Origin of the sequence: Sporanaerobacter sp., from assembly GCF_047830725.1 — a bacterium.
Taxonomy (GTDB): domain Bacteria; phylum Bacillota; class Clostridia; order Tissierellales; family Sporanaerobacteraceae; genus Sporanaerobacter.
In genome coordinates this window covers 1,729,095-1,786,765 of sequence record NZ_CP181252.1, presented here as the reverse complement: position 1 = coordinate 1,786,765, position 57,671 = coordinate 1,729,095, and the positions used below count along the sequence as shown (strand labels likewise).

47 protein-coding genes, 20 tRNA genes, 3 rRNA genes and 1 other RNA gene (2 of these 71 cut by a window edge) are annotated in these 57,671 nt (G+C 32.2%); 8 read left to right on the top strand and 63 right to left on the bottom strand.

Annotated features, from left to right (window positions below; translation table 11 throughout):
- Both ACFWUA_RS08815 and ACFWUA_RS08810 read right to left on the bottom strand, forming a co-directional pair.
- On the bottom strand, positions 1–1,090 hold the 5' portion of the coding sequence (locus tag ACFWUA_RS08815) for a cysteine desulfurase family protein (RefSeq protein WP_416197654.1). The gene continues 68 nt to the left of window position 1, outside the view; only the first 1,090 of its 1,158 coding nucleotides appear in the window; its start codon is at positions 1,088–1,090; the stop codon falls past the left edge of the window.
- Positions 1,091–1,113: 23 nt separating this feature from the next.
- A complete protein-coding gene (locus ACFWUA_RS08810; RefSeq protein ID WP_416197653.1) occupies positions 1,114–1,725 on the bottom strand; it encodes a lactate utilization protein in 612 nt (203 codons plus the stop codon).
- Between the two features lie 367 nt (positions 1,726–2,092).
- Here ACFWUA_RS08810 and ACFWUA_RS08805 point away from each other — a divergent pair, with 367 nt between their 5' ends.
- A complete protein-coding gene (locus ACFWUA_RS08805) occupies positions 2,093–3,094 on the top strand; it encodes an asparaginase (protein WP_416197652.1) in 1,002 nt (333 codons plus the stop codon).
- A 154-nt stretch (positions 3,095–3,248) separates the two neighbouring features.
- On the opposite strand, the gene ACFWUA_RS08800 is transcribed toward ACFWUA_RS08805, so the two are convergent.
- Positions 3,249–4,316: a hypothetical protein gene (locus tag ACFWUA_RS08800; RefSeq protein WP_416197651.1), complete on the bottom strand. Its 1,068-nt coding sequence runs from the start codon at positions 4,314–4,316 to the stop codon at positions 3,249–3,251.
- Positions 4,317–4,465: 149 nt separating this feature from the next.
- Here ACFWUA_RS08800 and ACFWUA_RS08795 point away from each other — a divergent pair, with 149 nt between their 5' ends.
- A complete protein-coding gene (locus ACFWUA_RS08795) occupies positions 4,466–5,470 on the top strand; it encodes a hypothetical protein (protein ID WP_416197650.1) in 1,005 nt (334 codons plus the stop codon).
- Between the two features lie 25 nt (positions 5,471–5,495).
- Here ACFWUA_RS08795 and ACFWUA_RS08790 read toward each other — a convergent pair whose 3' ends face one another.
- The 8 genes from ACFWUA_RS08790 to ACFWUA_RS08755 all read right to left on the bottom strand — a co-directional run bounded on the left by ACFWUA_RS08790 (position 5,496) and on the right by ACFWUA_RS08755 (position 13,859).
- Positions 5,496–6,530 (bottom strand): HD-GYP domain-containing protein, encoded by a 1,035-nt coding sequence (locus tag ACFWUA_RS08790; protein ID WP_416197649.1) that lies wholly within the window; start codon positions 6,528–6,530, stop codon positions 5,496–5,498.
- A gap of 65 nt (positions 6,531–6,595) precedes the next feature.
- A complete protein-coding gene (locus ACFWUA_RS08785) occupies positions 6,596–7,072 on the bottom strand; it encodes a nucleoside recognition domain-containing protein (RefSeq protein ID WP_416197648.1) in 477 nt (158 codons plus the stop codon).
- 11 nt (positions 7,073–7,083) lie between these two features.
- Complete coding sequence (locus ACFWUA_RS08780) at positions 7,084–7,500, bottom strand: nucleoside recognition domain-containing protein (RefSeq protein WP_416197647.1); 417 nt, start codon at positions 7,498–7,500, stop codon at positions 7,084–7,086.
- A 128-nt stretch (positions 7,501–7,628) separates the two neighbouring features.
- Positions 7,629–8,606: an acyl-CoA dehydratase activase gene (locus tag ACFWUA_RS08775; protein ID WP_416197646.1), complete on the bottom strand. Its 978-nt coding sequence runs from the start codon at positions 8,604–8,606 to the stop codon at positions 7,629–7,631.
- Positions 8,581–9,690, bottom strand: coding sequence for a 2-hydroxyacyl-CoA dehydratase (locus ACFWUA_RS08770; protein WP_416197645.1), 1,110 nt, complete (start codon positions 9,688–9,690; stop codon positions 8,581–8,583). The genes ACFWUA_RS08775 and ACFWUA_RS08770 overlap by 26 nt, the downstream gene beginning before the upstream one ends.
- On the bottom strand, positions 9,662–10,669 hold the full coding sequence (locus ACFWUA_RS08765; RefSeq protein ID WP_416197644.1) for an acyl-CoA dehydratase activase-related protein: 1,008 nt from the start codon (positions 10,667–10,669) through the stop codon (positions 9,662–9,664). Before ACFWUA_RS08765 ends, ACFWUA_RS08770 begins: the two co-directional genes overlap by 29 nt.
- Before the next feature lie 78 nt (positions 10,670–10,747).
- On the bottom strand, positions 10,748–12,235 hold the full coding sequence (locus ACFWUA_RS08760; RefSeq protein ID WP_416197643.1) for a hypothetical protein: 1,488 nt from the start codon (positions 12,233–12,235) through the stop codon (positions 10,748–10,750).
- 22 nt (positions 12,236–12,257) lie between these two features.
- Entirely contained in the window at positions 12,258–13,859 is a 1,602-nt protein-coding gene (locus ACFWUA_RS08755; RefSeq protein ID WP_416197642.1) for a gamma-glutamyltransferase family protein, read from the bottom strand.
- Positions 13,860–13,985: 126 nt separating this feature from the next.
- Between ACFWUA_RS08755 and ACFWUA_RS08750 the strand changes: the two genes are divergently transcribed.
- On the top strand, positions 13,986–14,993 hold the full coding sequence (locus tag ACFWUA_RS08750; RefSeq protein WP_416197641.1) for a ribonuclease H-like domain-containing protein: 1,008 nt from the start codon (positions 13,986–13,988) through the stop codon (positions 14,991–14,993).
- 30 nt (positions 14,994–15,023) lie between these two features.
- On the opposite strand, the gene ACFWUA_RS08745 is transcribed toward ACFWUA_RS08750, so the two are convergent.
- The 23 genes from ACFWUA_RS08745 to ACFWUA_RS08635 form a co-directional block, all read right to left on the bottom strand.
- Positions 15,024–15,099: transfer RNA gene (locus ACFWUA_RS08745), tRNA-Phe, on the bottom strand.
- A gap of 10 nt (positions 15,100–15,109) precedes the next feature.
- A tRNA-Ile gene (locus tag ACFWUA_RS08740) sits at positions 15,110–15,186 on the bottom strand.
- 14 nt (positions 15,187–15,200) lie between these two features.
- Positions 15,201–15,277 (bottom strand) — tRNA-Ile (locus tag ACFWUA_RS08735).
- A 33-nt stretch (positions 15,278–15,310) separates the two neighbouring features.
- Positions 15,311–15,386: transfer RNA gene (locus ACFWUA_RS08730), tRNA-Val, on the bottom strand.
- A 20-nt stretch (positions 15,387–15,406) separates the two neighbouring features.
- Positions 15,407–15,481: transfer RNA gene (locus ACFWUA_RS08725), tRNA-Trp, on the bottom strand.
- Positions 15,482–15,504: 23 nt separating this feature from the next.
- Positions 15,505–15,581, bottom strand: a tRNA-Ile gene (locus ACFWUA_RS08720).
- Positions 15,582–15,592: 11 nt separating this feature from the next.
- Positions 15,593–15,683 (bottom strand) — tRNA-Ser (locus ACFWUA_RS08715).
- 13 nt (positions 15,684–15,696) lie between these two features.
- Positions 15,697–15,787 (bottom strand) — tRNA-Ser (locus tag ACFWUA_RS08710).
- Between the two features lie 3 nt (positions 15,788–15,790).
- Positions 15,791–15,866, bottom strand: a tRNA-Lys gene (locus ACFWUA_RS08705).
- 140 nt (positions 15,867–16,006) lie between these two features.
- Positions 16,007–16,083, bottom strand: a tRNA-Gln gene (locus ACFWUA_RS08700).
- Between the two features lie 7 nt (positions 16,084–16,090).
- Positions 16,091–16,167, bottom strand: a tRNA-Arg gene (locus tag ACFWUA_RS08695).
- Positions 16,168–16,175: 8 nt separating this feature from the next.
- Positions 16,176–16,249, bottom strand: a tRNA-Gly gene (locus ACFWUA_RS08690).
- Positions 16,250–16,254: 5 nt separating this feature from the next.
- Positions 16,255–16,340 (bottom strand) — tRNA-Tyr (locus ACFWUA_RS08685).
- A 5-nt stretch (positions 16,341–16,345) separates the two neighbouring features.
- Positions 16,346–16,421: transfer RNA gene (locus ACFWUA_RS08680), tRNA-Thr, on the bottom strand.
- Positions 16,422–16,633: 212 nt separating this feature from the next.
- A tRNA-Asp gene (locus tag ACFWUA_RS08675) sits at positions 16,634–16,710 on the bottom strand.
- 54 nt (positions 16,711–16,764) lie between these two features.
- Positions 16,765–16,840: transfer RNA gene (locus tag ACFWUA_RS08670), tRNA-Val, on the bottom strand.
- Between the two features lie 6 nt (positions 16,841–16,846).
- Positions 16,847–16,921 (bottom strand) — tRNA-Glu (locus ACFWUA_RS08665).
- A 12-nt stretch (positions 16,922–16,933) separates the two neighbouring features.
- Positions 16,934–17,010: transfer RNA gene (locus ACFWUA_RS08660), tRNA-Met, on the bottom strand.
- 12 nt (positions 17,011–17,022) lie between these two features.
- Positions 17,023–17,112: transfer RNA gene (locus ACFWUA_RS08655), tRNA-Leu, on the bottom strand.
- Between the two features lie 7 nt (positions 17,113–17,119).
- Positions 17,120–17,194: transfer RNA gene (locus ACFWUA_RS08650), tRNA-Asn, on the bottom strand.
- 6 nt (positions 17,195–17,200) lie between these two features.
- Positions 17,201–17,319: ribosomal RNA gene (gene rrf / locus ACFWUA_RS08645) — 5S ribosomal RNA — on the bottom strand.
- Positions 17,320–17,409: 90 nt separating this feature from the next.
- Positions 17,410–20,342: ribosomal RNA gene (locus ACFWUA_RS08640) — 23S ribosomal RNA — on the bottom strand.
- A gap of 119 nt (positions 20,343–20,461) precedes the next feature.
- Positions 20,462–21,992, bottom strand: a 16S ribosomal RNA gene (locus ACFWUA_RS08635).
- Together the 16S, 23S and 5S rRNA genes with 20 tRNA genes alongside form the textbook arrangement of a ribosomal RNA operon.
- A gap of 328 nt (positions 21,993–22,320) precedes the next feature.
- Here ACFWUA_RS08635 and ACFWUA_RS08630 point away from each other — a divergent pair.
- Positions 22,321–23,232: a selenium metabolism-associated LysR family transcriptional regulator gene (locus ACFWUA_RS08630; protein WP_416197640.1), complete on the top strand. Its 912-nt coding sequence runs from the start codon at positions 22,321–22,323 to the stop codon at positions 23,230–23,232.
- Between the two features lie 60 nt (positions 23,233–23,292).
- Here ACFWUA_RS08630 and ACFWUA_RS08625 read toward each other — a convergent pair whose 3' ends face one another.
- The 16 genes from ACFWUA_RS08625 to ACFWUA_RS08550 all read right to left on the bottom strand — a co-directional run bounded on the left by ACFWUA_RS08625 (position 23,293) and on the right by ACFWUA_RS08550 (position 43,252).
- A complete protein-coding gene (locus tag ACFWUA_RS08625) occupies positions 23,293–24,720 on the bottom strand; it encodes an aminopeptidase (protein WP_416197639.1) in 1,428 nt (475 codons plus the stop codon).
- Positions 24,721–24,734: 14 nt separating this feature from the next.
- Positions 24,735–25,397, bottom strand: a complete 663-nt coding sequence (locus tag ACFWUA_RS08620) for a response regulator (protein ID WP_416197638.1) — start codon at positions 25,395–25,397, stop codon at positions 24,735–24,737.
- Complete coding sequence (locus tag ACFWUA_RS08615) at positions 25,384–26,562, bottom strand: sensor histidine kinase (protein ID WP_416197637.1); 1,179 nt, start codon at positions 26,560–26,562, stop codon at positions 25,384–25,386. Before ACFWUA_RS08615 ends, ACFWUA_RS08620 begins: the two co-directional genes overlap by 14 nt.
- 20 nt (positions 26,563–26,582) lie before the next feature.
- Positions 26,583–27,041, bottom strand: a complete 459-nt coding sequence (locus tag ACFWUA_RS08610) for a chemotaxis protein CheW (RefSeq protein WP_416197636.1) — start codon at positions 27,039–27,041, stop codon at positions 26,583–26,585.
- Between the two features lie 123 nt (positions 27,042–27,164).
- Positions 27,165–28,418, bottom strand: a complete 1,254-nt coding sequence (hutI, locus tag ACFWUA_RS08605; RefSeq protein ID WP_416197635.1) for an imidazolonepropionase — start codon at positions 28,416–28,418, stop codon at positions 27,165–27,167.
- Positions 28,419–28,427: 9 nt separating this feature from the next.
- Complete coding sequence (ftcD, locus tag ACFWUA_RS08600; protein WP_416197634.1) at positions 28,428–29,324, bottom strand: glutamate formimidoyltransferase; 897 nt, start codon at positions 29,322–29,324, stop codon at positions 28,428–28,430.
- A 23-nt stretch (positions 29,325–29,347) separates the two neighbouring features.
- Entirely contained in the window at positions 29,348–31,384 is a 2,037-nt protein-coding gene (locus ACFWUA_RS08595) for a urocanate hydratase (protein ID WP_416197633.1), read from the bottom strand.
- Positions 31,385–31,505: 121 nt separating this feature from the next.
- Positions 31,506–33,062: a histidine ammonia-lyase gene (gene hutH / locus ACFWUA_RS08590; RefSeq protein ID WP_416197632.1), complete on the bottom strand. Its 1,557-nt coding sequence runs from the start codon at positions 33,060–33,062 to the stop codon at positions 31,506–31,508.
- 131 nt (positions 33,063–33,193) lie between these two features.
- The gene (thpR, locus tag ACFWUA_RS08585) at positions 33,194–33,760 is read right to left on the bottom strand and encodes an RNA 2',3'-cyclic phosphodiesterase (RefSeq protein ID WP_416197631.1); all 567 of its coding nucleotides are present in this window, start codon (positions 33,758–33,760) and stop codon (positions 33,194–33,196) included.
- Between the two features lie 23 nt (positions 33,761–33,783).
- Positions 33,784–34,185 carry a hypothetical protein gene (locus ACFWUA_RS08580; RefSeq protein ID WP_416197630.1) on the bottom strand — a complete coding sequence of 134 codons (402 nt, stop codon included), beginning with the start codon at positions 34,183–34,185 and terminating at the stop codon, positions 33,784–33,786.
- Positions 34,166–35,182, bottom strand: a complete 1,017-nt coding sequence (locus tag ACFWUA_RS08575) for a LacI family DNA-binding transcriptional regulator (RefSeq protein ID WP_416197629.1) — start codon at positions 35,180–35,182, stop codon at positions 34,166–34,168. Before ACFWUA_RS08575 ends, ACFWUA_RS08580 begins: the two co-directional genes overlap by 20 nt.
- 86 nt (positions 35,183–35,268) lie before the next feature.
- Positions 35,269–40,665 (bottom strand): diguanylate cyclase, encoded by a 5,397-nt coding sequence (locus tag ACFWUA_RS08570; protein ID WP_416197628.1) that lies wholly within the window; start codon positions 40,663–40,665, stop codon positions 35,269–35,271.
- A gap of 51 nt (positions 40,666–40,716) precedes the next feature.
- Entirely contained in the window at positions 40,717–41,160 is a 444-nt protein-coding gene (locus ACFWUA_RS08565; RefSeq protein WP_416197627.1) for a MarR family winged helix-turn-helix transcriptional regulator, read from the bottom strand.
- Between the two features lie 167 nt (positions 41,161–41,327).
- Positions 41,328–42,215, bottom strand: a complete 888-nt coding sequence (locus ACFWUA_RS08560) for a diacylglycerol/lipid kinase family protein (protein WP_416197626.1) — start codon at positions 42,213–42,215, stop codon at positions 41,328–41,330.
- A 23-nt stretch (positions 42,216–42,238) separates the two neighbouring features.
- Positions 42,239–42,970 carry a glycerophosphodiester phosphodiesterase gene (locus ACFWUA_RS08555; protein ID WP_416197625.1) on the bottom strand — a complete coding sequence of 244 codons (732 nt, stop codon included), beginning with the start codon at positions 42,968–42,970 and terminating at the stop codon, positions 42,239–42,241.
- Positions 42,971–43,066: 96 nt separating this feature from the next.
- Entirely contained in the window at positions 43,067–43,252 is a 186-nt protein-coding gene (locus tag ACFWUA_RS08550) for a hypothetical protein (RefSeq protein WP_072744871.1), read from the bottom strand.
- A 190-nt stretch (positions 43,253–43,442) separates the two neighbouring features.
- Between ACFWUA_RS08550 and ACFWUA_RS08545 the strand changes: the two genes are divergently transcribed.
- The gene (locus ACFWUA_RS08545; RefSeq protein WP_416197624.1) at positions 43,443–44,360 is read left to right on the top strand and encodes a helix-turn-helix domain-containing protein; all 918 of its coding nucleotides are present in this window, start codon (positions 43,443–43,445) and stop codon (positions 44,358–44,360) included.
- Here the strand turns inward: ACFWUA_RS08545 and ACFWUA_RS08540 are convergent.
- The 7 genes from ACFWUA_RS08540 to ACFWUA_RS08510 all read right to left on the bottom strand — a co-directional run bounded on the left by ACFWUA_RS08540 (position 44,355) and on the right by ACFWUA_RS08510 (position 48,944).
- Positions 44,355–44,498 (bottom strand): hypothetical protein, encoded by a 144-nt coding sequence (locus ACFWUA_RS08540; RefSeq protein ID WP_416197623.1) that lies wholly within the window; start codon positions 44,496–44,498, stop codon positions 44,355–44,357. The two genes, ACFWUA_RS08545 and ACFWUA_RS08540, sit on opposite strands and share 6 nt — an antisense overlap.
- 130 nt (positions 44,499–44,628) lie before the next feature.
- Positions 44,629–46,275, bottom strand: coding sequence for an ABC transporter transmembrane domain-containing protein (locus ACFWUA_RS08535; protein WP_416197622.1), 1,647 nt, complete (start codon positions 46,273–46,275; stop codon positions 44,629–44,631).
- Positions 46,276–46,311: 36 nt separating this feature from the next.
- Entirely contained in the window at positions 46,312–47,613 is a 1,302-nt protein-coding gene (locus tag ACFWUA_RS08530) for a S41 family peptidase (protein ID WP_416197621.1), read from the bottom strand.
- Between the two features lie 30 nt (positions 47,614–47,643).
- Positions 47,644–47,835 (bottom strand): hypothetical protein, encoded by a 192-nt coding sequence (locus tag ACFWUA_RS08525; protein WP_416197620.1) that lies wholly within the window; start codon positions 47,833–47,835, stop codon positions 47,644–47,646.
- Positions 47,836–47,883: 48 nt separating this feature from the next.
- On the bottom strand, positions 47,884–48,411 hold the full coding sequence (locus ACFWUA_RS08520) for an SPASM domain-containing protein (RefSeq protein WP_416197619.1): 528 nt from the start codon (positions 48,409–48,411) through the stop codon (positions 47,884–47,886).
- On the bottom strand, positions 48,399–48,542 hold the full coding sequence (locus ACFWUA_RS08515) for a hypothetical protein (RefSeq protein ID WP_416197618.1): 144 nt from the start codon (positions 48,540–48,542) through the stop codon (positions 48,399–48,401). Before ACFWUA_RS08515 ends, ACFWUA_RS08520 begins: the two co-directional genes overlap by 13 nt.
- A 27-nt stretch (positions 48,543–48,569) precedes the next feature.
- Positions 48,570–48,944: a radical SAM protein gene (locus ACFWUA_RS08510; protein WP_416197617.1), complete on the bottom strand. Its 375-nt coding sequence runs from the start codon at positions 48,942–48,944 to the stop codon at positions 48,570–48,572.
- 294 nt (positions 48,945–49,238) lie between these two features.
- On the opposite strand from ACFWUA_RS08510, the gene ACFWUA_RS08505 reads away from it, so the two are divergent.
- Positions 49,239–50,039 carry a histidinol-phosphatase HisJ family protein gene (locus tag ACFWUA_RS08505; protein WP_416197616.1) on the top strand — a complete coding sequence of 267 codons (801 nt, stop codon included), beginning with the start codon at positions 49,239–49,241 and terminating at the stop codon, positions 50,037–50,039.
- An 88-nt stretch (positions 50,040–50,127) separates the two neighbouring features.
- On the opposite strand, the gene ssrS is transcribed toward ACFWUA_RS08505, so the two are convergent.
- The 3 genes from ssrS to ACFWUA_RS08490 form a co-directional block, all read right to left on the bottom strand.
- A non-coding RNA gene (gene ssrS, locus ACFWUA_RS08500) (6S RNA) lies at positions 50,128–50,301 on the bottom strand.
- 81 nt (positions 50,302–50,382) lie between these two features.
- Positions 50,383–52,134, bottom strand: coding sequence for an ATP-dependent zinc metalloprotease FtsH (ftsH, locus tag ACFWUA_RS08495; RefSeq protein WP_416197615.1), 1,752 nt, complete (start codon positions 52,132–52,134; stop codon positions 50,383–50,385).
- 98 nt (positions 52,135–52,232) lie between these two features.
- Positions 52,233–52,508, bottom strand: a complete 276-nt coding sequence (locus tag ACFWUA_RS08490) for a hypothetical protein (RefSeq protein WP_416197614.1) — start codon at positions 52,506–52,508, stop codon at positions 52,233–52,235.
- Between the two features lie 136 nt (positions 52,509–52,644).
- On the opposite strand from ACFWUA_RS08490, the gene ACFWUA_RS08485 reads away from it, so the two are divergent.
- Complete coding sequence (locus tag ACFWUA_RS08485; protein ID WP_416197613.1) at positions 52,645–53,241, top strand: hypothetical protein; 597 nt, start codon at positions 52,645–52,647, stop codon at positions 53,239–53,241.
- Here the strand turns inward: ACFWUA_RS08485 and ACFWUA_RS08480 are convergent.
- On the bottom strand, positions 53,234–54,145 hold the full coding sequence (locus ACFWUA_RS08480) for an RluA family pseudouridine synthase (RefSeq protein ID WP_416197612.1): 912 nt from the start codon (positions 54,143–54,145) through the stop codon (positions 53,234–53,236). The genes ACFWUA_RS08485 and ACFWUA_RS08480 overlap by 8 nt on opposite strands.
- 112 nt (positions 54,146–54,257) lie before the next feature.
- On the opposite strand from ACFWUA_RS08480, the gene ACFWUA_RS08475 reads away from it, so the two are divergent.
- Positions 54,258–55,070, top strand: a complete 813-nt coding sequence (locus ACFWUA_RS08475; protein ID WP_416197611.1) for an NAD(+)/NADH kinase — start codon at positions 54,258–54,260, stop codon at positions 55,068–55,070.
- A gap of 45 nt (positions 55,071–55,115) precedes the next feature.
- Here ACFWUA_RS08475 and pepF read toward each other — a convergent pair whose 3' ends face one another.
- Together pepF and ACFWUA_RS08465 are read right to left on the bottom strand one after the other, a co-directional pair.
- A complete protein-coding gene (gene pepF / locus ACFWUA_RS08470) occupies positions 55,116–56,921 on the bottom strand; it encodes an oligoendopeptidase F (protein WP_416197610.1) in 1,806 nt (601 codons plus the stop codon).
- A gap of 57 nt (positions 56,922–56,978) precedes the next feature.
- A protein-coding gene (locus ACFWUA_RS08465; protein ID WP_416197609.1) for a peptidoglycan D,D-transpeptidase FtsI family protein crosses the window boundary here: on the bottom strand, positions 56,979–57,671 show its 3' portion. It continues 714 nt past the right edge of the window; the window shows 693 of its 1,407 coding nt (coding positions 715–1,407); its start codon lies off the right edge, out of view; the stop codon is at positions 56,979–56,981.

Sequence of the window (57,671 nt, the reverse complement as noted above, 5' to 3'; positions counted from 1 at the left end):
CTTCTTTTGTATTTGAATATGAAAAACTAAATCTTATAGCTCCCTCTATCTCATTGTTCTTAAGCCCAATAGCACTTAAAACATGACTGCCACCTTTTCCATGGGAAGAACAAGCAGAACCTGTAGAAACATATATTCCACTATCTTCTAAAAAATGTAACAATACCTCTCCCCTAATTCCTAAAAAAGTTACATTGACTATATATGGAGAAAAATTTTCATCTACACCACTATTTACCTTTATATCAGATATTTCTTCTGACACTCTTTGAACGAAATATTTTTTAAGTTCATCAACTTTTTCCCTTTCCTCATGAAAATTTCTACTCATTATGTCAACAGCACAGCCCATTCCTACAATACCTAATGTATTTTCAGTTCCTGAACGCAATCCTTTTTCTTGATTCCCTCCAAATACTATAGGGTCTAAATTAACACCTTTTCGTATATATAAGCCACCCACTCCTTTAGGACCATAAATTTTGTGTCCACTAAAAGAAAATGTGTCTACTTCCCATTTTTTTAAATACAAAGGTATTTTCCCAAAAGCTTGTATGCCATCTACATGTAATAGTGCATTAGATTTTTTATCTTTTAATATTTCTCTAATACGCCAAATGGGCTCAATAGTTCCAATTTCATTGTTTACAAGCATTATGGATACAAGGATTGTAGAATCATCTAAACTATTTTCAAATTGTTCTAGATCTATAAAACCATATCTATCTACATCTAAATATGTCACATTGTAACCTTTGTTTTCATAATACTTAAAAACATTCAATACTGAAGGATGTTCTATTTTAGTTGTAATAATGTGACGTCCTGATCTTATATTTTTTTCTACTATACCTTGAATAGCTAAATTGTTGCTTTCAGTTCCACCAGAAGTAAAATATATTTCATCTTTTCTGACATTTAAAAAATTAGCTATTATCTCTCTAGATTCATTGACTTTTTTTTCAGCATTTAGTCCCAATCTGTGAAGAGAAGAAGGATTTCCATAACATGTTTTTAGCATATAATTTATTTCATCAATTACTTCTTCCCTTGGTTTAGTTGTAGCACAATTGTCTAAATATATTTCCACTTTATCACCTCATCATCTTTAGCTCAATATCCTAGTTCTTCGTTTACAAGAAAAATAAATACATTCGCATTGGAAGGTTTTTTATGAAGTATCACTTCTACATTGCATATTCTTGAAGGAGAGCTACAGTCCACACACTTTCCAGTAATAGTACATGGAGTATCTAATTTTAATCTTTCAGCATTTTTAGGTGCAGCTATATTTCTTATTCTATTTCTTGCTCCTTCATAGTCTTTGCAAATTTTATTTATTCCTGCGATTATATAAATTTTTTCATGCCCATAAAACATAGAACTAACCCTATTTCCTACACCATCCATATTTATGAGTTTTCCATCCTCTGTAATAGCATTTGTACTTGTAATATAGATTTTTGCCTTATCAGCATTGTTTCTAGCTTGCATTTTTTCCTCGTCAGGAACTTTCCAATGCCAAAACACATTTATTCCCTTTTCCTTCAACTCCTCATAAATGTTCATATCGAACACTGTCATAGAACCTCCAATACCTACAGTATCATCAACTTGTATTTGTCGAATTATGTCGTTTTTTGCTTCTTTGATATTGTCGAAAAATTTAACTTCAAACCCATTTTTCCTTAAGTTGTCCATTGTACTTCTAACTCTTTCCTCCATATTTACCCCCCTATGCTTATGTTGTTATATTTATATTATAAACAATTTAATAATATTATATATAATTTTTAGATATTATTAAAGGCATAGTTTATTGGTACATATTTTTTTAAGTATTTTAAAATTTTTTTTTAAAAAGTCTTGCAAAACATGTCGGAATTTGCTATAATTTGTTTGTGGTTATCCCCCTGGTAACCTCAAATAAGATCTCTATTCCCAATACCCCTTTTGAACGGTTTTATGTGACATCCCTTGTGGATGTAAAGACTCCTTTTAGGAGTCTTTTTTTTTCTTTTTTTATGCAAATATTATAAATTCGTGGTAAAATGCTATTAGAAACAATTTTAATATATAAGGGGGCTAAAAAATGTCTGCTTCTAACAAAGTAGCAATAATATTTACTGGCGGAACTATTTCAATGAAAGTAGATCCACGTATTCATGCAGCTATTCCAGCTTTGACTAGCGAAGAAATTCTAGCAATGGTCACTAATGTAGAAAAATTTACTGAATTAGAAATAATTAATTTTGGAAATTATCCAAGTCCACACATCACGCCAGAAATGATGATGGATTTAGATGCTCTTGTAAAGAAAACGATTTCTCGAGATGATATTTGTGGCATTGTTGTAACTCATGGTACAGATACATTAGAAGAAACTGCATATCTTTTAGATTTAACTATACAATCAGAAAAACCTGTAATAGTTGTTGGAGCTATGAGAAATAGTTCTGAACTAGGATATGATGGTTCTAGCAATCTTTCAGCAGCTATATGTACAGCTATTTCAGAAAAGGCTAAAAATAAAGGTGTTTTGGTAGTCATGAACAATGAAGTAAATGCAGCAAGTGAAGTAACTAAGACAAATACATTAGCCTTAGATACTTTTAAATCTCCAGAATTTGGTCCACTTGGAATAGTAGACAATGATGAAGTCATATTCTATAGAAATATATTGTCAAGAGATTTTATAGATACTGATAGTATTGAAACAAAAGTTATGCTTTTAAAATGTGTTCCAGGAATGAATTCAGATATTATAAATTATTGTATAGATTCAGATTATAAAGGAATAGTACTTGAAGCTTTAGGAAGGGGAAATATACCTCCTCAAATGATTGATGGAGTCAAAAGATGTATTGAAAAAAACATCCCTATTGTATTGGTGTCAAGATGTCCTACTGGAAGAGTTCTTGATACATATGGATATGAAGGTGGGGGAAAACATTTGAGAGAATTGGGCGTGATATTTGGTGGAAATCTTCCTGGGCAAAAGGCAAGAATTAAACTTATGCTTGCTTTAAGTACCACAAATGATATAGAAACAATAAGAAAATTATTCGAAAAAGATGAATATAGAAAAAACTAAATTTTAGTGCTACTTGATATAAAGTAGCACTATCTATTTTTGTTTCTTAAGAAAAATCCCCTACTTCTTCTGTCTAAATAGAATTCTATATAATCTAATCTTTCATTGAGTATTTTTATTTGATTTTTTATTTCTTTTATCATTTCTCCCATTTCTAAAATCTTGGTATCTTCCTGTACTTTTTTTTTATAGGAATTTCTTGTACATCTTCTAAAGGTCCAAAACCAATAAAAGAAATTTCAGGATAGATACTACCAAAAGAATAATTTAATTTCTTGTTATTTTCTTTTATTGAATTATCTCCATATTTGTATCTAACAATATCTATGCTTTTGGATTTTCTCCAAAGATATATACTACTCCAATTTTCCCCTCCATCTATACTAAATCTACTCAATACAGCATCATATTCTATCCAAGCTACCCAAAGTTTATCTTCATATTTTATAATTGTAGGATATAAGCAATTTTCTGCATTGGATAATATTTCTTTTTTAAGAAGTACTGCTTCAACTCCAACAATGTCATATTTTTCATAAACTATAGATAAATTCCCATCAAAGTTCTGACTATAAACAATATGCAATATATTTTTCTCAATTAAAATATCCATATATAATTTTGAATTAAATCCATATGTAATTTTTTGCTTTTCAAGCCATTTCTTTTGAACAGTATCATATTTTTTAAGAAAAATTTCTTCTTCCTCTTCTACACAGTCATAATAAAAAATAAAAATGCTATAATCTTTCAGCGTTAAACAGAAAGAATTCAATACCTGCTTAACTTTTATATCTTCTACAATATTTGTAATCCATGTATTCTCATCATAATGATGATGATATAATCTATATACTTTTTCATCTTCCTTTAAAAGAGTATTGTAAAATATATGAATTTCTTCTCTATCTAACAATATGCTTAAATCATATACATTTGAAATAGGTTCTTCTGTCAAAGTCACTATATCTATATAGTCTCTAAATATAGTGACTAAAACGAGATGTCTATCAATATTTTGATAAATTAAATAAATATAGTCATTCTCCCCTATAGCTACATCATATTCTTCTAGGGAATCCTCTACTATTATTTTCTTTTCCATTTCTCCACTTGAAATATTGAAAAAATATGCAAAAATCGTTTTATTTCTCCATTGAAAACTACAGACATTCTGACAACTATCTGTCAATATAGAAATCTTTTCACTATAAAAAGTCATAAATACACCACCTATATAAAATCTTTGTATATAAATATGGCAATTGTGTTCAAAATATTCCTCACTATGTAACACATGCTTATCTAAAAGAATATATTGAAATTGAGAAGTAAGTTTAAAAATAAAGTTTTAAAGGAGGTAGTAGATTTATGAATCCCGATATTAAATCTGATATATCAGAAATGAGTGTTACAGATAGATGTTGTAAAGGTACAACAGGTTGCGAATGGGATGGCACTTTAAGAAGAGTACGCCCAGAGCCAATATTCGTACAAAAGGTATATGATGCTGTTTTAGTAAACCTTCAAGCTCTTAGAACTGTAACAAATCAAGCTTTTACTCCTTCAATAGGTCACAATGCAAGAATTGTTAAAATACTAGATATAAGATGCAGAAAATTCTTCAATCCAAAAGATGCTCTGGATCCAAAAAACTTAGTTGTAGAACCTGAAACTGTCCTTTCTGGAGGAGATTTTGTAGAAGATGGAAAAGGTACACCAATTACAGTTGTAGGTCCAGATGGAATGCAAACTGAAAAAATAATATTTGCTAATACCACAGATTGTGATGAAAGCGGAAAAGGTACACCAATATTTGGAACTCAAACTGTTAAAATATCTGGAAATGTTGTTGTAGAAATAGATGCATTGGTGCAAGATTCTAGATGTAGAAAATCAAGGGTAACTTTAACTAGTACTGTTCCCATTGCTCCTGCTTCAAATCCAATAGTTATGACCAATTTCTTTGAACTATGTATTCCATCTGTATTTAATTCAGCTTTCTTCCCAAGATTTGCAGAATTTTGCAATATAAATTGTGAAACTAGATTGGCTACAAACAGCATCACCAGAGATATTTCAATTGATCCTAATACTGGAGCAGTAAGAATTAATCTTATTATTGCAGTTTGTATATCATGCGAAAAGAAAGTAATAGTTCCTGTACAACTTTGTGTTTTATCTACAGGATTCCCAGTATTGTCCCCTGAAGTGTCTCCAATTTGTACCACCTTCCCAACTCTATTTCCTAAACAAATAGATGAAAGTAGCAACAATCCATCTCCTTGTCCTAGACCTCACTCTTTAGATGAAGATGAAGGAACAATTTCACAAGAAGTTTATTCAGACACCTATGAAGATTTGGAAGAACAATAGATAAAATAGGTGCTCAATTGAGCACCTATTTTATTATATCAACTATTTGCAATTTTTTTTCTTCTAAAAAATTTATATATTTTTCTCCAACTTTAACTATAGGTTTTGTAGGCATCTGTGGATTGACAAAAATAATATCACCTACTTCACCATTGCTCAATTTTACTTTACTTCCCACATAAAATTTAGATATGTTATCTAGGAATATTCTAGTGATTCTAGGATCCAAATTTCTAAAACTCTCATCATCTAAATGCTCTGCTACTAAAAATGGTGACTCTTTTCTTTTATATACTCTGTTTGAAGTCATAGCATCATATATATCACATATAGCAATTATCCTAGCAAACTCATGAATTTCATTTCCCTTTAAACCATAAGGATATCCGCTCCCATCTTGTCTTTCGTGGTGTTGAAGAACCCCTATTGCAACATTTCTACTAATACCCACAGTTTCATTTAATATATCATATCCATAAATAGGATGCTTTTTTATTATTTCAAACTCCGTCTTTGTAAGTTTTTCTGGTTTGTTTATAATATCATCAGATATTTTGAGTTTCCCAATATCATGAAAAATTCCAGCCATTGATAGTTGTTTTAGCTGAATTTGAGAATATCCAAGCCATTTTCCAACCATAGTAGCTAACATACACACATCAAGAGAATGATTGAATGTATAATTGTCTCTTTTTTCAAGTTGTTTCAATCTACCTAATATGTTGTTATTACTTATCAATTCAACTATTAAATCATCCACTTCATCACTTATTTCAGTCAAAATGATTTTCTTGCCAATTTTTATATCATTAAATGTATTTTCAACTTTATCCGATAATTTTTCATATTTAATCACTAAACTATCTTCTGGATGTTCTTTTAAAAAAGATTTTTCGTCAAAAATATCTACTTCTTTTAAACCTAAATTTTTTATATGAAGTATAAGTTTCCTGTTTAAAACAGTACCACTGCCTATAAGAATTGCTCCAGTTCTCATATTTACTATATCTTTATCTATAACCATACCTGGTTTTAAATCTCTAACATCAGCAACAGTCACTAGTTATCCCCTCCCATAACATCATTCCCTAATATATTCTATAAAAATACAATAATTCCTCTTTTTCATAAGATATGTTCTGGTAATTTATTTTTATTTATATTAATTTTATCTAATATTTTAGAAGCCATAAAAGAAATAACAATAGCTATACCAATTCTCAATGGCAACAATAAAAACCCATTTGCACCCATAGCTACAAATAACAAAGTATCTTCAAACACTGAATGGCAAGCAACTAAGAATATTATTAAAATATATAAATCCTTTTTAGATAAATTATTTTCTTTAGCACTTTCAATAATTACACCTGCACCATAGGCTAGTCCAAATATAAGTCCTATAACTAACGGAAAAGTTGATTCACTTGATATTCCAAAAAATTTTGCAACAGGTTTAAAAAAATCAGATATTTTATCAAGAATATTTAAATCCTTTAACATTTCCATAACTATCATAAGTGGAATAACTATCTTTGCCATATCAAATATAGAGTTCAGACTACCAAATGTGCTTTCTTTTAAAAATCCAACAAAATCCATATTCATTCCTCCTACAATATAATATTAAACAATATTCCAAAAATTATCGCTAGTGAAATTCTTATTAAAAGTATTAAAGTTACATTGACTCCTGTCTTTTTTGCTACAGCTGTTTCAAGAAATAAACTGTGAGAAAAAGAAAGCATTATAGCCAATATAGTTATCTGCTTTATTGTTAAATTTAAACTAGCAATAGCTCCAATACCTGCATAAAGATTTATCATATTACCTAACACTAAAGCAAGAGAAGCTTCTCCAGGAAGACCTACTATTTTCATTACTGGCGCAAAAAAATTTGAAACCCAACTAAGTGCAGGTGTATACTTTAAAAAAGTTACAAAAAAATAGACTGGTACCACTATTTTGGTTAATTCCCATGTGGTTCTAATTCCCTTATTTAATCCTCTAAATAAACTTTCTTTATACATTTCGCACCGCCTTTTTATCATCTTAATAAGATGATTATAACATAAAAAATACTTATATTTAAACATTGATATACTAAGAAAAATTAGAATCTTCATATAATAAAAAACCTTAAGTAGTATACTTAAGGTTAAGCTAATTTTGTATTTTCATTTTTTATGTTGGACCATTTTCCACATTTGTCACCATATCTAGCAAGTATTTTATTGTCTCCACATATTTCAACTATTTCACAGGCATTAGCACATCCATTACATTCTATTCCTCTTACTTTATAATCTACATCTGCTATTTCCAGCCCTTTGAAATTTGAAAATTTCTTTTTTTTCACTTCATTTCTCGCAAGCATTGCAACCCCCACTGCACCCATTACATCAAAATATTCAGGTATAAAAACTTCTAGTCCTAATTGAGATTCAAATGCTCTTTTTATACCCATATTGGCAGCTACTCCACCTTGAAACATTACAGGCCCTTTTATATCCTTTCCTTTGCCTACATTGTTTAGATAATTTCTTACAAGTGCTTGACAAAGTCCCCATACAATATCTTCTTGATTGTGTCCTAATTGCTGTTTATGAATCATATCTGATTCAGCAAAAACTGCACATCTACCTGCAATTCTAACTGGATTGTTGGACTTTAAAGCCATTCTTCCAAAGTCTTCTATAGGTATCCCAAGTCTATAAGCTTGCCTGTCTAAAAAAGACCCTGTTCCAGCTGCGCAAACTGTATTCATGGCAAAATCCACCACTATACCATCCCTTATTATTATTATTTTTGAATCCTGACCACCTATTTCAATTATAGTTTGAACATCAGGAATAAAATTTAGTGAAGAAATTGCATGAGATGTAATTTCATTTTTAACAATATCAGCCCCTATGATTAAATCGGCTAAATATCTACCACTTCCTGTGGAACCTGCCCCTAAAATATTTACATCTCCAATTTCTTCTTTTAGTTCCTTCAGCCCTTCTTTTAGTATTTCAATAGGTTTTCCTTGAGTTCTCAAATATTTCTTACAAAGAATATTGTTTTCATCATCTATCAATACCAAATTTGTACTTACACTTCCTACATCAACACCCAAATAATAATTCTCCAACTTTTCTTTCCTCCCTTCTTCTCATAAGCAAATCGACAAAAGCTTCAAGTCTTGTTAAATACCCCGCCTCTCCTGTCATTTCATCCAATACCAAAGTCATAATTGGAATATTGCAATCTTTCTGCACTTGAGGCAGTATACTTTTGGCCACTATCTCTGGCATACAATTCAAAGGTAAAAGTTGTATAACTCCATCAAATCCTTGTTTTGCATAGTAAACAGCACTTCCTACAGTTTCTCTTCCATGACCTCCAACTAATGTAGACAAATAGGGTTTTGCCAATTGATATTTCATATTTTCTTCTTTAGAACCAAATGGAAAACTAGTCACATGATGCTTAACCCATTTGGTAGGTGTCAAACTTTTCTCCACATAAACTCCCATATGACCTAATTTTTTTTCTACTTCTAAATTCACAAAAGGCTCAATAATTGTATATATTTCTCCAACAATCCCTATTCTTATAGGGTTTTTGCTTTTGTCTATTGGAATATTTTTAAGACTATACTCGACTTCATCCATTAATTTAAGCATCTTCTCTGCCCCAAAGGTATTCTCAATATTTTTATAGTATTCCTCCATTATAGCGTCCACTTCATAACTATCTATTGCATAAGCCCTTTTTTCATTAGACAATTGAGTTAGATAATCTGCTTTTTGAATAAGTTTCCATCCAAGTTTACCAGCCTTTATTACATCTTTATAACTATTTATATTTAAAGCTTTTGAAAGTCCTTCTTTCAATTGATCTAATCCTTCAGATATAGGATCAAACACTATCATATCTACCTCGTAACCCAAATCCCACAATATATTTTGCTCTAATACAGAATAATATCCAAATCTACAAGGTCCACAGCTTCCAGTTATGAGAATAGTGTCTGCACCTTTTTCAATACTTTCTATATAATTGCCAATATTCACTTTAAAAGGTAAACATATATTTTCTGGGGAATATTTGGTGCCTATCTCTAAAGTTCTAGAACTACACCTTGGAGGCGGTACTACTTCTTGACCTAATTCTTCTAAAAATGCTTTCCCAGCAATATACACATTACCTAAGTGTGGAAATGTTAAAATCATCTTTATCCCTCCATTTCATCATATCTATAAAGGCTTCTACCCTAGTGTCTATACCAGCTTCCCCTGTTTGTTCATCCAATGTGAGAAGAGTAAATGGTATTCCTTTATTTTTAGCTTTTCTTTCTATTAAATCTATAAGTATAGAATCTATTCCGCATCCAAATGACGATAAATATATTATTCCATCTACTTCATCTCTTTCTATAAGACTAAAAGCTGAACCAACTATTCGCCTTCCATAAGTCCAAAACATTCTTTTGGGCAACTGAGCAGAATAATATATTATCTCATCTTTATTAACCATTTCAGGAGTCATCACCTTTATTCCCTTGTTGATTAATTTTGAAATAATATTCATATTTAGGTACTCATCATATATATTATATGGATGTCCTACAACCATAATACTCATATCATGTTTTTTTGAATTATAATTTAAATCTACAAATGTTTTATTGTACATCTTAATTGCTTCTATAGGAATTACTCCTTTGCTTAAAAGATATAAGTATCTTTGATAGGATTCTTCAGCTTTTTTATAAGCATTTCTTATTTTAGAACTATTTTTAATTACACATTTCCCAGCTTCATAAACAGCTTTTTTATATTTCGAACTAGTATAGCTATTCTTTCTTAAATTTATATTGGTATCAATTATAGGAGGTAAATCTTCTATAGAAAATTTCACCATATCAGGAAGTCCTAAAATTTTAGGACAGCAGTATTCCATTTTTCGAATACTAATTATTTTAGGTATAAATATATAGTCTACTTTATCTTTTAAATAATCTACATGACCATGAAATACTTTTACTGGAAGGCAACATTCATCCACACAGCTAAGAACTCCACTGTTTAATATCTCTTTATTGCTCTTTGGAGACACAACTACTTTAGCTCCAAGTTCCTCAAAAAATTCAGCCCATAAAGGATAATAATCATAGAAAAGCATCCCTCTTGGTATCCCGATTTTACACATAAAAAAACCCCTCCAATCGTCATTAGTATATTATTGACAGATTGGAAGGATAATATAACAAAAATATTACATTAAAATTCAATCTTCATATTCATCTAATTCATCCATATTCATCAGATAATATAGATTTATCATAGAAGCTAATATTTCTTCTTTACTTGTAATTCTTGGATCTAATGAAATTTCTATATAATCCATAAAATCCTCTGGCTTTTCAAAAGGAAATTCCATACTAGATAGCAATCTTCTCATCCTAATTTTTCTCTCTAAATTAGTCATAGTTGAAATATTCCTGTTTAAATATTGAGTGAAATTTTTTAATACTTCATCTAAATAATTTTTTTCTGCTATTTCTATATCATCAAATTCATCATATAGCAACATATCTTCGCTTAAAAAAGAAAGATCATTGTAATAGCTAAGAATCTTTTTAGTAAGGAGTAATTCATCATTAAGTTTATCATCTATTAAATTCGGTCTATCAATAGCCTCATAGCTAATTTTTTCTAACAATTCATTAGTTTCAAATATATCTTTTTGTAGAATGGAAAGTTCCTTGTCAATTATTTTTCTTAATTCAATACTTTTGCTTTTATCTGATTTTAAATATTTTTTCCATATCATTAAAATATTTTCATCTATTTCAAAATTATCTATATTTGAGTTTATCAAGGAAACTGCCATTAATTTATTTGTAAGTATTCCCATGTTTTTTATGATGAAATTCAATCCTTCCATCTCGGCATATAATTCTTTAGTCTTCTGAGAAATTTCCGAAAGCTCATCTATATCTTTTTCTTTCAATTTTTCATATTTCAATTCTTGAACTCTTCTAAAATAGTCATCATATGCTATTCCATAAGAAGATTCCATAGCTCCATTAAATGCTTTTTTATAACTTTTAATTTCATAATCTATATAAGTTTTAGACACATTAGATAGACACCTATTTAATGTACTTTCTACTATTTCAAAAAATCTTTCTTTAGTAATTCTAAATGGGAGCATCTCTATTATGGTTGAAATTTTTTCATTAAAAATATAATAATCTTCAATATCTTCTGTAACATAACTTGTAATATCTATGATCAATTTGTTTAACCGTCCTTGATCTAAACTTTCATTTTTAAATTCTTTTTCTGCTAAATTTTTTGTTAAATAATAGTCAACTATTTCTTCTACATAAGATACTTCTACTATATAAGGCTCTAAATTGTTGGACAAATCGTTTAAACTAATTCTCAAATTTCTTACATACTCTGTATCATCTATCTTTCTCTTTATTTCATCAATATTCTCAACTGTCTTTATTAACATTTTATAATTATCCATGAGAAGTTTTTTTTCACTTTCTGACTGGATGTTTTCTATAATATTATTTTCTTCTAACAATTCTTTTATATCTATATATCCTAAAATAGCGTCATATAAAGACATGGTGCCCACTTTCTCTATTTGTCTATTGTTTAAATAAGATATGATTTGAGTTAAATCCTCATTGCTAAGTTTTTCAATTTCTGCTTTCTCCAAATTTTTTAGATCTTCTATATTAAAATTTATAGCCATAATTTTTCTCCTTTCAAGTTTCTTACCAAGATGCTACTGTGCCATCAGCTCTTGGCTCAGTTCCTCCTATTAATGATTCCCCATTTTTAAGTATTATTTGACCTCTACCGAAACTTCCTATATCATCTGAATATTCAACTTCATGACCTAATTTTATTAGCTCTTCCTTTATATTAAATGAAAAATCAGGTTCTACTAGCACCTTTTTATCTTCTATCCACTGCCATCTAGGTCTGTCCAAAGCTTCTTGAGGATTGTGGTTAAAATCAATAAGATTAGTAACAACCTGAACATGTCCTTGAGGCTGCATATATGCACCCATTACACCAAAGGGTCCTATAGCCCTTTTATCTTTTCCTAAAAATCCCGGTATTATTGTATGATAAGTCTTTTTACCTGGCTCCAAGCAATTTGCATCATTTGGATTAAGTGAAAAAGTGCAACCTCTATTGTGCAAACTAATACCTGTACCTGGCACCACAAGACCAGAACCAAATCCCATGTAATTACTTTGAATATAACTTATCATATTTCCTTCACTATCAGCTGCAGCAAGATAAACAGTTCCTCCTAAATCAGGATTTCCATAGTAAGGATGAATAGCATCCTTTGTGATTAATTTTGCTCTTTCCATACCATACTCTTTAGACAATAATTTTTCAATGGGAATTTCCATTTTATTTGGATCTGTTATGTATTTTAGCCCATCTACATAGGCAAGTTTCATTGCCTCAACAATCACATGATATGATAATGACTCCTCATAAGATAATTGAAAATTGTTTAGAATATTTAAAGCCATGAGAACTACTACTCCATGAGTGTTTGGTGGCAATTCCCAAATATCATAGCCTCTATAGTTCACGCTAATAGGATCTACCCATTCAGCTTTATATGTGAGTAAATCTTTCTTTCTTATATATCCACCAAATTTTTTCGAAAATTTATCAATTTTTTCTGCTATATCTCCTTCATAAAAAGAAAGACAATCTGTTTCTGCCAATTCCAGCAAAGTATTTCCTAAATCCTTGTTTTCCCATATTTCACCTGGTTTAGGGATTCGCCCGTTTGTTGTAAAAGTTTTGAAAAAACTATCAAATTCTTCACCTTTCAATTCATTGAAATATTTTTTAAATTCCTTTTCCCAATTTTTCGATACTACAGGGGACACTGGAAATCCTTCCATTGCATAATTTATTGCTGGTGTAAATACATCTTTAAGTTTTAGCTTTCCGAAACGTTTAGATAACTCTCTCCATGCATAAGGAATGCCCGGTACAGTTATAGGTGCAAAACCATGGATTGGCATCCTACTGTATCCTCTATTTTTAAATTCCTCTATTGTCAAATTTTCTGGGCAAAATCCACTGGAGTTTAGACCGTAAATTTTATCCTTTTCCCAAACAATAGCAAATGCATCTCCACCTACCCCATTAGATGTAGGCTCTACTACAGTCAAACATGCTGCCGTAGCAATAGCTGCATCTATTGCATTTCCACCTCTTTTTAAAATATCTAATCCCGCTTGAGCTGCCAATGGTTGACTTGTAGCTACCATTCCATTTTTACCAAATACGACCATTCTTCTGGATGGATATCTATATACCAATGCATCAAAATTCACTAGAAATGCCTCCTATACAATTTGATTTTTTCTCGATTAATATATATAATTTAATAATAATTGCATCTTTTATATATGAAATCTTTATTCTATTATATCATGGTTAAAAGCAAAGGAGAATAAATAATGGATACTTTATATAGCAATGTTCAATACAATTTAGATTTAAAAAAGTATTTTAAAAACTCAAGAATTTGTTTCTTTGATATAGAAACTACCGGATTTAGTAGAAATAATGATACTGTCTATTTGGTTGGAATTCTTTCAGGTGACGATGGAAAATATACATTAAAACAATATCTTTTAGAATCTATAGGTGAAGAAATGATGCTACTTAAAACTTTAATACCTGAATTTAAAAATTCTGATTACATCATTAACTTTAATGGTGATTCCTTTGATATACCTTTTTTAAATCATAAATATAAAAAATATAATATTGACTATGAGATACCTATATCCAAATCAATTGATATATATAAAATAGTGAAAGATAACAAATACTTATTTGAAATTGAAAATTTAAAACTTAAATCTATTGAAAAATACTTGAACATAAATAGAGATGATGAATTGTCTGGAGGTCAATGTATTTCGCTTTTCTATGACTATATAAATAACAAAAATGAACAAAGCAAAAAACTAATTTTGAAGCACAATTATGATGATATATACTATTTACCTCATATTCTAAAAATATTGGATGTAATTGAAGAGAAAAGTACCATTCAAATATCACATGAAAAGATTAAGAATAAATTCTTAAAAATTAAAATGAAAAATTTTCAGATATCTAATGACATGATAAATATAAACTGTGTAACTGACAAGTTCCCAAAAGAACCAATAATAGTCTATGGAAATAGCTATAATTTCAACTGGGAACAGAAAAAAGGTATGCTAAGAATTCAATTTCAAATAGAGCATGGTATTCTATCAAATATGAAAAAGTGTATTTATGTAAATTTAGAAAATTTCGAGCCAAAATTAAATATAAAGGACAATACAATATACAATCTTCCCGAAAATATAGTGTTAATTCAAATAGAAAAAAATTTCATCATAGATAATATCAAAAATATAATTTTGGAATTGTTTAAGTGTCAAAGGGACGTTTTGTTTGCCACCTATTAGGTGGCAAACAAAACGTCCCTTTGACATAAATGGTGCCCAGAGGCGGAATCGAACCACCGACACGGGGATTTTCAGTCCCCTGCTCTACCGACTGAGCTATCTGGGCTAAGTGATGATGGTGGGCCTTCAGGGACTCGAACCCCGGACCTGCCGGTTATGAGCCGGACGCTCTAACCAACTGAGCTAAAGGCCCCTATAGATTGAATTTGGTGGGCCTGGGTGGACTCGAACCACCGACCTCACGCTTATCAGGCGTGCGCTCTAACCACCTGAGCTACAAGCCCCTAGTGCTTACACGCAATTTAAAGTGCTGAATTTGGTGGGCGCAATAGGGCTCGAACCTATGACCCCCTGCTTGTAAGGCAGGTGCTCTCCCAGCTGAGCTATGCGCCCTTATTTTTAAATATGTAGGCTGGCAGGGGTGGCAGGACTCGAACCCACGACATTCGGTTTTGGAGACCGACGTTCTACCACTGAACTACACCCCTATAGCCAAGACCAATAAAAAGTTTGGTGGGCCTTCAGGGACTCGAACCCCGGACCTGCCGGTTATGAGCCGGACGCTCTAACCAACTGAGCTAAAGGCCCAAACTAACTACTGGCGGAGAAGGAGGGATTTGAACCCTCGCGCCCCGTGAAGGACCTACTCCCTTAGCAGGGGAGCCTCTTCAGCCACTTGAGTACTTCTCCGTATATTTGCAAATGGCGGAGAGGGTGGGATTCGAACCCACGTGGGCCGGAAGACCCTAACGGTTTTCAAGACCGCCCCGTTATGACCGCTTCGGTACCTCTCCATATGGTGACCCATCGGCGACTCGAACGCCGGACACCCTGATTAAAAGTCAGGTGCTCTACCGCCTGAGCTAATGGGTCATATTTTTAAGTTTATCGCAGTACTTATTTTACTGCTTTGATAACAATTAGCAATTCGGACTAAGCGATTCACACAAAATCGAAATACACGATTTTGGTTCTCTGCTTATGCCAATTGAGCTAATAGGTCAAAGTATAAATGGCTGGGATGGCAGGACTCGAACCTGCGGAATGCTAGAGTCAAAGTCTAGTGCCTTACCGGCTTGGCTACATCCCAACAATAATGGTGCACCTAGGAGGATTCGAACCCCCGGCACACGGATTAGAAGTCCGTTGCTCTATCCAACTGAGCTATAGGTGCTCGTCTTTTGGAGCGGGTGAAGGGAATCGAACCCTCGCAACCAGCTTGGAAGGCTGGGGCTCTACCACTGAGCTACACCCGCATATTTGGTGGAGGAGACTGGATTCGAACCAGTGAAGGCTGAGCCAACGGATTTACAGTCCGTCCCCTTTGGCCAACTCGGGAACTCCTCCCAATATGGAGCTGGTGAGAGGACTTGAACCCCCAACCTACTGATTACAAGTCAGTTGCTCTGCCAATTGAGCTACACCAGCATAACTATTAAGATCGAAACTTCAAAAACTGAGATACTATTCTAGGCGGCTCCGACTAAGCGATTCACGCAAAATCGAAATACACGATTTTGGTTCTCTGCTTATGCCAATTGAGCTACACCAGCATAACTATTAAGATCGAAACTTCAAAAACTGAGATACTATTCTAGGCGGCTCCGACATTTGTAATTTTCTGTCGAAGACAGAATAAATGGCGACCTGGAAGGGACTCGAACCCTCGACCTCTAGCGTGACAGGCTAGCATTCTAACCAGCTGAACTACCAGGCCACATTAGCCTTGCGGCAATTTTAAATTATAACTTTCAACCCTTTAGGTTGGATTTGGTGGGCGCAATAGGGCTCGAACCTATGACCCCCTGCTTGTAAGGCAGGTGCTCTCCCAGCTGAGCTATGCGCCCAAAGTATGGTGACCCTACCGGGATTCGAACCCGGGTTACCGCCGTGAAAGGGCGATGTCTTAACCGCTTGACCATAGGGCCATCAAATTGTAATGGTTGCGGGAGCTGGATTTGAACCAACGACCTCCGGGTTATGAGCCCGACGAGCTACCAGACTGCTCCATCCCGCGATGATATTTAATTGGTGCCGGGAACCGGAATCGAACCGGTACGATCTTTTAGGGATCGCAGGATTTTAAGTCCTGTGCGTCTGCCTGTTCCGCCACCCCGGCAATATTTTGGCTCCTGGGGTGGGACTCGAACCCACAACCTACCGGTTAACAGCCGGTTGCTCCGCCATTGAGCTACCCAGGAATATTTATCTGGCGATGTCCTACTCTCCCAGGGCGTTGCCACCCAAGTACCATCGGCAGCTAAAGAGGCTTAACTTCTGTGTTCGGTATGGGAACAGGTGTGACCCTCTTGCTATAATCACCAGGTAAAGCCTTTCGGCAATTGTAAATTACAAATGAACTACATTCGCAATTTTTTCAAAATCTTGATTTTGAAAATCTAACACAGTAAGATAATTGGTCAAGCCCTCGACTTATTAGTATCCCTTAGCTAAAGATATTGCTACCCTTATACCTGGGACCTATCAACCAAGTGGTCTACTTGGAGTCTTACCTTAAAAAGTGGGAAATCTCATCTTGAGGGGGACTTCGTGCTTAGATGCCTTCAGCACTTATTCCTTCCAGACATAGCTACTCAGCTGTGCCTCTGGCGAGACAACTGATGCACCAGCGGTCTGTCCATCCCGGTCCTCTCGTACTAGGGACAGCTCCTCTCAAATTTCCTACGCCCACGACGGATAGGGACCGAACTGTCTCACGACGTTCTGAACCCAGCTCGCGTGCCTCTTTAATGGGCGAACAGCCCAACCCTTGGGACCTACTCCAGCCCCAGGATGAGACGAGCCGACATCGAGGTGCCAAACCTCCCCGTCGATGTGGACTCTTGGGGGAGATAAGCCTGTTATCCCCGGGGTAGCTTTTATCCGTTGAGCGATGGCCCTTCCACTTGGAAGCCACCGGATCACTAAGTCCAAGTTTCCTTCCTGCTCCACTTGTAGGTGTCGCAGTCAAGCTCCCTTCTGCCTTTACACTCTTCGCACGATTTCCGACCGTGCTGAGGGAACCTTTGAGCGCCTCCGTTACTCTTTAGGAGGCGACCGCCCCAGTCAAACTGCCCAACTGACAGTGTCCCAAGACTGGATTCACAGTCTCTGGTTAGAATTTCAGCATTGCAAGAGTGGTATCCCAAGGTTGACTCCACCAAAGCTGGCGCCCTGGTTTCCAAGTCTCCCACCTATCCTGTACAAGCAATACCAAAATCCAATGTCAGCCTACAGTAAAGCTCCACGGGGTCTTTCCGTCCTGTCGCGGGTAACTCGCATCTTCACGAGTACTACAATTTCACCGGATCCCTTGTTGAGACAGTGCCCAAGTCGTTACACCTTTCGTGCGGGTCGGAACTTACCCGACAAGGAATTTCGCTACCTTAGGACCGTTATAGTTACGGCCGCCGTTTACTGGGGCTTAAGTTCAGAGCTTCGCTTGCGCTAACCCTTCCCCTTAACCTTCCAGCACCGGGCAGGTGTCAGCCCCTATACATCGTCTTTCGACTTAGCAGAGACCTGTGTTTTTGGTAAACAGTCGCTTGGGCCCATTCACTGCGACCAATCAAGGCTTACGTAGCAAGTACTTCACCTCAATTGGCACCCCTTCTCCCGAAGTTACGGGGCTATTTTGCCGAGTTCCTTAACAAGGGTTCTTCCGCACATCTTAGGATTTTCTCCTCGCCTACCTGTGTCGGTTTGCGGTACGGGTACCTAACATACTCGATAGAGGCTTTTCTTGGCAGTGTGGATTCAGCTGCTTCGCTACTTAATTTTCGCTCCCCATCACTTCTCAAGACTCTCCTACGGATTTGCCTATAGGAGCTCTCTACAAGTTTGGACGCACTCAACCAACGGTGCGTTCAGCCTATCCTCCTGCGTCACCCCATTTCTCAAACGCATGTAGGTAGTACAGGAATCTCAACCTGTTGTCCATCGCCTACGCCATTTGGCCTCAGCTTAGGTCCCGACTAACCCTGAGAGGACGAGCCTTCCTCAGGAAACCTTAGGCTTTCGATGGGTAGGATTCTCACCTACCTTATCGCTACTCATGCCAGCATTCTCTCTTCTGTACAGTCCACCACTCCTTACGGTATAGCTTCAGCCCGTACAGAATGCTCCTCTACCGATGCAAATGCATCCCACAGCTTCGGTGATAGGTTTGAGCCCCGGAAATCTTCGGCGCAAAGTCACTCGACCAGTGAGCTATTACGCACTCTTTAAATGAGTGGCTGCTTCTAAGCCAACATCCTGGTTGTCTGTGTAACCTTACATCCTTTTCCACTTAACCTATACTTAGGGACCTTAGCTGGTGATCTGGGCTGTTTCCCTTTTGACCACGAAACTTATCTCCCGTAGTCTGACTCCCAAGAAACATGACTATGGTATTCGGAGTTTGATAGGTTTTGGTAACACTACGTGCCCCTAGACCATTCAGTGCTCTACCCCCACGTCACTTATCTTGAGGCTAGCCCTAAAGCTATTTCGAGGAGAACCAGCTATATCCGGGTTCGATTGGAATTTCACCCCTACCCACAGGTCATCCGATAGTTTTTAAACACTAAGCGGTTCGAGCCTCCACGAAATTTTACTTTCGTTTCACTCTGCCCATGGGTAGGTCACCCGGTTTCGGGTCTACGATATACAACTAAACGCCCTATTAAGACTCGGTTTCCCTACGGCTCCACTACTTAATAGCTTAACCTCGCTATATATCGTAACTCGCTGGCCCGTTCTACAAAAAGTACGCGGTCGCACATATAAAGTGCTTCCACTGCTTGTAAACATAGGGTTTCAGGTTCTATTTCACTCCCCTCCCGGGGTTCTTTTCACCTTTCCCTCACGGTACTTCTTCACTATCGGTCACCAGTTAGTATTTAGCCTTGGGAGGTGGTCCTCCCTGCTTCCCACAGGATTTCACGTGTCCCGTGGTACTCTGGATCACGGCTATAAGCTATTTTGTTTCGCCTACAAGACTATCACTTTCTATGGTAGGCCTTTCCAGACCTTTTCGACTACAAAATATACTTATTTTATGCCGGTCCACAACCCTCATAGAGAAAACTCTACGAGTTTGGGCTCTTTCCCGTTCGCTCGCCGCTACTTAGGAAATCGAATTTTCTTTCTCTTCCTCAGGGTACTTAGATGTTTCAGTTCCCCTGGTGTTCCCTCATCTACCTATGTATTCAGTAGATGATACCTAAAGTTTGTTTAGGTAGGTTTCCCCATTCGGAAATCTCCGGATCAAAGCTTGCTTGCAGCTCCCCGAAGCGTATCGGCGCTTACCCCGTCCTTCATCGGCTACTGGTGCCAAGGCATTCACCCTATGCTCTTATTAGCTTGACCAGTGAAAATTGTATTATATATATAAGACAATTTTATATATAAGACAATTTTTTCTTACTGTGTAGTTTTCAAAGTTCAAATAAATTTAAATTAAAACAGCGTGAAACTAATCTCCTTAGAAAGGAGGTGATCCAGCCGCACCTTCCGATACGGCTACCTTGTTACGACTTCACCCCAGTCATTGACCCTACCTTCGGCGGCTGCCTCCTTACGGTTAGCTCACCGACTTCGGGTATTGTCAACTCCCATGGTGTGACGGGCGGTGTGTACAAGACCCGGGAACGCATTCACCGCGGCATTCTGATCCGCGATTACTAGCAACTCCGGCTTCATGTAGGCGAGTTGCAGCCTACAATCCGAACTGGGATCGGTTTTGTGGGATTAGCTCCTTATCACTAAGTGGCTGCCCGTTGTACCGACCATTGTAGCACGTGTGTAGCCCAGGACATAAAGGGCATGATGATTTGACGTCATCCCCACCTTCCTCCGATTTGTCATCGGCAGTCTCTTTAGAGTGCACAGCCTAACTGTTTGCAACTAAAGACAAGGGTTGCGCTCGTTGCGGGACTTAACCCAACATCTCACGACACGAGCTGACGACAACCATGCACCACCTGTCTCCCCAGTCCCCGAAGGGAAGGAACTATCTCTAGTTCGGTCCGGGGGATGTCAAGCCCTGGTAAGGTTCTTCGCGTTGCATCGAATTAAACCACATGCTCCGCTGCTTGTGCGGGTCCCCGTCAATTCCTTTGAGTTTCAGTGTTGCCACCGTACTCCCCAGGCGGAGTGCTTAATGTGTTAACTGCGGCACCGAGGTTTGACCCCCGACACCTAGCACTCATCGTTTACGGCGTGGACTACCAGGGTATCTAATCCTGTTTGCTCCCCACGCTTTCGTGCCTCAGCGTCAGTTACAGTCCAGAGAGTCGCCTTCGCCACTGGTATTCCTCCTAATATCTACGCATTTCACCGCTACACTAGGAATTCCACTCTCCTCTCCTGTACTCAAGCCTCACAGTTTCAAATGCTTACCACGGTTAAGCCGTGAGATTTCACATCTGACTTACAAGGCCGCCTACGCACCCTTTACGCCCAATAAATCCGGACAACGCTCGCCCCCTACGTATTACCGCGGCTGCTGGCACGTAGTTAGCCGGGGCTTCCTCCTAAGGTACCGTCATTATCGTCCCTTAGGACAGAGCTTTACGATTCGAAAACCTTCATCGCTCACGCGGCGTCGCTGCATCAGAGTTTCCTCCATTGTGCAATATTCCCCACTGCTGCCTCCCGTAGGAGTCTGGACCGTGTCTCAGTTCCAGTGTGGCCGTTCACCCTCTCAGGCCGGCTACCCATCGTCGCCTTGGTGAGCTATTACCTCGCCAACTAGCTAATGGGACGCGAGGCCATCTTGTACCGCTAAATCGCTTTGACTTGAAAGTCATGCGACTTTCAAGTATCATAGGGTATTAATCCCGGTTTCCCGAGGCTATCCCCTAGTACAAGGCAGGTTCCTCACGCGTTACTCACCCGTCCGCCGCTAAGAAATACATAATTCCATCCGAAGATTTCTTTATGTATTCTTCGCTCGACTTGCATGTGTTAGGCACGCCGCCAGCGTTCGTCCTGAGCCAGGATCAAACTCTCATAAAAAAGTTTTACCTGTCTTAAAAATTTTAATTAAACTCAAGGATTGTTTCACGCTGTTCAATTTTCATGGTTCTGTCACAGTTGACTTTTATAATATAGCATAGTTTTTTTGGTTTGTCAAGTTTTTATTTCATTTTTTTATTTCATTTATTACTTCAACTTGTTTATGCTATATCAGCGACAACTCTTAAAAATATACCAGGTTTTTTTCACTTTGTCAATAGGTTTTTTCTTTTTTTATTTTAAATTTTTTTTTGCCTATTATGTAGCATAAAACGATATATATTGTTAGAATATAATTGAATATATGATTTTGAAAGTGGTGATATATTTGGATTTACGTCAATTAGAAACATTTGTGGAAGTATCAAAGCTAAAAAGTTTTTCAAAAGCTGCAGAAAAACTTTTCATTACACAACCTACTGTTACTAGCCACATACAAAATTTAGAGAAGGAACTCGGAACGGTACTTATCAATCGTTCAGGTAAAAACATGACCCTCACAGAAGCGGGAAGTATATTATATAAGTATGCAATAAATATTATAAATACTTGTGAAATGGCTAAATTTGATTTAGATTCCTATAGAGGAAAAGTACAAGGTCATTTAGATATTTGTTCTAGCTCTGTACCACGAAAATATGTATTACCTAGTATATTGAAAGAATTTATCACAATATATCCTGATGTAACTTTTTCATTGAAAGATAAAGACTCAAAGGAAGTTGTTAAAAGTATATTGAAAGGTGAAACAGACTTTGGCATAGTAGGTGCTAAATATCAATCAAATCATCTAGAATACATTGAATTGATTGAAGATAAATTGCTATTAGTTACCCCTAATAATAACGAGTTTCCTGCAGAAAATTATAGTATTCTAGACACAAGCGTACTCACAAAATATAAGCTTATCTTAAGAGAAAAAGGCTCTGGAACAAGAGAACTTCTCGAAAATGAATTGGATAAAAATAAAATTTCACGCAGTCAATTAAAAACTATAGCTTATGTAGAAGATGCTGAAACCATTAAAACTTTAGTTTCTTTAGGGGTAGGAGTAAGTTTTCTTTCAGAAAGGGCAATTCAAGAAGAGTTAGCTTGCAACAAATTTAAAGTTTATAATGTTAAAAACTTAAATCTAAATAGAAAGTTTTATTTTGTCTATCACAAAAGTAGACAATTATCGCCTTTGTGCGAAACTTTTAAAGATTTTATATTAGAATACATATCAAATATTTCTATTTAAAGAACTTAATTTGAAAAAAATATGTTTTTGCATAAAAAAATCAGGCTATAGCCTGATTTTTTATGCATTGTAAAATGCTTTATATCCTCTATAAGTCATATAAACATCTGCCTTGCTTACAGCTTCATAAGGTGCATGCATGCTAAGTACAGGAACTCCACAGTCGACTACTTCCATGCCATAATTAGCTAAAATGTAGGCAATAGTTCCTCCGCCTCCTTGATCAACCTTTCCCAATTCAGCAGTCTGCCACATAACATTAGCTTCATTAAATATTCTTCTAATATCTCCTATATATTCAGCATTTGCATCATTAGACCCACCTTTTCCTCTTGAGCCAGTATATTTAACCAATGCAATGCCCTTGCCTAAATATGCACTATTTCTTTTTTCAAATGCATCTGCATAATTTGGGTCATATCCAGCAGCTACATCTGAAGATAGAACTCTTGAATTAGCTAAAGCTCTTCTAATTTTAATATTGTTTGCATTTTCATCTAGAAGATATACTATTTCTGCAACAGTATCTTCAAAAAATCTAGAATGCATACCTGTATTTCCTACGCTTCCTATCTCTTCTTTGTCTACAAATAGTCCTACAGCAGTTCTTTCAGGATTCTCAACTTCTAAAATTGCTCGTAAAGAAGTATAAGCGCATACTCTATCATCATGCCCATAGGACAATACAAGGCCTCTATCTATACCTAAATCTTTTGCCTTACCTGCTGGTACAGCTTCGATTTCAGCTGTAGTAAAGTCTTCTTCTGTTATGCCATATTTATCATTTAATATCTTCAATACATTTAACTTTACTTTTGAATCTATATCATCTGATGTATAAGGTATGCTACCTATGATAATATTTAAACCTTCTCCTGCTATTGCCTCATCTAATTTTTTACTTCCTTGGTCTTTTGCCAAATGTGGCAATAAATCAGATATGAAGAATACAGGATCATTCTCGTCTTCTCCAATAACAATATCCACTTTTTCTCCATTATTTTTGATAATTACTCCATGTAGTGCAAGTGGTAGTGAAACCCATTGGTACTTTCTTATCCCACCATAATAATGGGTTTTTAAATATGCCATGTCTGAATCCTCATATAACGGATTTTGCTTTAAGTCTAATCTTGGAGAATCTATATGAGATCCTACTATATTCATTCCAGCAGATATGTCTTCTTTTCCAATTATAAACAATGCAACCCCTTTGTTTTTATTGTTTGCATACACCTTCATTCCTGGTGCCAATTTTTTATTTGAATTCATTATTTCATCTAGGGATTTAAATCCTTTTGCTTCAGCTCTCCTTATTATATCTTTTGTTGCTTCTCTTTCAGTTTTGCCATCATCTAAAAATTTCTTATAATCTTCATTTACTTCAAATAGTTCTTTTTCTTCTTCAGCTGATAGTGCATCCCATACATTTTTAAATTCAAATGTCAAATTTTCTTTTAATTGTTTTGCGTCTTTTTTGTTTGTCATTTTAGTCCCTCCATCTATATAGTTTTAATATTATTTTTATAAGCAAAAATGGCAGCTTGTATTTTGTCACTAACATCAATTTTTTTAAAGATATTAGATACATGATTTTTAACTGTCTTTTCGCTAATAAATAGCCTATCTGCAATTTCCCTATTATTTAAACCTTCAGCTATTAGTGTTAAAACTTCATACTCTCTTTTAGTTAAAGATTGAACTTTTTTATAATCTCCACTTTTATCAGTTTCTTCAGAATTTAGCTCTTCCACTAATATTGAGGCCACACTAGGTTGTATATAAGTTTTGCCATTTTTCACATCTCTTATGGCCTTGATTAGACTGTCTGCATCTGAATCCTTTAATACATATCCATTTGCTCCCATCTTCATGGTTTCTAGTAGATATCCTCTATCATCATGAATTGTAAGCATGATGATTTTTGAATTTATCCCTAAATCTTTGAGCCGTCTTAATGCATCTATGCCATTAGATTTAGGCATATTTATATCTAAAAGTATGACATCTGGTTTACATTCCAAGGCTTTTTCAACTGTTTCTTCCCCATCTCCTGCTTGGCCGATGACATTGATATCATCTTCAAGTTCTAATATCTGCTTTAATCCCTCTCTTAAAAGTACATGATCATCTGCTATCATGACTGTAATATTATTCTCCTTCATGGACATTTTCCTCCTCACTTAATGGTATAGAGAGATATACTTTGGTTCCCAGGCCCGGAGATGATGTTACCTTAAATTTTCCATTTAAGAGTTCAGCCCTTTCTTTCATACTTATTAATCCAAAACCACCAGAATGTAAATCCCTATCAATTGGATTTCTCGAAATATCAAATCCATCTCCATCATCATCTACTATTAAATTTAACCTAGTTAAAGTCTTCTCTATCTTTATATCTACATTTTTTGCATGCGAATGTTTCTCGATATTGTTGAGGGATTCCTGCATTATCCTAAAAACAGCAATTTTTATCACTGATTCAACTTTGTTCATATCACCTACTGTATTCAAGTTCACATCAATTCCACTTTCTCTTTCAAAATTATAAATATATCTTTCTAAAGTAGGTACTAATCCTAAATCATCTAGAGACATGGGTCTTAAATCATAAATAATTTTTCTTATACTTTTCAAATTTCCCTTTGCTATATCTTTTAAATTGACCAATTCATACTTAGCTCTATCCTTATCAGAATCTATAAGTCTTTCACAGAGTTCAGCTTTTACTAAAATATTAGCCATTGACTGAGCTGGCCCATCATGCATATCTCTTGCTAGACGTTGTCTTTCTTCTTCTTGAGCTTCTATTATTTTGATACCTAAGTATTGTTTTTTGCTCAAATCATCTACAGCAACTAAAATATCATCTAAATTGCCTTTTAAGTATTCTATTGCAACACCTACTTGCTTATTAATCTTTTCTGCTTTTTCTAAAACTATCAAAGACTCTTTGTATCTTATTTCTAACTCTCTTCTTTTTTCAATGAGTGTTCTCTCTTCTTCTCGTTTCAGCGTGAGCAATACTCTTAAATCATTAGCCTTTTCATAGGCCTTTCTTATAGCTTCTTCATTATAAACTTGAAAGTTCTTGCTAACATTTGCTAATTTCATTCTGCTCTTCTTGTCTTCTACTTCTAAATTATCCACTTCATCAACAACTTCATTGACTCTTATTTTGACTTTTTCTAGTTCTTCTTCTATGTTTTTGCACTCTCTTCTAGCATGCTCTGTTATTTCAAAAATCTCTTCCCTATTTTTTTCTATAGCGTCTATTGTTTCGTTAAGTATTTGATTTATCCTTTTAACATCTAAGACAGAATCACTCATTTTTTACACCTCTAATTCTTCTACAATTCCATTTTTACTAATTCATCTTTTTCTTCATCACTTAAAACCTTCTCAAGGTCTATTAGTATAAGTAATCTTTTCTCATCTAACTTTCCTACGCCTGTAATATATCTTTTATCTACACTCGATATAATGTCTGGAGCAGGGTCTATATCTTTGTCATCTAATCTTACAGTTTGTGAAGCTTCATCTACAACAAATCCAACTTGCTTATCTTTTAAATTTATAATGATTATCCTTGTGTCATTAGTAATCCCGTTGTCTTTTAAATTAAATCTTTTCCCTAAATTAACTATAGGTATTACTTTCCCTCTAAAATTTATTATACCTTCTATAAAGTCAGGAGTATTTGGAACTTTTACAGACTCTTGATATGGGCCAATTTCTTTAACATTCATTATATCTATGCCATATTCTTCTTTGCCTAGTTTAAATACCACATATTGTTGTTCTGCCATTTTTCATCCCCCTTTATTCCGTTTTGTATAAGTAAAATATACTTTTCTACTTATAATTCTACATAATTATTCAAATTCCTCTTTTTTTAAAAAAAGCACACTTTCGTGTGCAAAGCGTGCTCTTTACCTTACAATTATACCTTTTTTTATAACTTTTTCAACATGATTTATACCAAAATGATATATTATATAATTTAAATTTGGAGAATCAAATATGACAATATCCGCTTTTTTCCCTTTTTCTATACTACCTATTTCCTTCTCTAACCCTATGGCACAAGCCCCATTTATTGTTACTGCAGTTATGACTTCTTCTGGTATAAGCTTCATTATAAGTGAAGCAAAACTCATTACCAACTGCATATTTTCCGTAGGGCAGCTACCTGGATTGTAATCAGTGGAAAGAGATACAGGTATACCCATTTCTATCATTTTTCTTGCTTTTGCAAAATTACCAGTCTGTAAATTGAAAGATGTTGCTGGCAATAAATTGGCTATCACTTTACTTTCAGCCATCTTTTTCATTCCTTCTTCGCTAGCAGCTACAAGATGATCTGCAGTTATACAACCTACTTCTGCAGCCAATTCAGCACCGCCTAGTGGCTTTATTTCATCTGCATGAATTTTAGGAATTAAGCCATATTTTTTGCCTGCATTTAATATTTCCCTTGATTGTTCTACACTAAAAACACCTTCCTCACAAAACACATCACAGAATTTCGCCAGTTTTCTATTACTTACTTCTGGAATCATTTCTTCTATCAATAGATCTACAAATTCATCTGAATTCGCTTTGTACTTTTCTGGTATTGCATGAGCTCCTAAAAAAGTGGAAACTATATCTACAGGATGATCTTCATTTAATTTTTTTGCTACTTCTAACTGTTTCAATTCAGTATCAAAATCATCTATTCCATATCCACTTTTTGCCTCAACAGTTGTCACTCCGTAAGAAAGCATGATATCTAAACTTTTTTTTGCTTTTTTATAAAGTTCTTCAAAACTTGCCTCTTTAGTTGCTTTGACAGTACTGTGTATTCCTCCACCCATTTTCAATATATCCAAGTATCCCATTCCATTTAATTTCATAGCTAGTTCGTTTTCCCTTGAACCTCCATGAACTAAATGAGTATGAGAATCTACAAGTCCAGGAGTTACAGTTTTCCCATTTGCATCAATAAATATTGTTTTTTCATCTACATCTATGTGGGATGGAAGTTCTCCTTTTCCCACATAGATGATTTCATCTCCATTTATAGCTACAATTCCATTTTGAATTAGACCAATATCTCTCATTTCTTCTTTAACCCTAGGTCTATTTGGGCCTTCCATGGTTATCAAATTGGAAATATTTTTTATAACTACAGTGGCTCTCATTTTATCACCTTATTCAAATATTCTATTTTCTAGTATTTGTCCATAATCAAAGTTTTCAATTTTTAAATAATAATCAGCACAGTCAATAAGAGCATTCATAGGTACTAATCCTATTATTTCACTCCCTATGACATTTACACCATATCTATTTGCTTCTCTTTCAATCATGTCAAATACTCTATATAGAGGTGTCTTTGTATAGTCTACCATGTTCATTGTTACTTGAACAATATCTCTTTCTTTTATCTCTATGCCTAAAGCCTTGCAATACTTTAATCCTCCGCTACTTGCTCTTACAGCTTTAGCTATTTTTTTAGCTATAGTTATATCGTTAGTTCCCAAATTTACATTAAATGCAACTAATGGCATTCTAGCTCCTACTGCTGTTACACCAGATTTAATATTTAACTCAGCTGGCCCAAAGTCTGGCTTCCACATTTCTTCTTTTAATTTCTCAGCCATTCCTTCATATTGGCCTTTTCTAACTTCTGCTAAATTTTCTCTATGAGAAGCTGTTGCAGATTTTTCATAGAGAAATACAGGTATGTTTAATTCTTCGCCTATTCTCTTTGCCAATTTTTTGGATAATTCTACAGCCTCTTCCATAGTCACATCAGATATAGGAATCAAAGGTATAACATCTGTTGCACCCATTCTTGGATGTTCTCCTGTATGTTTTGTCATATCAATTAGTTCAGAAGCTCTTTTACATGCATTAAATGCAGCTTCAAGTACCTTTTCTGGCTCTCCAATGAAAGTAACTACTGTACGATTGTGATCTTTGTCTGAAGAATAATCAAGTAGCTTCACACCTTCTACTTTTCTTACTTCGTCCAATATTTTTTCGACCAATTCTGTATTTCTACCTTCACTAAAATTTGGAACACATTCTATAAGTCTAGCCATTGAATCTCCTCCTACTAAAAAATTTATTTATTATATTTTTCATAAGTTTCATCAACTAATTTTCTTACAAGTTCATCATTTGCTACGTAAGGAATAGTTATATGATCTGTTTTTTCATGTTTTTCATTATATTCAATACAAGTTTTTATTGAATTTTCATTTCTAGCCCAAGATCTTCTTGCTACTCCTCCCATGACATCCCAAGGCATAGCAGTATTTATGATTTGGTCAACTCTTTCGCTTCCATCAAGTACTAGTCCAAATCCTCCATTGATAGACTTCCCTATACCTACTCCACCACCATTGTGTAGAGCGATTAAGCTCATTCCTCTTGCAGCATTTCCTGCATAGCAATGAGTAGCCATATCAGCCATTATATTGCTTCCGTCTTTTATATTTGCAGTTTCTCTAAATGGTGAATCTGTTCCACCTGTATCATGATGATCTCTTCCTATCATTACGGGGCCTATTTCTCCATTTCTTACCATTTCATTGAATTTAAGAGCAATATCTCTTCTACCTAGTGCATCTTGATAAAGTATTCTTGCTTGAGTTCCTACAACCAAAGCATGTTTTTCTGCATCCCTTATCCAAATATAATTGTCTCTATCTTGTCCACGTCTATTTGGATCTATACAATCCATTGCAGCCTTATCAGTTTTTATCAAATCTTCATGTTTTCCACTTAGGCATACCCATCTAAATGGTCCATATCCATAGTCAAATAGCATTGGTCCCATTATATCTTCTACATAAGATGGGAATATGAACCCTTCGCTTTCATCAACTCCATTTTTAGCTATTTCTTTAGCTCCTGCATCGAATACTGCTTTCATAAAGCTATTTCCATAGTCAAAGAAATAAGTTCCTTTATCTACCAATTCTTTTATCAATTCAAAATGATGTCTCAATGTCTTGTCTACAAGTTTAACAAATTGTTCTTTATCTGTATTTAACATTTCTGTTCTCTCATCAAAAGTCAAACCTTGAGGACAATATCCTCCATCATAAGGTGCATGACAAGAAGTTTGGTCTGATAAAAGATCTATTTTTATATCTTTTTTAACTACATATTCAAGTAAATCTACAATATTTCCATGATAAGCTATAGCTATAGGCTCTTTTTTCTCTAAATATTCATTAGCTATACAGAATATTTCATCTAAATCATCTGAACATCTATCTATCCATCCTTGATCCAATCTAGTTTTTATTCTCGAATAATCAACTTCAGCTATTATTCCAACACCATTAGCTATTTCTATAGCTTTTCCTTGAGCTCCACTCATTCCTCCCAATCCAGAACTTACAAATAAATGTCCTCTTAAATCTCCATCTTCTGGAATTCCAAGTTTTAATCTACCTGCATTTAAAATAGTATTATATGTTCCATGAACTATTCCTTGAGGCCCTATATACATCCATCCACCAGCAGTCATTTGCCCATAGTTTGCAAATCCCATAGCTTGAGCTTTTATCCAGTGTTCTTGATCATCAAACATACCAACCATCAATGCATTTGTTATGATGACTCTTGGACTATGTTTGAAAGATTTAAATAGTCCTACAGGATGCCCTGATGCAACTACAAGAGTTTGCTCATCTGTCAATTCTTCAAGATATTTTTTTATAAGTCTATACTGCATCCAGTTTTGGCATACCTGTCCTGTTTCCCCATAAGTCACAAGTTCATAAGGATACAATGCTACATCAAAATCTAAATTGTTGTCTATCATTACTTGAAAAGCTTTTCCTTCAATACAATTGCCTTTGTACTCATCTATGGGTTTGCCCTTGATTTGTCCTTCTGGTCTAAATCTATATCCATAGATTCTTCCACGAGTATATAGCTCTTCTAGAAACTCTGGAGCTAATTTTTCATGCAATTCTTCTGGAACATATCTTAGTGCATTCTTTAGTGCTATTTCAGTTTCTTTTTGTGTTAAATTAAATTCTCTCTTTGGTGCTCTCCTTACACCTTCAACAAATTTAGGCATTGGAGGCAATTCATTGTCTAACTTAATAGTCATAGCTTTTGAAATATCAATATTGTTTACCATAAAAACTCCTCCTTTTTTTTAATATAATGAACCTATTTGTTTTTCAATTTCATTAAAATAACATTTGACTTTATTAGCTCTTCACATTTATTTATTTCCCTATACATTATTATATCATCTTCTATCTTTTCTGTATGGTCTCTAACTTATTATATGCAAATATTGAACCTATTTGTTTTTCAATTTCATCTAAAATAACATTTGACTTTATTAGCTCTTCACATTTATTTATTTCCCTATACATTATTATATCATCTTCTATCTTTTCTGTATGGTCTCTAACTATATTATATGCAATACTGCTTCCTTTTCCCAATCCTCTATTTCCTCTTAAATCTATTGCTTGACAGGATGCTAAAAGTTCCATAGATAATACTTTTCTAGTATTGTCTAATATAGTTCTTGCCTTTCTTGCAGCAATAGTTCCCATAGAAACATGGTCTTCTTGGTTTGCTGATGATGGTATAGAGTCAACACTAGCAGGGTGAGCCAATACTTTGTTTTCTGAAACTAAAGAAGCTGCTGCATATTGTACAATCATAAATCCTGAATTTAGTCCACCTTTTTCGACTAAAAATGCTGGAAGTCCACTAAGTGCTGGGTTTACCAATCTTTCTATTCTTCTTTCAGAAACATTTGCAAGCTCTGCCAATGCAATACCTAAAAAATCAAAGCTTAGTGCCATTGGCTGTCCATGAAAATTTCCACCAGATATTGCTTCTTCTTCATTGAATATCAATGGATTGTCAGTTGCAGAATTTATCTCAATATTTACTTTTTCTTTTACATATTCTATTGCATCTTTGCTAGCTCCATGAATTTGTGGCAAACATCTCAAAGAATAAGCATCTTGAACTCTTATTTCTCCTTGTTCTGTAGTCATATTGCTCCCATCAAGAAGTTTTAACAAGTTTCTAGCTGTATTGATCTGACCACTATGAGGTCTTACTTGATGCACTTTTTCATCGTATGCAGTAACTATACCATTTAATGCTTCACTGGTCAAAGCTGAAGATACATCTGCCATCTTAGCTAAATTTATACTATCATATACTGTCAATGCACCTATAGAAGTCATGACTTGAGTTCCATTGATTAAAGCTAGACCTTCTTTAGATGTAAGTTCCACTGTAGGTATACCTGCCAAAGCCATAGCTTTTTTCCCAGACATTCTTTCTCCACCAAAATATGCTTCTCCTTCTCCTATCATCACCAATACCATATGTGCTAATGGTGCTAAATCTCCACTTGCTCCAAGAGAACCTTTTTCTGGTATAACGGGGTGGACACTTTTGTTTAACATGTCTATCAATGTATTTAATGTTGAAAGCCTAATTCCTGAATATCCTTTAGCCAACGCATTGGCTCTAAGTAACATTATACCTCTAACTATTTCTTCATCTAAAGGCTCCCCAACTCCACAAGAATGGCTAACTATCAAATTCCTTTGCAATATCTTAGTCTCATCTTTTGATATAAGTACATCACTAAATTTCCCAAATCCTGTTGTAATTCCATAAACCACTTTTTCTTCATCCACAAATTTTTCTACAATACTTCTTGACTTTTCTACTTTTTCAACTGCTTCATCTGATAGTTCTACTTTATAATTTTTTCTTACTACATTGATAAATTCTTCAATAGTTAATTTGTTTCCATCAATTATGACTTTATTCATTTCTCTCTCCTCCATTTTTATTTATTCTTTAATTTTTTACAAAATCCTTTAACAAAATAAAATATAAATTTAATTATATTTTATTTGTATGGTGCATTACTTGACTAAAGTGTATGAAAAAGACCACAGAATTATCTGTGGTCAATTTTTTTAAAATTATATGTTTTTATTGGAGTATAAACCCTTTTTTTCATGATTTCTTCACTCTTCATCAATGTTATTTTTTTCAGGGTAAAATCATAATTCAAATCTCCACTTATGATATCTTTTATTTCAGAAAAATTCTTGTTTAGAACTACTCTTCTTCCCAAAGTTATATGTGGTTTAAACGCTCTATTCTCTTTCTCAAAACCTAAAGAATACATTCCATTTTCTATTTCTTCATACAATGCATTTAACTTATCAAGTTCTCCTTTTATTCCAATCCATAAGACTCTTAAATCTCTTTCACCTTTAAAATAGCCTAGACTGCTAAGTGTTAATTTTATAGGGCTATAGTTTTTGTATATTTTTTCTACAGCTTCATCTATCTCTATAATCAAATTTTCGTCTATTTCTCCAAGAAATTTTAAAGTAATATGGAAATTATCTTTATGAGTCCAAGTTCCTTTTATGGAATTATCTCTTACTTTGTTTTGTATATTAATTAAATTTTCTTTAAGCTCATCTTCAAATTCTAAAGCTATAAAACTTCTCATAAAATTCACCATAAAATTTATTTTTAAATAAACAATATCATTAAAATAGATAATCCAAAATCAACTGCACCTACTATTGTGAATATCTTCCACAATAAATTCAATATTTCTTTTCTTCTCTCGTATTCTTTGTCCTTGTTCATACTAGAAACAACTCCTGCGTCTTTGTGACTATACTTAAGCTCTTCTATTTCTTCTTTGTCAATAGGTTTTTTAATATATTTTCTAGTAAAAGACCATGAAGTTATTTCAAACATCACTCCTACTGCAAGGTATACAATACCTACCACAAAAAAATTATTACTCAATCTTTCTATAAAATTCAATCCTGGATTTTTAATTAAAGATAAAACAACTACAACCACAATACTTATCAAAAAAAGTGTAAATACAGGTTTTAGTTTTTTAGCATTCAACTTTTTCACAGCTTCCCCTCTTCACTATTTGAAATGGTAATTTTATTTGTGTTTTATCAATTTCTTCCCCTTTTAATTCTTTGATTATTCGTCTAATGGCTACAGCCCCCATATCATAGTGAGGTTCCTTGATTGTAGTAAGCTCAGGTCTAAATACCGATGCTATTTTTATATCTCCATATCCTGCTACAGATATATCTTGGGGAACTCTAATATTTTTATCATGCAAAAAATTTATAAGTCCTATTGCCAATTCATCATGACTACAAAAAACTGCTGATACATCATATTCATCCACAAGTTTAAGTATATCTTTCCCTATCTCATAGCCCTCTTCTACTGTATATTCATTGGTAAAAATAACTATTTCATCACCTTCACCAAATTCTTCTATAGCCTTTTTATATCCTGATATTTTTAAATTTTCCACTGAATAACTATTTTCATCCTTTACAGAAACATAAGCTATATTTTTATGCCCTAAACTTATCAAATAGTTTGTCATTTCATAGGAAGCATCGAAATCATCTATAGAAACGGTAGGAAAATCACTAATATAATAATGCCTATTTAAATATACAAAGGGAATTTTTGAACTCGCTATTTGATTTTTTATTTCCTCATTCATAATTTCTGATATGAGTATTATACCCTCTACTTGCTTTCTATTTAATAGCTGAATAAATCTCAGTTCTGTGTCTTTGTCGCCATAGCTACTGCATAGTAGAATATCATAATTATACATTCTTCCTACTTCTTCAATTCCTCTAACCATTTGAGCCACATAAGAGTTACCAATATCTGATACTATAACTCCAATCAAATATGATTTTTTAGTAACCAAAGTTCTAGCTACCTCATTGGGTTTGTAGCCTAACTCCTCAATAGCAGCTAATACTTTTTCTTTAACCTCAGAGCTCACTGGCTTTGAGTCATTTATGACTCTTGATACCGTAGAAATAGATACTCCTGCTAGCTTTGCAACATCTTTTATTGTTGCTGCCATTTTTATCCTCCTCATATCAAATAAATGATTTTCTATATTATATCACATTTCTATTTTCTTCGGCAAGAAAAATACTGTGATTTAGATTAAATAACAGCAGAAAAAACTTCACATATAGTGTTTACCAAATTGTAGTTGTTATAATCAAATTCTTTTTCCCTTAATGGAACAGTTAAATAAACTATTCCCTTAACAACTTCTTTAACTACAAGCGGTATAACTATGGTCGATTGCCAGTTTGGAGCACCTGATATTACATCAATATCTTTTATATTTTCCCAATCAATTAAAAACTCTCCTTTTTTATTTTTTGCTGCTTTTTCTATGATTTTTTTGTTGTATCTAGGAGGTTTTATCCAATCTGAAGCAAATCTCTTCCTAGCAAATATTTTTTCTGTCTTACCTAAATCATTCATAAGTATCAATATGCTATGTTCTGCATCAACCGTTTCAATAATTCGTCCTAAAAATTCATATATTTTCTCTTCTTTAGTTATATCCTTTTTCAATAAATCAACTACATCCATTATGGCAAGTACATTCCTTTGATCTTGAACTGTGTTGCCAGAAATAATTCCCGCAAGTCTATCTCCCCTGTTGAGATTATTTGCTATATTTGAATCCCACAATACAACTCTATTTCTACCTTTTTCTTTTGCACAATAAAGTGCTTGATCTGCCTTTTCAATCAATTCTTCTTTATATTGACTATGTTCAGGATATAGTGAAATACCAATGCTTATAGTGAGAGGGTAATCCATATTTGGTATTTCTAATTCTTCTATTTTTTTTCTGATTTTTTCTCCTATTTCTACTGCTTCTTTTTCCTCAGTATTTAGCAATACTACTATAAATTCTTCTCCCCCATATCTAGCAACAATATCTGTTGAACGAGTACTTTCAAGAAGTGTCTTACCTATCAAACTTAGTACTTCATCTCCCTTTCTGTGTCCATAGGTATCATTTATATTTTTAAATTTATCTATATCAAGCATCAATAGAGAAAACTTTCCATCGTTTTTCTTTGATATATATAAAATTTCCCTGAATAATGTATCAAAATGCTTCCTTGTATATATGCCTGTCATCTTATCTATAGTAGATAGAATTTTAAGATTGTAGTTTTCTATATTTAAAAAAGCTAAATGAGAAAGAGATTTTACCAAATTTAATCTTTCAAAATCAAATCTATTAAATAATCTGTCTGTTTCTAAATATATATATCCTACAATTTTATCCTCTATAACAAAGCTTTTCCTTCTTCTCTCATTTAAATTTTCTTTGATATCCCCTTCCCTTCTGATTATAGGCATACATATCAATGCTTTGGTATCCATAGACAAAAGAACTTCAAACACATTGTTTTTATTGTAACCAAATGTGTTTTTTATGACTATCCCATCTTTTCTTTTTTCTACAATATTTATTATGCTTTCATTGACCATAGAAATATTTTCATCTTTTAACCTGGCAATGACCTCAAATTCATCATTTTCTTCATTGCATAAAAATATAATTCCTTTTTGTGCAACAGTTTCTTTAGCTAAATACCTCAATATAATATCTAAATTGTGCTTATAGTCATCATCAAATTTCATGATGAGATCATTTACATTATTTACATCTTTTATATAGTTATTTGAAAAACTATCACCAACAATCTTCGAAAAATCTTCATCTCCTATTAAATCAAACAATGTCTTAAAATCAAAATAATTTTCTATATCAGTTTTCCCTGAAGCTATATCAGCTGTATAGACACAATGAACTTCTATGTCAAATATTTCTTTGAAAATTTTTTTTATTTCATGTTTTATTTCGTCACCTTGATGACTTTCTATATAACTTTTTTGAAAACTTTTATCTGGTATTTTCTTAACTAATCTATACATTATATCTAAAGATTCCAAATAATAATTTATAGCTTTATAATATTCTCCTCTTGAATAGCTCTTTCTCCCAATGGCATAGTTCATAAATAAATTAAGTTCAGGGAAATCCATATCTTTGATTTTATTTTCAATTTCCATAAGATATTGAATACTATCTTCCTTCATGCTGAATATTATAAATTTTTGGACATTGTTTAAAACATCTGAATAAGGAACATCTGATATACTCCTTATTTCCTCTAAAATTTCATAAGCATATTCCTTGTCTCCATATAAAATCGATATAGCTACAAACTCAGTTAAAATTTTTATTCTATCTCTATTTATATTGATTTCTCTATATTCATTTCTTATTTCTTCAATTCCATCTTTGTCAAATATCCTATCTCTTAAATAATCTATAATTATAATTCTTGATTTTGATCTCAAATAATAATTCAATTTAAAATCTTTAAATTCTCTTATGTTTTTTTCATAATATTCTTGTGCACTATCCCATTGTCCAAATTTAAAATAAAAGTTTCCTAAAAAAGCATAGTACTGATTAACTATTTCTTTTGTAAAAGAAGGATTTTTTTCAAACTCTTCTTTTAAAAAGCTATAACAATTAAATGCACTATCGTACTCTCCAGTAAATAAATATATTTCTCCCAAATTTACATTGGTCAAAAAAATCATGCTTCTATCTTCCATATCGATAGCTATATTCCTTGATTTTTCTATATAATCTCTTGCCTTTCTGTACTCATAGTTGTTCATACAGGTCTCACCTGTATTGTTCAAAATGACCAATTCCATTTCCCAATATCCATATTTGTTACATATATCTAAAGCCCTATCATAACATTTTATTCCCTTTTCATCATCTCCATAACAATCAAGATAGATAATACCTATATTATTTAGAGGTTTCGTCATTTCTATATAGTTTTTTGTATTTTGAAAAACTTCTATACTCTTTTTAAAAGATTCCCTTGCCAATTCTACATTTCCATTGTAATAATATATAATTCCTATTTGATTATAAATATATCCTAGATTTTCTTCTCTATTTTCTCTTAGTGCTAAATCTAGTGCCTTTTTTATCTCATCTAGTGCCAAATCTAGATTACCTTTCAAAGCATATAGTTTTGACAAAAGTACTTTTGAATGCAAAATTCCTCCAACGTAATTTATATCATATGCGATTTTCTCAGCTTCCAATCCTACTTTAAATGCATCTTCTACTTCATTTCTCCTATAATATATATCACCCATATTATTTTTGCTTTTAACAATGTATTTTTTTTGATTAAATTCAATAGCTTCAACCAATATTTCTTTATAAACTCCTAGGGCCTTTTCATTTTCTCCACGTAGGGTAAATAGTTTCCCCATATTTTCCAGAACTTCTAGTCTTAATTCACTTCTCTTATCTTTTAGTAATTCATTTGCTTTTTCCCACAAAGAAAGAGCTTCTGAACTCAATATGAATTGAACTTTTTTAGCTTGTCTTATCAAATAATCCACAGCTTTGTCAGATTGATTTGACATCTTTAAATGATATACAAGCTCATCTATATTTTCTCTACCCTCCATGCTATATATATTTTCTAAAACTTCAGATGCTCTTTTGTGAAGGTTTACCTTTTCCTGATCACCTAGTTCATAATAAAGCAATTTTTTAAGTCGCATATTGTAAAAAGTATAGCTATATCCCCAATCCCCAAGTCTTTCGTCTAGCAACTTCATAGAAACTAACTTTTCTATCATATTGTTCAATTCATTAGTTTCAACATTAAGCATTTGAAAAACTACATTTTTGGATACAGGAATATTGAATATAGAAATAATTTTCAAAAGTTCTAATGATTGATTTTCAAGTAAATTCAATTGTTTCTTTAAGGTTTCATCTAAATCTGATGGCATATATATATCTGAGTAGGTAATACTTATTAAATTCCAATTTCCGTTTTCATTTATACACAATTCTCCTATGGCAAATAAATCCTGTAGTATAAGTTCAATATATCGAGGATTTCCTAAAGTTTCCTTTAAAATTGCTGTAGAGAAATTTAAAGGTCTAAAATTAATTCCTAATATATACTGTACCATGTCTCCGATTTCATAAAGCCCCAATTTAGATAATTTTATACTTCTTGTATTTTTTCTCAATTTCCAATCTGCAACTAATGTATTTATATTTTTCCCTTCTAATTTATCTTCATTGTATGATGCAATAAATAGCAGAGGAACTCCATTTGTATTTTGTAGTATATAATTGATAAGTCTCAAAGTATCTTCATCTGCATTGTGAATATTGTCAATAATTATATATATTGGATTTTCTTTTGCCAAATCTTTGACAAAATTTGCTATTCTATCATATAATCTTAATTTTTCTTTTTCTTCAGGTAAATTGGGAGATGGCAATATATCATCTATAAATCTCAATTCAGGTATTATCTTTATAAGTTCAGAGCCATATTTATCTATTAAATTTTTGGGGGCATATTTTATCATCTGTCGTAATACATTTTCTACAGTTTTAAAACTTATATCTTCTTTTTCTTTTATATCTATTTGATAAACTTCTCTTCCTTTTAGCTCTAATATAGAGTTTATTTCCTTTAAAAATCTAGTTTTCCCAATGCCCTCCTCGCCCTCTACAATAAACAAATTAAAATCATATTTGTTTTCTTCAAAATTTCTATCAATACCAAGTAATTGCTTTATTTCATTTTCTCTGCCTACTATTTTGGTGTTAAAATTTAATACTTCTCTTTCTTCTCTATAATCAACAACATAATCAAGAGAAAAATAACTATTAAAATCTGATATCAATTTTTTTAAGTTTCCTATCCTATTCGAAGTGCTTTTTCGTGTCAAATCCTCTATTGTATTATTTAAAAATATGATTTGTTCATCATTTAAATTGTGTATATTTTTATTTTTAATATCATATAAAAATGTATTGTCTAAATCTTCTTGAAATAGATATTTTATTAGCATTCCCAATGAATAAAAGTCTGCCTTTTCGTCAACAATATTTAATTTTAGCAAAACTTCCGATGCTATGAAGAATCTATCTATATCACTGTAATCATTGTCAATAACTTCTTCATTTATAGTTGCTAAATCTTTGATTTTTATTTGACCATCTTCAAAAACATATATGTTTTTAGGAGTCAGATGTTTATACACAATTCCTCTAAAATGCAAGAAATCTAATACTGTACACAATTGCAATATAATATATAGCTTTTCATGCAAAGACAATTCTTCATGAACCTCTTCCAAAGTAGGCTTATCCACATATTCTGTAATACAATAATATTGATTTACCCACATTTTTTCCCTATCTATGGATTTCACAATTTTAAAATTTTCACTTGCCAACAAGTTCTTATGCCTTATATTGGATATATAAATAAATTCATTCATTAAATAATTAATTATATTCATATACTTGTTATAGGCATAGTTGTAAAATTTCAAAAAATGTCTTTTATCATTATTCCACAAATCAGTAACTAAGTATGAACTTCCACTTAGTGATTCAGATATCAATTCTTCAATTTTATATCTATTGTCTATTATTTTCATATCCATTCTTCCCCTCGTAACTATAACAATTTTCCCCTTTATTTATATAAAAATTTTTTAGTCATCTTTCATAGCAACATAAAGAGATTCTAATGCCTCTCTTAAAAATTTTTTATCTTCACCTTTGAAACCTTTAAGCTTTTCAGCAAGATAATCTATTCTTTTATCTAGTACTTTTTGAACTATTTCATACCCAATTGGTTGAACTTCTACTCTTACTACTCTTTTATCTTTATCATCTTTTTTCCTGACAACCAATCCACTTTTCTCCATTCTATCTATTAAATCTGTTATAGTACTACAAGCTAAAGCCATCTTTTGACTTAACTCACCTATAGTCAAATCTCCTTCACTTATGAGAATCTGAAGAGCAGTAAACTGTGGAACTGTAATATTAAAATCATTTAGTATTTCTCTGCCTTTTTTTCTTATGATATAGTCTACTTTTCTCAAATATTTTTCTATTTCAATTACATTTTCACATACTTGTTTATCATCCAAAAAAATCTCCCCCAATATTATTCTTCTATTTTTATATATTCTAGTATATTTAAAGAAATCCTTTAAATATATCTATAAAAAAGAAGAATAAATGTATTCACTTTCTTTATTTGTATTATATCAATATTTTTCATATATATAAACAAAAAAGCAGCAAAGCCGCTTTTTTATCTTACGAGTATTCTGAAACTATTTGGTACCACTTCAAAAGTAGCAGGCAATTTCCCACCATATTCTCCATCTATGTCTATTGGAACATCCTCTTCAGTATAAATTGTTATCTTTTCAGTCTTAAAATATTCCACACTAGGGTGATGAATATGGTCTCCACTAAATATACTAATAAATATACTCATCAAATCTTGAACATCACATTTTTTTATAATGATGCTGTCTAACATACCATCTGAAACATTAGCTTTTGGAGCTAATTTCTTAAATCCTCCTATTGAAGAACTATTTGAGATCAAGAAAAGTAGCATATCTTCTCTACTTGTATATTCTTTACTTTCAAATTTCACTCTTATGGGTCTAAATTTTTGTTTGGGTATCTCTTTTATCCCCTCTATATAGTATGCCATTCTACCCAATATAGCTTTTGTCTCTGGAGGAACCTGATATCCTACATTGGTCAAGAGTCCACTAGCTGCAACATTGACAAAATATTCATCCTTAGTCCTACCTAAATCCACATCTAAAGTATTGCCATTTCTTATCATCTCATAGAATTCTCCACTAGTCCTTGGCAAATCTAAGTAATTGGCGAAGTCATTTACTGTTCCAGCTGCCAATATAGCAACTGGTATCTTTCTTCCTCCCAAAACAATTCCTTTTGCCACTTCATTTACCGTACCATCACCACCACAAGCTATAATCAAGTCCCAATCTTCACTACAGCATTTAATGGTCTCATACATAGCATCGTTTTTTTCTTTAGTTAAGAACTTGCTTACTGTATATCCGTCATCAATAAGTTGTTTGCATATTGCATCTATTCTTCGTTGTATTATCTGTCTTCCTGAAGATGGATTTAAAATTATCTTCACTTTCTTCATCTGTATCAGCCTTTCTCAATAAATTAAATTGAATAAAAAATCTTTCTTCCAGCATCTGGACGATTAGTTATGATACTTGAAACACCTATGTTTTTCATTAATATCATATCACTTTCTCTATCTACTGTAAACGGATTCACCATGATACCATTTTCAATACATTCTTTTACAACTTCATCATTAATAGTCATAAACAATGGATGAATAGCATCAGATCCTATGCTCTTCGCGTATTTCCATGGTGATACCATTCCAGCAATATATAGTATACCTGTTTTGATTTTAGGCTCCAATTTTTTTACAATAACAAGACTATAGTGATTAAAAGAAGAAATGATTACTTTTTCCTCTAATCCATAAGCTCTAATTGCATTGACTACATCTAATTCTATATTTTCATAAAATACTGGCCCATTTTTTAATTCTATATTTAATAGTATATTTTCCATTTTTACCAATTTCAATACTTCTTCAAGCAATGGAATTCTTTCATTTGCAAAACTTTCATTAAACCAGCTTCCTGCATCTAAAAGTTTAAGTTCTTCTACTGTCAAATCTTTTATATATCCTTTTCCATTAGTTGTCCTATCAACTTTTTCATCATGACATACAACTAAATGACCATCCTTGCTTTTATGGACATCAATCTCTATTCCATCTGCTTCCATCTCAATAGCCATTTTGTAAGATGCAAATGTATTCTCTGGAGCATAAGAAGAAGCTCCCCTATGAGCATAAATTAAAGGTCTACTCACACAAATCTCCCCCTATATATTTTTCATTTATATCTATTATACACTTATTACAGGTAATACAACAAAAAAATAGGGAAATTTAATTTCCCTATTTTTTCAGTCCAATCTTTTAAGTACTTCTTGAAGTTTACTTGCTTGGTATCCACACTCCTCAGCAAAATCTTTAAATAACATAGCCAGTTCTTCATCTTCTACCTTTTTTGAATACATTTCAAAATCTCTAACTGACTCTTGCGTATCCAGGATTTTCTTTTTCAACACTTCCTTTGTATTCATATCCATAGAATCACCTCCAAATACTACTCAATAATATATTTCCTAGTAAAAAGATTTTTATGTATTTCTATTTATAAAAGAGGCATTTCCTTTACATATTCTTTATTAAATTTTATAATATATAGCATAGATAAGACAACCCTAAACAAATTCAATAGAGTTGTCCTAAAGGTTATATTTAAAGGGGTTGAGTACTTTGTATTATGATCTTAAATGCTTTGGGTCAGAAATACGTAGCATTAGGAATAGTTTAGACCTTACCCAAAATGATGTAAGCAAACTATCAGGTGTACATGTAGATACTTTAAGAAAAATTGAAACAGGTAAAGTGGTACCTCAACAAGAAACACTAGATTTATTATCTTCTGTATTGAAAACAGATTTAAATGAGCTTCTACTCAACTATAGATTTCATGATTATTATGCTTTTGAAGAATTAAAAAATAGAATAGAATCTAAAATTGATAGAGATGAGTTTGAAACCTTATCTGTGGAATTAGAAGATTTAAAAACCCTACTTAATAGCACTTCGCACCCATACTTCATTAGTGCGATTAATCAACTTGTACTATTGATCGAATCCATAATATTAAATAAAAAGTATAATAAGCCTAATGAATCGCTGGATAAACTAGTAGATGCTATAAAAATAACTACTCCTAAGTTTTCACTTGATAAATATACATCCTATGTGTATAATTCCATGGAGTTAAGGATTTTAATGAACATAGCCCTGCTAATGAATAAATTAGAATCTACGGAAAAAAGTCTAGAAATTATGGAATTTTGCATGAAATCAGTAGAACCTAATGATAATATCTATCCTAAAATATGTTACAATCTATCTTATACTTATCATAGACTTGCTATGAATGAAAAAGCTTTAGAATACTCTATTTTAGGCATAGATTATTGTAATAAACACAGAGATTATAATGGATTAAATCTTTTATATTTTAGAAAAGGCATTGCTGAATATCTTCTTGGATATGATAGTTATAAAGATTCACTAAAAAAAGCCATAAGTTTTTCTGAAATTTTAAATCAATACGATTTGAGAGATTTGCTCATATTAAATTGTAAGAAATTTTATAATATAGACATTCAATCATAATGAAATATTTTCAGTTTTATAATTGTTCCATTCTATTGCATCATCTTCAGCAGATATAAACATATCATTTTGTTTTCTAGGACTAATAATAAATAATGCCATGATGATAGTCATTATAAATAAAAACTTTTTAAACATTATTTATCACCCCTTTCATTATAAAAACTTATCAATCAAATTTGAGTCAAGGTTTGGTCGTTTCGAACCATCCCTGATTTCCCAATCTTTATACAGCCATAAGATAAACTCATGTTTTTGATTAAGGAAATTAAGCTTCGCAGTTTAAACTATTTACTACATTTAAATCAATGATTTCATCCAATATATCCAATATATCTCTGTTGTGAGTAACTATGATGATTATCTTATCTTTCTTTATTTCCTTCAGTATAAATTCTAATTTTTCAATGCTATTTACATCTAGGGCAGATGTTGGTTCATCTAATATGATCATATCGGGATTTTTTAAAAATGTTCTAGCCAAGGATATCTTTAGTTTTTCCCCTCCAGATATGTTGTTTGCAGCTTCATGTATGTTTGTATTTAATCCATCTTGAAATTTATTTATGTCTAAATTTAAATTTTTCAGTATAGTTTCAATGTCATCATAATTATATATATCTATTCCATAGGTTACATTTTTACCAATTGTGTCATTAATTAATGCAGGTTCTTGTTCACTAATTCCTATGATTCTTTTTCTAATATAATACATATCTAATTTTTTTAATTCTATTGAATTGTAATAGATATTTCCTTTATAATAATTGTTGAAAAGTCCAAGTATTAAATTTATAAAGGTACTTTTCCCTGTACCATTTTGTCCAATGATTCCATAAATATTGCCTTTTTTAAATGTATAGTTAAAATTATCTATGATATTATTAGTATCATCATATGAAAAACAAACTTCTTTAAGGACTATTGTATCAATACTGTTTATTCTTTTGTCCCCATTTATTTCTTTAGTTTCATTTAATATTTCTTCTAATCTATTGTATGAAACTAGTGCATCTTGATAGGATTTCCCTAAGTTTAAATAATAGCTTATACATCCCATTATCATGGAAAAGTAGCTGATTATTATAGTGAATTGTCCTATGGTTAAATTCCCATTTATTATCTCCATTCCTCCAAAGAAAAATATTATTATTTGAGATATTATCATGGTCATGGAGTCACTGCTTGAAAAAATATATGATATTCTTGTATATTTTAATAGTGATTCAAACATTGTTGAGAAACTTGTCCTAAGCTGTTTTTGAGATTCTTCAAAAGTGGAGTTCAGTTTAATTAAATTTATATTGTAAAGTTGTTCATTCATCTTTGAAAAGAACTTGTTTTGATTTTCTTTCAATTCATATCCAGATTTAAATAATGGTTTTTTGAATACGAAGTATATGGCTAAGTATAAGGGAATGAGGGGTATCAATATCATGGTTAATTTTCTGTTTATTTTAAATGAAATATAGAATACAATTATAAGGGTCAAAGCATTAATCAGAATGTCTAAAAAATTGCTCAATACAAAAGAAATCAATGTGTTGCTATCTGAATTAATTCTTTGATTTAGATATGCACTGTCAAGATTTTTAAAATATAGTATAGGCATTTTACTTATATGCTCTAATGCTTTAAAGTTCAGTTCCATTCCAGATTTTGTTTGAACTTTCACATAGGAATAACTAACTACAAATGATGAAATGATGTTTATTATTCCTATTAAAAGTATTTTTATGGTGAAATTAATTATGGTTTGTCTGTTTTGAAAATTCATCAACGAATCTATATAGTTTCCTGTTATATAAGGCAGCCCTATTGATATTATCCATGAAATAATAGAAAATATCAAAAATATGAATAATTGAATTTTATATTTAAATATATATTCTTTAACAAATTTAAATATTTTCATATAAATCAGCTACTTTCTCTAATTTTAGAATGCTAATTATTTCTCAGTTTCTTCTGAATGAATCATATTGATTATTTCTTTCATTACTTTTATATTGTAATCTCCAACATCATCTTTTTCTATTTCTATATCTGGTACTGTTCCCGTCTCAAAATGAGAAGTCCCGTCTTCATTTAACAACATCTCTAATTCAGCACGGACTATAAGCCCACTATTTGGAAGGCCTATAAACATAGTACCATTTCCCCCTGACCCTTTAGTATTACATCCAACCAATGTAGCAAATCCACTTTGCTTGCAAAACATTGCAAATTCATCTGCTGCTGAAAATACATTTTCATCAATTATCAAAAATATTTTCCCACTAAATCCTATAGGATTCCTACTTGGCAATACACTATTATCAACTTTATCTATTCTATAATATTGGAAGTTTTCTTTTACCTCTTTGGGCATAGAACTATAACATTTCAATTTCTCTATTTTGTTTTCTCGTATATCCGGATGTGCTTTTTCAAAATATTTCATTGAATAATCTCCTCCGCGAACAATACAAATATTTTCGTATTTAACTTCACTAAGTTCTTGATTTAGCAGTGGATCTATTATTGTTTCTAGCCAATATATGCTACTTCCTCCTCCGTTGCCTGAAATATCTATTATTAAATATGGATAATGTTTCACGTTCTTTAAGAAATCAATTATTTCTTCTTTTTCTTTATTATACATTTTTTGTCCGTAGGAACAATCTATGGAAAAGGAACTTACTTTTAAATAAGCTATTTTATTTTGTTCTAATATTTGAGTATCTATAATATTTCTTGAATATATATTTGTCTCTATATCATCTATTTTTACATAGTTATCTAAATAAGTTTTAGCAAATATTTCATCCCAGTCTTTATACTTGTTTTCAGATCTTTTGAACATTTTTTTATAAGAACCGAACGTTTCATCCGCTAACTTATATTGTTTTATAGTATCTAAAAATTCTTTATAGCCAGTAGGAACAAATACTCCAGTATGTGGATCGTGAAGTTTATTCATCAAAATTGCATTTAGAGTATGAAAAAATTCCATATTATCTTTGGTCTCTCTTATTTCTTTTTCAAATTCCTCTTTATGACCTAACCAATCGTATCCATACATTTTTTCAATACTATAAAAATGAGGGTAGTTCTCTTTCATGATATCATACATATACCTAAAATCTTCTATTTTTTCTTCCTCCGTCAATTCTTTAAGTTCCCCCATATTGCTTGAAACTAAAACATATACTGCTATTCCTAGTAGAACTATAACAACAGCCCATATAAGTATTTTTTTGTTGTTTAACATTGTGTCATCTCCTTCATATAATCTATAACTCTATTTTTTACTTGCTGGCTGTATTTTTACTGGTGAACAAATTTCTGCACCACAGAAATTTGCCTTGCATGCACAAGGTTCAATTCTTGTACATGTTTTTATACATGGTTCTATATACTGACCTTTACAGTCACACTTACCAAAACAAACATCATTAGGTCCATAACTAGTACCATTTATTAAGTATTCCACTTTTATCCCCCTTTCTGTTTTGATGTTTATATCTAGAATGTGCACATTCTATTCCAAAATAAACAAGCATTTATTAAGCTTCACGGTCTTGTTTTTTCTCAATTCTTCTTTCTTAATAATTGCTGTCTTTTCCAAATATTCTTTTAATACATATTTATATGAACTACATCTATCAACTTTACCATCTATCCTCCTCCTAGGACATCCTCCCATACATATTGGAAGCATCTTGCAATTCATACATTCATTATCTTGGGTTGGATCATAAAGAATATATTTCATATATTTATCTGTATTCATTGAAATATTGTCCATAATATTTCCCACCTTATATTCAACCATTCCTATATCAGACCAACATTTATATGTGTCCCCATTAGGATCAATTACTAATGAATTAGTTTTATCTGCACCACAAAAATTAGTTTTCAAATTTGGATATCCGAAAATATTATTTTCTACAAATCCAAGTTTTTTGAGTTTATCACTAAATTCAAAATCTATATTAGAATATTCCTTCATAGTTAAGCATTTACCTGTTGAGTAGCAATCATTTATAGGCTCTACATAACCCAAATAGGCATATACTTTATTTTAAGCCCAAACTTGTCTAATTCTTCTAGTATTTCATCAACTCTTTCAACATTTTCTTTGTCCACATTAATTCTTAAAGATATATCTGGCAAAATATCTACTAATTCCGACATATTCTCTAATATCTTACGAAAAGTTCCTTATCCACCTTTCAAAGGACATCTTTTATTATGTGTATCTTCAGTTCCATCTAATGTTATTTGAGCAGAATTAATATGTAATCTTTCTAAGTCTGCTGAAATATCTTTGGTTAATTTGTATCCATTTGTTACAATGAATGAACTGTACATAATATCTTTTTCTTTGCATATATTCATTACTCTTTCAGAAATATCTTTAACAACATCAAATGCCAATAAAGGTTCTCCACCATACCACCCTATATTTATACTTTCTACATATTTTGTTTGCTGTTTTACAAATTCCACTATTTTATCTTGAACATCCTTAGGCATGGTTACATTTTGTCTTTCATTTTTTTCATAGCAATATATACAATCAAAATTGCAATTCAATGGATAATACTTCCAACTTGACTTTATTGTATATCATAGATAGGACAAGTTCAATCAGATTCGAATCGGGGTTGCATTTCTATTTTTAGCTTTCATTTTCAGAATATTTAATTATAATTGATATATAAGGCAATTTATTTTGAGTGCCAAAACATATAGGGAAGGCAAAAATGTATGTACTACGGATCTTTATAGACTGCAATACAAAGAAAGTTTTAGCATTTAATCTTTACTTATTACAGATTATAAAGTAGAATATTCTAAGTATGATATATATAAATAGGAGTGTTGCAAATGTATGACTTTCATGTTCACAGCGATTTCTCGATAGATTGCAGGTATTCAATGGAGGATATGGTTTTAAAAGCAATAGAAAAAAATATGAAATGTATATGTTTTACTGATCACATTGAACTTGAAGCTACAGAAAGGAATTTGGACATCGTTTTCCATGCTGTTGATTATTTTAAAAAATCTAAACAAGTCAAGTATAAATATTTTAGAAATATAGAAATTTTAACTGGGGTTGAAATAGGTATGCAATCTCATTTAAACAAAAGATATGATGATTTTATAAATGAAAATCCTTTTGATTATGTACTCATGTCTATTCATTCAGTTGAAAATAAAGACATTTATGTAGATAATTATTTGGAAAATAAAGACCCTTTAGATGGAGTATTAAAATACTATGAAGAAATGCTTAATAGTGTCAATGTTTTTGAAAACTATGATATATTGGGACATATAGATTTAATAGATAGATATTTTAAAGACTCAGCATTGATACCTAAGCATGAAGAATATGAAGAATTGATAGAAAAAATATTTGAAAAAGTCATTTCTTTAGGAAAAGGGATTGAATTAAATACTTCTGGAATTCGATACGGACTTCCCTACTATCATCCTAAAATTGAACTTTTGAAACTTTATAAAAAATTAGGTGGAGAAATAATAACTATAGGTTCTGATGCTCATAGGCCTGAAGATGTGGGATATAACTACAAGGAAGCGGAAAAATTGTTAAGAGAATTGGGGTTTAAATATATTTTTATTTATAAAGAGAGAAAGAAATTCCCCATCCATATTGCTTAAATATATACTCTATCTATCTCTACTCTCTTGTCATGTTTACAATTGCGGGAATACAAAAGCTCCTTAGGGTTTAACCCTAAGGAGCTTTTGTATTCCCGCAATGCCGCCTCCCACCTAATTCAGACCCGCCTCTCACAAGGTGGGTTTCCTGTCAATAATTTTTGGTTTCCTTTTAAAAAGGCATACCATAGATTACTGAACTCAGACTCCCGTCTATACAATGTCGGTTGAATTATTTAGGATACGTACACCGCAGAAACATCTCTATAATTATTATAACCTCTATTTTATTAGACTTCAAGTGCTCATTTTCATTATAGCAAATATTTTATATGATTTTAGTTTAATTGACTAGTTCATTTACCTCTTCTTCGTCCAATACTTCTTTTACAAGAAGCATTGAAGCTATATTGTTTAAATAATTAATGTTTTCATAAACTACTTTTTTAGTTTCTTCATATAGATTATCTATTATAGTCTTAACTCTTTCTATAAGCATTGAATTGCTTCCAATGTTTTGTCCTAATATTTCTGCATAATTTACAAGTCCTAATTCTTCATCCATTCCATAAACACTTATCATATTAAAGGCCATCTCTGTAGCTTTTTGTAAATCACTTGATGCTCCTGTTGTAATCTTGTCCTTGCCAAAAATGATTTCTTCTGCAGCTCTTCCTCCTAGAGCTACCATGATACTATTTTTTATATCATCCTTAGTTTGATACATCTTGTCTGGAGGAATATTCATGCTAAATCCACCCATACCTTTTGTACTAGGTATGATACTTACTTTCGTCACTCTATTTTCCTTTGAAACTTTTTTAGCTACTAGAGCATGTCCTCCTTCATGATAAGCTGTGATTTTTTTATCTCCAACTGGGATGGAAGTTCTATCCTTCTTTTCTTCTCCAACTAATACAGTATAAAAAGCTTTGTTTATATGATCCATAGTGATAAAAGAATCATCATTTCTTGCAGCTATCATAGCAGATTCATTCATCAAATTTTCAAGCATTGCTCCACTAAAATAGGAAGTTTGAAAAGCAACTTTTTTCAAATCTACCTCTTCAGATAATGGCTTGTTTTCACCATGAAGTTTCAATATCTTATATCTCGCATTTATATCAGGCAAACCTACTTCTATTTGTCTATCAAATCTACCAGGTCTTAACAAGGCCTCATCCAATGTATCTACTCTATTGGTAGCAGCAACTACAATTGTTCCTTCATTGCTACTAAAACCTGACATCTCAGTCAACAATGCATTTAAAGTTCTATCACCTTCATCATTTCCACCACTTGAAAAATTTCCTTTCCTCTTTTTACCTAGTGCATCAATTTCATCAATAAATATAACGCTCTTGCCACATTGTTTCGCTTTATTGAAAAGTGCCCTTATTCTGCTTGCACCAAGTCCTGCATAGACTTGAATAAAATCAGAACCTGATACTGAAAAGAATGGTACATTTGCTTCTCCTGCCAAAGCTCTGGCAAGAAGAGTTTTACCAGTCCCCGGAGGTCCATATAGTAAAACTCCTCTAGGTATTCTAGCTCCATATCTGTTGTACTTTTCAGGATTTTGAATAAAGTCTACCAATTCTTTTAATGATTCTTTTGCTTCTTCATTTCCAGCCACATCTTCAAAAGAAGTGATAGTGCTATCTGACTTTTTGCCTTCTATATCCGATAAAAAAGCCATTTCTTTTTGAGCCTGTTTATTAATATTGCTATTTAAAAAATATCCAACAATTCCCATTCCACACAGAAACAAGAGAAACGAAATACCCTGAATAAGAGTTGAATTTCCACTTGATTCTAATACCTTTACATCATTCACAAGCAACATCTCTTTAAAATCTTCTGTTCTAGGATTGTCAGTAATAAAATATTCACCTGATTTCAATTTTCCTGAAATTCTAGGACTATCTTTTAGTTCTACTCTTTCTACTTGACCTTTTTTTACATAATCTATAAATTTTGAATATGAAATATCGCTATAATCTTTTTTACTATTCATATACAAATAAATACTTGAAACTAACGCAATAGAAATTATGAGAAATAGAAGTATTTTGGTCTTTTTATTCATATTCATTGCTTTTCCTCCTAGTTTACATAATCTACGAATATTATAGCATTAATTTGAATAAATGTCTATTACCTACATTTGCTAATGCAGTATAAAAGCTACATCTATTTTATTTTAAGTGCTTCAAGAACCCTATCAAGTTTTTCTATTTGCTCATCATCTAAAAGGGGGCGCATCCTTTCCAATTTTTCTAACATATCTTCGTATTCTTCTTTACTCATCTCAGTTTTCATTTTCTCATTTAGTTTTATTATCTCAAAAAATATTTCATCTTCTGAAGCATCTGAATAAGTATCTGCCATGTCTTTTATCTTATCTATTTGTTCTTCTGTAGGTTCTATATCCCCTAAATTTTCAAATTTTTTTTTAAAATCGTCCATAAAATTCCCTCCTCAATCTTTATATTTTAATTTATGAATACGATTTTAAATATATTACTTTCAACTAGAACTATTTCAAAACATCTATCATAAACTAATATAAATAGTATTTTTAAATTTTGATTAGGAGGAAATCATGAATCAAACCATTGTATTGATATTTTTAATATATTTATCTATGCAAAGAAAAGAAAATAAAAAAACTATCTCACTAGATTTAAAAAATTTAGATATAGATAATACTTATAAAAAAATAAACATTCTAAAAAAAATTGGTCCCTATTTCCCAGAAGAAATAATACCTATACTCAACAAATCTCTATTCTTGACAGAAAAAATAGTTAAAATATGCGAAGTAGCAGACTTTGTATCAACAAATAACTACTATCAGGAAATAAACTCAGCTAGAATAGATAACAATAAAGAAAAATTCAACTACATAATATCCACATTAAAGCAAGAAATTCCTGAAGAAAAAATAAAATCAATGGACTACCCAATGAATATAATACTTAACTATGACAAATACAAATACATGATGAATATAATATCAATTATAATTTCTAATCCTCAAAGTTTAAATGATCCAAATGAACTTCTGAAAGCTTCTGAATCTTTAATGGACGGTATGAAAGAAAATGAAAAAGAAAAGATTAAAGATATGATGAAAATGTTTGAGCTGATGAAAGCATTAGAACCATCAAATAAAGAAAAAGGTCCAAAAACTAAATAGTTTCTGGACCTTTTAATCTTTCTATTAAATTTTTCATATCTTCTGGAAGTGGAACTTGAAACTCTATTCTCTCATTAGTTCTTGGATGTTTTGCTCCTATATAATATGCATGAAGAGCTTGCCTATCTATAAATGGACTAGGTCTATTGTAAAGAACATCACCTATAATAGGATGTCCAATGTGTTCTAGATGTACTCTTATCTGATGACTTCTTCCAGTGTATATTTGTACTTCTAAAAGGGTTGCATCTTTATATCTTTCTACGACTCTATACCTAGTTTTGGCCTTTTTCCCATCTTCCATAACTACCTTTTTAATACTTTTATCTTCTTCTCTTCCCAAGGGTAAATCTATTATATCTTCATCCATTTCAACTATACCTTCTACTAGAGCTAAATACTTTTTCTCCACACTATTTTCTTCAAATTGTATAGCCATTTGTTGATGACTAAATGAATTTTTAGCTACTATCAATACGCCTGATGTGTCCATATCTAATCTATTTACAAATCTGATTTTCTTTTTTATATTATTTTTCTTGTAATAATAGCTTATTCCATTAGAAATTGTACCTTCTAAATGACTTTTCGTAGGATGTACAACAATATTGGGCTCTTTGTTTATTACTAAAAGATCATAATCTTCATATACTATAGATAAAGGTATGTCTTGAGGAAGCGTATTATCTATTTCATCTTCCATGACAATTGAAACAATATCTCCTAATTTTACTTTTTCCTTAGTTTTCACAGCTTTCCCATTTAAATAAATGGACTTTTCCCTTTTTAGTCTTCTGAAAAGTCTTCCAGAAATATTGTAGCTTAAAAGAACTTCTTCTACAGTTATATCATCACATTTTGCTTTAAATAGAACTACATTTTCACTTTCTTTCAACAAATCCATTTCTATCCTCCAATTATTTTAGCTTTTATTGTATAATATAAACATGACATTATTTATTATTATATCAAAATCTTTTTATTTTTAAATAAAAGGTTATTTAGGAGGGAATTTTTTGACACAGAACAAGAAGAAAATAATAAATATTATTTCCAATAGCAATTATGACTCTAGGAAAACTTCTCAAATATTATCGAAAAAATTAGAAGACAAGGGTTTTGTAGTGCCAAAGAAATATGACAAAAATGCTTCATTAAATATTTGCATTGGTGGGGATGGAGCTTTTTTGAGAACAGTTCACAATTTCAATTTTCCCAAGATACCTTTTGTAGGGATAAATACTGGACATTTAGGTTTTTTTCAAGAAATACTTCCTGAAAATCTAGATATATTTATAGACAAATACATAAAAGGAGAATATTTAGTAGAAGAAATATCACTTTTAGAAGCTAAAGTATGTACTAAATCCAATTGTGTAAAACTCATAGGCATAAATGAAATCGTCATAAAGGGCATAGCTTCTAAAGTAGTTCATTTAGAAGTATACATAAATGACAATCACCTTGAAAAATTTAGTGGAGATGGAATCATAGTAGCCACTCCTGTTGGCAGTACTGCCTATAATTTTTCCAGTGGGGGAAGCATTGTATACCCTACTTTAAAAACTATGCAAATAACCCCTTTATCTCCTATAAGTTCTAAAGCTTATCGTTCACTATCAAATAGCACAATTGTACCCGGAGATATGACTATAAAAATAAAGCCAGAATCTCTATATGAAAATTCTATTTTGATAATAAATGATGGGGTCCAGTATACATATAAAGATATAATTGAAATATATTTTACTATATCAAATATGACCATATTTAGATTGGTATTTGATGAAAATATGTATTGGAACAATTTAAAAAGCAAATTTCTATAGATTTTATGGAAAATACAAAGCAAGGGAAAATTCCCTTGCTTTTTGTTATATCAATTTACTCATTTCATCTACTAGTTGACCAAACAACTTCAATGCACTATCTACTGGTTCACTAGTAGTCATATCTACTCCTGCTTTCTTTAGTACATTTATTGGATAATCTGAATCTCCACTCTTTAAAAATCCAATATATCTATCTACTGCAGCTTTGCCATCTTTAAGTATTTGTTGAGATAAGGATACAGCTGATGAAAATCCGGTTGAGTATTGGAATACATAATAATTATAATAAAAATGAGGTATTCTTGCCCATTCACTAGCTATTTCATCATCAACTACCATTTCTTTGCCATAGTATTTTTCATTTAATTTTTTATAAGTATCATTTAAATAGGAAGCAGTCAATGCTCCACCATTTTCCACATATCTATGAATATCTCTTTCAAATTCTGCAAACATAGTTTGTCTATATACTGTAGTTCTAAATTGTTCTAAATAGTGATTTAATAGATACAATTTTTCACTGTCATCTTTTACATTTTTTAGCATATAGTCCATCAATAAACATTCATTTGTAGTGGAAGCTATTTCAGCTAAGAAGATGCTGTATCCACCATAAATATATGGCTGTGTAGTTTTAGAAAAATAACTATGCATCGAGTGTCCCATTTCATGAGCAGTTGTAAAAATATTGTCCAATGTCTCATGATAATTTAACAATACAAAAGGTTTAGAATCATAAGTTCCAGATGAATAAGCTCCACTTCTCTTGCCCCTATTTTCATAAACATCAATCCATCTAGTATTAAATCCTTCTTTTAATATTTTTATATAATCTTCTCCCAATGGTTCTAATCCCTTAGCAACTATATCTTTAGCTTCTTCAAAAGGTACTTTAATATCCACATCTTTCACTATTGGCGTATATAAATCATACATATGAAGTTCGTCTAGTCCCAACGCCTTCTTTCTGATTTCCATATACTTATGCATAGAATCAAGATTGTTGTTAACTGATTCAACTAAATTGTCATATACAGATACTGGTATATTGTTTTGGTCCAATGCAGCTTCTATACTAGAATCATAATTCCTTGCTTTTGCATAAAAAATATTTTTCTTAACACATCCATTCAACGTAGCTGCAAAAGTATTTTCAAATCCCTTGTAAGTATGATATAGTCCTTCAAAAGCATCCTTTCTAACTCTTCTATCTTTAGATTCCATCAATGGAATAAAGTTTCCATGAGTTATTTCAACATCATTGCCATTTTCATCTTTAATGATTGGGAATTTTATATCTGCATCACTTAGCATTGAAAAAATATTTTCAGGAGAATTTGCTACTTCACCCATTTGAGCAAGTAAGGCCTCTTCTTCTTTAGATAATATATGCTCTTTTTTCCCAAATACTTTTTCAAGATAGTGAGCATATATCCTAAGCCCTTCTTCTTCCTCTAAATACCTCTTCAAATCACTTTCTTGCAATGACAATATTTCAGGTATTATAAAAGAAGCTTTTTCTTCTATTTGAGCTGCTAAACTCATCCCTCTATCTGCAAGAGCTTGATAAGTACTATTTCTACTATCTTCATCTGACCTCATTCTTGCATATACTACTACGTTTTCAGTTAATCTAAATAATTCATCTCTAAGTTTAAGGACTTCTAATAGTGTAGCACTACTTTCTACAGTTCTACCCTCATACTCTGTTATTTTTTCTGCCAATTCTTGTGCCTTTTTAAAATCTTCTTCCCATAATTGATCATTCTCATACATTGATTCTAAATCCCATTTGTATTTTACATCAATCTCTTCTCTTTCTAATATTCTATTTTTTTCATCAGCCACATTATCCCCTCCTATTTTAGTCTACTAGTATAGTTTACATCATTTAATATAAATAATCTATTCTAAAATTTTATTTAAAACCTCTAGCATCAAATCTCTGGCTATAGGAGCTGCACTTTTCCCACCAGTTGAACCTTCATTTTCTAATACTACGCTTATAGCTACTTTAGGATTATCTGCTGGTGCAAAACCTATAAACCAAGCATGAGCCTTACCTGAAGCATTCTCAGCAGTACCTGTTTTCCCTGCTACCTTCACATTTTTTATTCTAGCACCTTTTCCAGTACCTCTTTTTACAACCTCTACCATCATATTTTTCACTTCATTGGCTGTAAAACTGTCTGTAACATGAGAAATATTCTCTGTATAATTAGTTTTTATCACATGACCATCAGGAGATATAATCTCTTTCACTAAAATAGGCTTCACCATATCTCCCCCATTTGCAATAGCAGAAGCTACCATAGCCATATTTAGTGGTGTAACAAGGACTTTTCCTTGGCCAATACTTGCAGCTGCAATATCTGTTTTCCCTATATTTTCCCTATAGGGAGATATAGATTTGCTCACAGGTAAATCAAAAGGCACACTCTTATTTAACATAAACTTTTCTGACACTTCTCCCATTTTTTCTTTTCCCACTTGAAGACCCATATTGGCAAAGTATGAATTGCAAGATTTAACTAAGGCTTCTTCTAAATTTAAATTTCCATGAGCCTTTCCACCATAATCTTTTAAAATATATCCATC

Excerpts from the sequence above, each read along its gene's own strand:
- ACFWUA_RS08810 (WP_416197653.1), bottom strand. The coding sequence starts at position 1,725 with ATGGAGGAAAGAGTTAGAAGTACAATGGACAACTTAAGGAAAAATGGG.
- ACFWUA_RS08805 (WP_416197652.1), top strand. The coding sequence starts at position 2,093 with ATGTCTGCTTCTAACAAAGTAGCAATAATATTTACTGGCGGAACTATT.
- ACFWUA_RS08800 (WP_416197651.1), bottom strand. The coding sequence starts at position 4,316 with ATGACTTTTTATAGTGAAAAGATTTCTATATTGACAGATAGTTGTCAG.
- ACFWUA_RS08795 (WP_416197650.1), top strand. The coding sequence starts at position 4,466 with ATGAATCCCGATATTAAATCTGATATATCAGAAATGAGTGTTACAGAT.
- ACFWUA_RS08785 (WP_416197648.1), bottom strand. The coding sequence starts at position 7,072 with ATGGATTTTGTTGGATTTTTAAAAGAAAGCACATTTGGTAGTCTGAAC.
- ACFWUA_RS08780 (WP_416197647.1), bottom strand. The coding sequence starts at position 7,500 with ATGTATAAAGAAAGTTTATTTAGAGGATTAAATAAGGGAATTAGAACC.
- ACFWUA_RS08770 (WP_416197645.1), bottom strand. The coding sequence starts at position 9,690 with ATGATTTTAACATTTCCACACTTAGGTAATGTGTATATTGCTGGGAAA.
- ACFWUA_RS08765 (WP_416197644.1), bottom strand. The coding sequence starts at position 10,669 with ATGTGTAAAATCGGGATACCAAGAGGGATGCTTTTCTATGATTATTAT.
- ACFWUA_RS08760 (WP_416197643.1), bottom strand. The coding sequence starts at position 12,235 with ATGGCTATAAATTTTAATATAGAAGATCTAAAAAATTTGGAGAAAGCA.
- ACFWUA_RS08750 (WP_416197641.1), top strand. The coding sequence starts at position 13,986 with ATGGATACTTTATATAGCAATGTTCAATACAATTTAGATTTAAAAAAG.
- ACFWUA_RS08625 (WP_416197639.1), bottom strand. The coding sequence starts at position 24,720 with ATGACAAACAAAAAAGACGCAAAACAATTAAAAGAAAATTTGACATTT.
- ACFWUA_RS08620 (WP_416197638.1), bottom strand. The coding sequence starts at position 25,397 with ATGAAGGAGAATAATATTACAGTCATGATAGCAGATGATCATGTACTT.
- ACFWUA_RS08615 (WP_416197637.1), bottom strand. The coding sequence starts at position 26,562 with ATGAGTGATTCTGTCTTAGATGTTAAAAGGATAAATCAAATACTTAAC.
- ACFWUA_RS08610 (WP_416197636.1), bottom strand. The coding sequence starts at position 27,041 with ATGGCAGAACAACAATATGTGGTATTTAAACTAGGCAAAGAAGAATAT.
- hutI (WP_416197635.1), bottom strand. The coding sequence starts at position 28,418 with ATGAGAGCCACTGTAGTTATAAAAAATATTTCCAATTTGATAACCATG.
- ftcD (WP_416197634.1), bottom strand. The coding sequence starts at position 29,324 with ATGGCTAGACTTATAGAATGTGTTCCAAATTTTAGTGAAGGTAGAAAT.
- ACFWUA_RS08595 (WP_416197633.1), bottom strand. The coding sequence starts at position 31,384 with ATGGTAAACAATATTGATATTTCAAAAGCTATGACTATTAAGTTAGAC.
- hutH (WP_416197632.1), bottom strand. The coding sequence starts at position 33,062 with ATGAATAAAGTCATAATTGATGGAAACAAATTAACTATTGAAGAATTT.
- thpR (WP_416197631.1), bottom strand. The coding sequence starts at position 33,760 with ATGAGAAGTTTTATAGCTTTAGAATTTGAAGATGAGCTTAAAGAAAAT.
- ACFWUA_RS08575 (WP_416197629.1), bottom strand. The coding sequence starts at position 35,182 with ATGGCAGCAACAATAAAAGATGTTGCAAAGCTAGCAGGAGTATCTATT.
- ACFWUA_RS08570 (WP_416197628.1), bottom strand. The coding sequence starts at position 40,665 with ATGGATATGAAAATAATAGACAATAGATATAAAATTGAAGAATTGATA.
- ACFWUA_RS08560 (WP_416197626.1), bottom strand. The coding sequence starts at position 42,215 with ATGAAGAAAGTGAAGATAATTTTAAATCCATCTTCAGGAAGACAGATA.
- ACFWUA_RS08550 (WP_072744871.1), bottom strand. The coding sequence starts at position 43,252 with ATGGATATGAATACAAAGGAAGTGTTGAAAAAGAAAATCCTGGATACG.
- ACFWUA_RS08540 (WP_416197623.1), bottom strand. The coding sequence starts at position 44,498 with ATGTTTAAAAAGTTTTTATTTATAATGACTATCATCATGGCATTATTT.
- ACFWUA_RS08535 (WP_416197622.1), bottom strand. The coding sequence starts at position 46,275 with ATGAAAATATTTAAATTTGTTAAAGAATATATATTTAAATATAAAATT.
- ACFWUA_RS08530 (WP_416197621.1), bottom strand. The coding sequence starts at position 47,613 with ATGTTAAACAACAAAAAAATACTTATATGGGCTGTTGTTATAGTTCTA.
- ACFWUA_RS08515 (WP_416197618.1), bottom strand. The coding sequence starts at position 48,542 with ATGTCGGAATTAGTAGATATTTTGCCAGATATATCTTTAAGAATTAAT.
- ACFWUA_RS08505 (WP_416197616.1), top strand. The coding sequence starts at position 49,239 with ATGTATGACTTTCATGTTCACAGCGATTTCTCGATAGATTGCAGGTAT.
- ftsH (WP_416197615.1), bottom strand. The coding sequence starts at position 52,134 with ATGAATATGAATAAAAAGACCAAAATACTTCTATTTCTCATAATTTCT.
- ACFWUA_RS08490 (WP_416197614.1), bottom strand. The coding sequence starts at position 52,508 with ATGGACGATTTTAAAAAAAAATTTGAAAATTTAGGGGATATAGAACCT.
- ACFWUA_RS08485 (WP_416197613.1), top strand. The coding sequence starts at position 52,645 with ATGAATCAAACCATTGTATTGATATTTTTAATATATTTATCTATGCAA.
- ACFWUA_RS08480 (WP_416197612.1), bottom strand. The coding sequence starts at position 54,145 with ATGGATTTGTTGAAAGAAAGTGAAAATGTAGTTCTATTTAAAGCAAAA.